This window comes from Xanthomonas sp. DAR 80977, from assembly GCF_041240605.1.
In the GTDB taxonomy this organism is placed as follows: domain Bacteria; phylum Pseudomonadota; class Gammaproteobacteria; order Xanthomonadales; family Xanthomonadaceae; genus Xanthomonas_A; species Xanthomonas_A bundabergensis.
This window is the reverse complement of sequence record NZ_CP162487.1, coordinates 736731-794401: the sequence shown is the minus strand read 5'-3', so window position 1 is coordinate 794401 and position 57671 is coordinate 736731. Positions and strand designations below refer to the sequence as shown.

Below are 57671 nucleotides of genomic sequence, written 5' to 3'. Positions count from 1 at the left end.
CAGCTTCGAGGAGATCACCCTCGACGAGTGGGAGAAGACCTTCGCCACCAACGTGCACGCGCCGTTCCACCTGATGCAGCTGGCGGTGCCGCACATGCCCGAGGGCGGTTCGATCATCAACACCGCCTCGGTCAACTCGAAGAAACCGACCCCGAACATCCTGCCCTACTCCAGCACCAAGGGCGCGGTGGCCAACCTGACCATCGGCCTGGCCGGGCTGCTGGCGGACAAGAAGATCCGGGTCAACGCGGTGTTGCCCGGCCCGATCTGGACCCCGTTCATTCCCGCCGGCATGGACGAAGAATCGGTGAAGGAGTTCGGCTCGCAGACCCCGTTCGGCCGGCCCGGGCAACCGGCGGAACTGGCCTCGGCCTACGTGCTGCTCGCCGCCGATACGTCCAGCTACACCTCCGGCACGCTGCTCACCATCGCCGGTGGCGCGGTCACGCTGTAGTACCCGCCACACGCGGCCGCGCGGCGGCGTATTGCGCGGCGACGTATTCAGCGTGTGCGCATGCGCAGCGCTCCTCGCAAGGCGTTCACCGTTCATTGCATCCGCACTAACGGGGAGCGGTCTAGCTTGGGTTGCACAGGGGAAAGACAACCGCACGCGCGGCGCAGCAGAAGCCGCCGCGCTCGCATTTTGGAGCGACATACATGACCCGAAGCAACCCCGAGCGTTTGCTGAAATGGCTGCAGGACGCCTATGCGATGGAGCAGGAGGCGAACACGATGCTCACCGCCACCGCCGGCCGCCTGGAACACTACCCGGAGCTAAAAGCACGCATCGAGGAGCATATCGCCGAGACCCGCGACCAGTCCGAGCAGGTGAAGCGCTGCATCGAACTGCTGGACGGTTCGGTGCCGACGCTCAAGGGCGCCGTGGCCAGCGTGATGGCGACGGTGCACGCCGCCGGCAACGCGATGATGAGCGACGAAGTGGCGAAAAGCCTGGGCATCAGCTACGCATTCGAACACATGGAGGTGGCCAGCTACCGCGCGCTGGTCATCGCCGCCAAGGAAGCCGGGCAAACCCAGATCGCCCAGATCTGCGCTGCCATCCTCGACCAGGAAATCGCCATGGCCGAGTGGCTGATCGAACACCAGGAAGCCACGATCCTGGCTTTCCTGAAACGCGAACGGACCGAAGGCCAGACCGCCAAGCGTTAGTCCGTTTGCTCGCCTGCACCACCACTACCCAACTACGGAGATCCATCGACATGGCTATCAAGACCATCGACGACCTGTTCCTGCACGAGCTGTCCGACATCTACAGCGCGGAGAAGCAGTTGACCAAGGCGCTGCCGAAACTGGCCCGCGCCGCCACCAATCCGGCCTTGCGCGCGGCCTTCGAAGCGCACCTGGAAGAGACCCAGGGCCAGATCGAACGGATCGACCAGATCGCGGAAAAACTCGACCTGCGCCTGAAGCGGATCAAATGCGCGGCCATGGAAGGCCTGGTGGAAGAAGGCAAGGAAGTGATCGAGTCGATCGAGGCCGGCCCGGTGCGCGATGCGGCGCTGACCGGCGGCGCGCAGAAGGTCGAACACTACGAGATCGCCTCCTACGGCACGCTCGCCGCGATGGCAAAGCAGCTGGGCAAGACCGACGCGCTGAAGCTGCTGCTGGAAACGCTGGAAGAAGAGAAATCCACCGACGAAAAACTGACCCTGCTCGCCGAGCAGGGCGGCAACCAAGAGGCCGCGCAGAAGCGCAAGGCGGCCTGATCCGTTCCACCGCGGCGCCACCCCTCGGCGCCGCGGCTTTCCCCCAGACGCCTCCTCCCTGCCACGACGCGCTGTCGTCGTGGCATTGCCGTGGGCGGCACTCCAGGAGCTTTTCATGTTCATGCACAACAAACGGCTGATGTACACGGTTCGCGTGGCCCGGCCCAATCCCGCCCTGGCCTCGCTGATGCTCGAGCAGTTCGGCGGGCCGCAAGGCGAACTGGCCGCGGCCATGCGCTATTTCACCCAGGCCATCGGCGAGGTCGATCCGGGCCGCAAGGACCTGCTCTACGACATCGCCACCGAGGAACTGAGCCACCTGGAGATCATCGGTTCGATCATCGCCATGCTCAACCAGGGACCGAAGGCGGTGTTATCCGAGGGCATGGCCGAGGTCGAGGACATGCGCGACCTGACCATGAACAACAACACCAGCCAGACCCAGCAGATCCTGTATGGCGGCGGCCCGGCGCTGGTCAATTCCAGTGGCGTTCCCTGGAATGCCGCCTATGTGGATTCCATCGGCGAACCCACTGCCGACCTGCGCTCCAACATCGCCGCCGAGGCGCGCGCGAAGATCGTCTACGAGCGCCTGATCAACGTCACCGACGATCCGGGCATCGTCGATGCGCTGACCTTCCTGATGACGCGCGAAGTGGCGCACCAGAAGTCGTTCGAGAAGGCGCTGTACGCGATCGAGCCGAACTTCCCGTCGGGCAAGCTGCCGGGCGATCCGGCGTTCACCGACACGTTCTACGACATGTCGCAGGGCGACGGCGACGTCAACGGCCCATGGAACAGCGGCAGCCAGTGGCAGAAGGTCTCCGACCGCAACCGCCAGGTGGCGGTGGACGGCGGCAGCGGCATGGCCAGCGTCGGCCTCAGCGAGACCGAGGAAAGCGCGTTGCTGGCGCTGGCGGCACGCACGCTGTCGCAACCGGACAGCGACCCGACCACCGGCGCCGACCTGGGCGCGGGTCCGGGCGCCGGCTCGACCAAGGGCAACATCACGCTGTGATCGCACGGTCCGCAGCGGCGAGTCCTTCGCCGCTGCAGATTCGCCAGGACCCGACCGGGACACGCCCGCGGTGTGGGCACTTGTAGGAGCGACTTCAGTCGCGACAGGCACTTCGATAGCGTCCTGTCGCGACTGCAGTCGCTCCTGCAATATCTAACATCATCGGAATCGAAGCTGTTTCCAACTCGATACGCCAGCTCGCTCGTGTCGGCTATGCGCGTGTGGCGCACTCCAGCAGCGCACGGATACGCCGTCGCCTCGGAACGCAGCAGGCTCGGCAGCCACGCCCGCTCAATCGCCGGTCTGCGTGTGCGGTGCATGCACCGGTTTGGATTGCGGCGAATCCTTCTGCCGCAGCCAGATGGTCAGCACCACCAGCGCGAACACGGCCAGGAACTCGCTCTGCCAGTTCTGCATCGACTCGAACCAGAACTGCGCGCCGGTCGCGTGCTCGAAAAGCGAGATCCCCGGCAGCCGTTGCATCGCCCGCTCGGCCAGTTCGTGCCGCCAGCTGCCCAGCGCATGCAGCACGAAGCTGGTCAGGAACAGCAGGCCGAACGCCAGGGCCAGCGAGCGTTCGTACAGCCACAGCCAGATGCCGCCGGCACGCACCGGCCACGGCGGCGTGCCAGGCGCGACGCTGTCGTCTTCCTGCTCGGGCGACAGCGGCCGCGATTCGGCCGAGCCCCACTGCCGCAGCTTCACCGTCAGCACCACATACATGCCCATCTGCAGGAATTCGCTTTCCCAGTTCTCGAACAGCGCACCGACGAAATGGCCGCTGTGCAGGTAGTCCCAGAACATCAGCGGCGCCAGTCCCTGCTGGCGCAGTTCGTCGTTGTAGGCGAGATGGCCGCTGAGCGCCTGGCCGGCCATGAACAGCAGGGTCAGCCCCAACAGCACCAGCGACAGGCCATTGCGTTTCCAGAACATGAGCGATTGCCTCCCTCCTGCGCTACGCACGATCGTGCGATCGCGGATATCGGGCGAGGAATATGCGAGCGCGCGCGGGAAGAACGGATGAAGAAACCGTCAGCGGCGACGACGCCGTCGCCAAGCGCATGCGCGCGCATCGCGGCGCGCCCACACTTCTTCACCCGCGCTTGCCCGCCGTGCGCCCTAAGCTGCAAACACGCAACGCGAGAGACCGATGAGACGTTTCGTACAGGCCTTCGGCATCGAGGACGCCCTGCCCGCGCAGTTGGACGCGTCGCTGCGTGCGACACTTGCGGCGTACCCGGACCACTACAACCTGGGCAAGGGCGACATCGCCACGGCGATCCTGTGCCGCGACGGCGCCGCGCAGGTGGAGCGCCTGCAATGGGGCATCGTGCCGCGCTGGTCGAAGACCGCGGACACGCCCTACACCACCGTCACCGCGCGGCTGGAACGCGCCGCGCGCAGCCGCATCTTCGCCGCGCCGTGGAAGAGCCAGCACTGCGTGATCCCGCTGTCCGGCTACTACAAGTGGGACCGCAGCCGCAAACCGGCGCAGCCCTATTACATCCACCATGCAGAGGGCGAGGTGCTGCTGGCGGCGGGGCTGTGGGAACGCTGGGAACGCGGCGAACCGGCGCTGCTCAGCTTCAGCGTGCTGACCCATGCCAACCCGGCGATTCCCGCGCCGCTGACCGCGGACGGACCGATCTTCCTCGGCGGCGACCGCTGGCGCAGCTGGCTGCGCGGGCCGCGCCTGTTCCCCACCGCGTTCCTGGCACGCGCGCCGCAGCCGACGCTGGCGGCCTATCCGGTGTCGCCGGCCTACCAGCGCCGCGAGCGCAACGACTACACCTTGCTGGAGCCGGTGAATGCCGCCGCCGCATGGCAAGGCGATGGCGCCGATGCGGAAGAAGACGAGGACGACGACGGCGCGTGACCGGCACGCCGGCGCGAGCGCGCCGCGTGCCACGCCGTCACCAACGGAACCCGGCGACGAACATCTTCTGGTCGGTGGGACCGCGATCGCAGCCGGCCGAACCGATCACGCTGCCGGCCTCCAACACGCCGCCGATGTCGCGCACCGCTTGCGCTTCGCGAATACAGGCCGGGCCGCTGGCGCCATGCAGCGCCTGTTGCGGATCCGGACGTATGTGCTCGATCAGCACGATGCGGCTGCCGCGATTGAACGGCTCGATGCGCACCCCGCCGTGGCGGTCGGGGCTGAACCCGCACGGCGCCGGAATCGCCAGCGCCAGCAGTTCGATCCCGCCGCGCAACAGGGCACAGCGGCCGCCGCGCTCGCCCAACTGCACCGCGCCACCGGCGAACTCGGCATGGGTCAGCGGCGGGGCGACCTCAGGTGCGGGGGCAGGCGGGTCCTGCGCAGCGGCGACGGAACCGGATACGGCGAGCATGGCAGCGAGGACACGAAGAGGCATCAGGCAAGTCCTTCCTTGAGCGGGGCCGCGCAGTGTGGCAGATGCGAGCGCGGAGCAGCCACGTGGCGCCTCGCAGCTGGATCGCACGACGCAACGCCTAGGCCGCATGAGGACCGTTGCGGTGCTTCCAGCAGACACACGGCCGGCCTGACGCAAACTAATGTGGGAGCGCCTTGATCGGGCGCGCTGGATCGCCTCGCGTCGCGCGCGGCGCGACATGACACCGCGGCCGCCAACAGCGGCCAACACGGAAACGGAGACGCCGATGCGTTGCCGCATCGGCGTCGTTGCCAGCCCAAGGTCGTTTGCCGCCGTGGCGCAGGCTCAGAACTCTTCCCACTCCGCGCTTTCCGCCAGCGCGCCGGACTTGCCGCGCGCGAGCGGCCGCGCGGCCGGCGTCGGCGCCTTCTTGGCCGGCGCACGTGCGGCGGCGACCGGGCGCACCGCGGCCTTGGCCAGCAGCGGCCGCGACACGGCCGCCGCGACCGGCTGCGCACCGCCGGCGAGGCGGAACACCGCCACCGCGCGGGTCAGGTCCGAGGCCTGGTCTTCCATGCTCTTCGCCGCCGCGGTGGCTTCCTCCACCAGCGCCGCGTTCTGCTGCGTGGTCTCGTCCAGCTGCATCACCGTCTTGCTGACCTGCTCGATGCCCGAACTCTGCTCGGCGCTGGCCGCGGAGATCTCGGCCATGATGTCGGTGACCCGCTTCACCGAGGTCACCACCTCGGCCATGGTGGTGCCGGCGCGCGCGACCAGCGCCGAGCCCTGCTCCACTTCCTGCACCGAGTCGGAGATCAGCGTCTTGATCTCCTTGGCCGCCGCCGCCGAACGCTGCGCCAGCGAGCGCACTTCCGAGGCGACCACGGCGAAACCGCGGCCCTGCTCGCCGGCGCGCGCGGCTTCCACCGCGGCGTTGAGCGCGAGGATGTTGGTCTGGAACGCGATGCCGTCGATCACGCCGATGATGTCGGCGATGCGCGCCGACGCGGCGCTGATCGAGGCCATCGTGGTGACCACGTCCTCGACCACGCGGCCGCCGCTCTCGGCCACTTCGCCGGCGCCCAGCACCAGCTGGTTGGCCTGGCGCGCGCTGTCGGCGTTCTGCTTGACCGTGGAGGTCAGTTCTTCCATCGACGCGGCGGTCTCTTCCAGGCTCGCCGCCTGCTGCTCGGTGCGCACGGACAAATCGCTGTTGCCGCTGGCGATCTCGCCGGCGGCGGTGTTGATCGACTCGGCCGAACGCTGGATGCCCTGCACGATCGTGGTCAGCTGCGCGGCGGTGCGGTTGGCGGCGTCGGCCAGCTGGCCGAAGGCGCCCTCGTAGCTTGCGTCCACGCGCTGCGACAGGTCGCCGTCGGCGATCGCGCCCATGATCCGGCCCACGTCGGCCAGGCCGCTGTCGGCCTGCCGCATCAGCCGGTTCAGCGCTTCCACCATTTCCTTGAACGCGAACTGGTAGCGCGCCTCTTCGCCGCGCGCGGAGAAATCGCCGCGCGCCGCCGCATCGGCCAGGCGCGCGATGTCGCTGTTGATCGCCGACAGGTTGGCCTTCACCGCATCCAGCGCCTCGTGCAGCGCGGCGCGCTGCCCGGGCAGGCGGCGCATGTCGCGGCGCAGGTCGCCGCGGCCGTATTCGCCCATGATCGCCATCGCCTCGATGATCGCGTCCAGGTGCTCGAACAGCGCGGTGTTCATGCCGCGCGCCAGGGTGCCGTAATCGCCCGGGAAATCCTCCGGCATGCGGTGGCTGATGTCGTCGCCCTGCTGCAGCCGCACCAGCGTCTGCATCTCGCCGTTGAAGCGCTGCAACTGGGTCTGCATCTGCTGCATGCTGGTCATCAGCTGCCCGGTCTCGTCGCGCGACTCCACCTTGATGGCGTTGTCGAAGCGGCCCGAGGCGATCGCCTCGGCGGTGCGCGTGGCCGCGCGCAGCGGGGTGACGATGGCGCTGGCGATCAGCCAGCACAGCCCGACCACCAGGCCGACCAGGGCCGCGCCGATCAGGGTCAGGATCTTGGTGAAGCCCAGCGCCTCGACCTGGATGTCCTCGGCGTACACGCCCATCACCAGCACCCAGTTCCACTGCGGGTACAGCTTGGCGTAGCTGATCTTCGGCAGCTGTTCCTTCTTGCCCGGCTTGGGCGCGCTGTAGTAGCTGAAGCCGTCGCCGCTGGTCACCGCGGTGCGGATGTCGCGGTACACGTATTCGCCGGCATCGCTCTTGTAGTCGCTCATGTCGGTGCCGACCTTGCGCTTGGGATGCATCACGATGCGCATCTGCGGGTCGAGCATGAAGAAGTAATCCACGCCGCCGTTGGTCTTCATGTCGGCCAGCGCCGACTTGGCCGCTTCCTGGGCTTGCGCCTCGGTGAGCTCGCCGCGCTTGGCCATGGCGGCATAGTGTTCGATGACGCTCATGCCCATGTCGATCTGGGTCTTCACGGTCTGCTTGCGCGCAGCCACCAGGTCCAGGTATTGCAGGCGCGCGGCGGCGACCGCGAGCAGGATCACGCCGATGGCCAGCAAGGTGCACAGCACGACGAACTTGCGTGCCATCGGCAGGTTGGCGACGCGGCGGCGCAGGAAATGGACGGGATTCATGGCGATCCTGATGGCGATATCGATGGGGTATATCCGTTCATATCGGCCGCGGCGGTTTCAAACTTGACGCCTCGGCTGCGCCAAATGCTGAAGTCGTTGTGATCGAAGACGCACTTTGCCGCCGCATCGGCGGTCGGCTGCGGCATCCGCCGCGGACGGCGCGCAGCTGCAACCGTTTTCAGGCGACCTGGGCCACGTGCTGGCGCTCCGCGCTCGCTGCGCCGGCATCGCCGTGCCACACCAGCCGGTGGAAATCGAACCCGGACTGCAGGCGCGGCTTGACCACGTTGAAAAACGGCGAGACGTCGAAGTCGCGCGGCAGGTACAGGCTGTGATGGCGGTTGTGCAGGATCTCCGCATCCTGCGCGTCGGGCACCGGCACGCTGCCGATCTCCGGCAGGATCGGATAGCGGATGGCGCCGAAGGCCTGCGCCAGCAGGGTCGAGCAGATCGCCTTGGTCGGCTCGCCGCTGCCCAGTTCCAGGAAACGGCGCTTCACCGACGACGGCAGCGGCGGGGTGCGGATCAGGTAGCGCGCCAGGTCGAAGATGTTCTTCAGGTCGTAGCTATTGCCTACGCGGCTGACCATGTAGTCGACCACCGCCTCGATCTCGTCGGCGCCCAGCCCCACCGGACGGCAGATGCGCGTGTGCAGGCCGGCGAATTCGCTCAGCCCGACCAGGCGCACGCCGACGTTGATGTCCACGTCGCAGAAGGTCGGCGCGTCCGCGTCGCCGGCCGGCCCCAGGTGGTCGCCGATGTACAGCGCCGCGTGCGACCAGGTGGATTGGCTCAGGTACTTGATCGCGGTGGAGAAGCGGCTGTTGCCTTCCACCAGCAGCACGTCGCCCTTGCGCAGGGCCGCCTGCAGCAGCTGCGGCGGGCTGGTCGGCAGTTCCGAGCGGTGCCGCCGCGGCTTGGACAGGAACTTGGCCAGGTGACGACCCAGCAGGCGTGGCAAGGACAACATGCGCGTGACCTCATGGACGGCCCGATCCGGGCGGCGAAAGCGACTTCGCTTATCCATGATGGCGGCGCTGCCGGGGAATTCTTGAGCGCTGCCGCCGGCGTGTTTCCTTCTCCCACCGGGACCATGGTCGCTTTTCCCGGGAAGGTGCCCCGAAGGGGCGGATGAGGGTACGGGGCGAAGCCTCGTGCGCCCAAACTCCGCGAGTCGCTGCGCGCCTTACCCTCACCCCAACCCCTCTCCCGGTGGGAGAGGGGCTAGCGGCTGTGCCCTTCTCCCGTCGGGACCATGGCCCCCTTTTCGGGGGAAGGTGCCTCGAAGGGGCGGATGAGGGTGCGGGCGCAGCCTTGTGCACCCGAACTCCGCGAGTCGCTGCGCGCCTTACCCTCACCCCAACCCCTCTCCCGGGGGGAGAGGGACTCGAGGCGCCGTCGCGGCGCAGACGACCCGTCAGTCGCCGCGGCCGACCACCAGCCGCACTTCCACGCGGCGGTTCGGCAGCAGGCATTCCAGCAGCGCCGCGCGCGGGGTCACGCCGGCGCACTGCTGCACCTGCTGGCTGTCGCCGCGGTACGCGTAGCGGATGCGGTCGGCGGGAACGCCGCGGCCGATCAGCAGCTCGCGCACGGTGCGCGCGCGGCGCTCGGACAGGCGCTGGTTGTCGTCGTGGCCGCGGCCGTCCATGCGGTCGGCATGGCCGACCAGCTCCACCTGCTGCAGGGTCAGCTTCTCCTCGGCGATGCGCGCCAGCGCGCGGTCCAGGCTTTCCAGCGAATGGGTGCGGATGTCCTGGTAGCGGTCGCGGTCGAACTCGAACAGCACGTTGGCCACCAGCGGGATCGGCGCCGCGGCCGGCGTGTCCGGCCGCTCCGGCCCGCCGCACTGCCGCGCCAGCGCCTCGGCGTCGTTGACCAGGTCCTCGGCGATCTGGATGTACGGCTTGGCGTGGCGCCACTGCTGCTGGTTGAACTCGTTGCCGGCGTGCACCAGTTCCACCTCGCCGCAGGCCGCCGCCTGCTGCGCGCAGCTGAAACCGGCGTTGCCGTGCAGCGCGCGCAGGCGCTGCCACAGGTCGTCGCGCAGGTACTTGGCGTCGTTGACCAGCGGCGTCTCGGTCGGGATCGTCGCGGCGCGCTGTTCCATCAGTTGCACCAGTTTTTCCGACTCGCTCAGCGCGCCCTGCGGGAACGCGCTGCGGTCGTTGCGGGTGTACTCGTGGAAGGACACGTCGAGCCAGCACTGCGCCTTGGACAGCGCGTAGTCGCGTACCGGGCGGCCACCATCGTTGAGCGCCTGGATGCGGTCCTGCACCGACTGGTAGCCGTGCAGGTCGGCGGCGATGGCCTCGTCGCTGATGCGCTGCTGCTGCGGCAGCAGGCGGGTCTGCGCGTTGCCGCCGACACAGGCGCCGAACAGCAAGGCGGCAACGACGGCGCGGGACAGGAGGAAGCGGGATTGGGTCGTGGTCATCATGGATTCCTCAGCGCGCCGGGTCGCGGTAACGGACCGGATCCCGGCGGAACAGGTCTTCGTCGAATTTGAAGCGCAGACGCAGGAACACGCCCTGCTGGGTGTACTCGTAGCCGGACAGGTCGCGGTCGCCGGCATAGCCGGACCAGTTGTAGCCGGCCGACAGCCACAGGTTCTGGCGCAGCAGCCGGCCCACTTCCAGGCCGTAGGCGTACTGGTTGGAACCGCTCTGGCCGCGGAAGGTGGAGCCGAGCACGCCGATGTCCCAGTTCTCGGTGATGTCGTAGACCACGCGCGCGGACACCAGCACCGCATGGAAGCGGCTGTCCACGCGGCCGCCGTCGGCATAGGCGAAGCGGTCCTGCTGCCACTTGCCGGCCACGCGCCCGGTCAGCCACCACGGCCGCGACGGATGCCAGTCGGCATGGGTGGAGACGATGTGCGCGCGGCTGCTGATGTCCTGGCTGGTGCCGTCCACCGCCTGCCCGTCGAGCAGGGTCAGCCCGCTCTCGTCGCGCTCCAGCTTGTACTCGTAGCGGGCCAGCGCGTTGATCCGGTTGGTGTCGGTATCGCGGTAGGCCACGCCCAGCTGGAAGCGGTTCTGCAGCACGTCGCCGCGCGCGGCGTAGTTGGTCTGCAGCAGGTAGTTGCGGCCGAGCAGGGTCCAGTCGCGGCTGAGCTTGCGCGCCAGCATGAACTGCACCAGGGTGGTGTCGAAGGCCTCGTCGGTTTCGGTCTGGGCGACGTCGCCGCTGATGCGGTGTTCCACCCGCACCGAGCCGCGCCACAGCGGGTTGGCGCTGTAGTCCAGCGCCAGCGCCAGGCCGGTGGCGTCGCCGGTGTTGCCGTCGTACACCTTGACGTGTTCGGCCGAGCTGCTCAGGCGCAGGCCCTCGCGCACGTCCCAGGTGTTGCGGATGCCGGAGGCGGCCTGCACGTCGCGGCCGCTGATCGCATCGCGCATGCGGTACTCGGAGAACGCCTGGGTGTCGCGCACGTAGCTGCTGTCGATGCCGAACACCAGCGCATCGGCCTCGCGGTCGGCGGTGGTGATGCCGTAGGCGCTGGTCAGGCCGGTCTGCTTCTCGTAGCGGCCGTACACGCGGCTGCGTTCCAGCACCTGGTAGTCGACGCCGGCGGCGATGCGGTTGCGGTCCTCGCCGGACACGCTCTGCTCGTACTCCGCGCCCAGCGACAGCTTGGCGCCGACGCGGTAGCCGGCGCCGATGCGTGCGCTGTCCGATTCCAGGCGGGTGCCGATCGGCAGGTCGCTGGCGGTGCCGGTGATGGCGCTGCTGGAGCCGATCACCGGCAGGCCGGTCAGCGGATCCAGCGGCTGCTGGCCATAGCCGAGCGCGCCGCCGCCGGAGCCGGTGGCGAAGCCGCCGGTGAGGCCGCCGCTGTTGCCGTAGCCCAGGCCCGAGGACCACGGCGAGTACGCGCCGACGGTCTCGCGGATCGAACGCAGGCCGACGTCCAGGGTGAGCTTCTCGGTGGCGCCCACGCGCACGCCGGCACCGCCGGCATCGCGCTTGCCGCCGTCCGGATTGCGGTCCTCGCTGCGCAGGCCTTCGGCATACAGGTCCACGCGCTCGCTGAGGTGGTATTCGACCTTGGCGTTGTACTCGCCGCGCCCGCCGTACAGCGGCGAGGCCGCGTTGTTGAACGCCGGATCGGTGCGCGCGGCGAACAGGCTGGCGTCGAGCTTGTCGCCGTCGTGGCCGAACTCCACGCGCCAGGCGTCGCCTTCGACGCGGCCGCTGAGATCCTGCAGACCCGGGGTGGCGACCTGGTTGATCGAGTTGGTGTTGATCTCGCTCTGGGTGCGCGCGAACTCCGCCACCAGCGCGGTGTTGGGGCCGAAGCGGTAGCCGGCGTTGACGCTGCCCATGCGGAACTGCGCGAACGGGTTGCGGTCGTCCACCGCCGACGCGCCCACTTCCAGCGCGTCGCTCAGCCGCAGCTGGCCGTCGGCGCCGTACACCCAGAAGGTCTCGGTGCCCTGGTCCAGTTCGTAGGTGATGCGCAGCGAGACCGGGTTGAGGTTGCTGTCGAACGTGGGCAGGAACTGGTTGAGCAGGATGCGCCCCGAGAACGGCTCGAAGCTGTAGTCCACCAACCGCGCCAGCGGCTGCACCGAGACGATCCGCGAGGGCTGGTTGCGGTCGCGCACGATCACTTCCACCCGCTCGCTGCCTTCCAGCACCGCGTTGTTGCGCAGTGCGTACGGGCCGCTGCCCTGGCTGGCGAATTCTTCGATCACCTGGCGCAGCGAGTCCTGCATGGCGAACACGTTGGAGCGCACGCGTGCGTTCTCGTAGTGCCAGCCCAGGCCGGTGGCGGTGCGGTTGTAGGTGCCGAGGCTGCGCTGCGGCATGCTGCTGCGCGCGCCCACGCCGGTCGCGGTGGCCAGCGTGTCGCCGGTCTGGAAATCGCCGTACAGCAGGTAGCTGCGGCGGTTGTCCACACGCACGTACAGGCGCTCGGCCGAGCGCGCGTCGAAGCCGCGCAGCGAGGAGTCGCCGTACACCGGGTAGAACTCCTCCGGCTGGATGTCGCGCAGCAGGCGGCCGCGCACCTCCTTGTCCGAGTCGTAGGCGGCGGTGAGCAGGTACTCGCCCTTGATCCGGCCCTTGACGAAGAACGCGGTGCGCGCGGAGGCGTTGGCCTTGCCGTTGTTGAACTGCTTCTCCCAGCGGCGGATGTCGCGCTCGAACACGTCGTCGTGGTCGACCGGGGCGATCAGCCCGCTGTTGTCGCGGCGGCGGAAGTTGACCACGCCCTCGATCAGGCCGGTGGCGATCATCTCGCGCATTTCCGGCACGAAGCCGATCGTGCCCTCGGCGCTGTGGCCGCCGGCGCTGACCCGCAGCACCACTTCCTGCGGCTGGTCCGGCGCCAGCAGGTCGAACTCGGCCACGCCGTCGCGCACCGGCAGCTGCACGCCGGGGGTGGCCTTGTCGGCGTCGGCCGCGCCCGGCCCCAGTTCGTCGGTGCGCGAGCCCGGCAGCAGGATGCGCCCGCCGGTGTGCTCGATGGTGGCGAAGTGTTCGCCCGGCAACGGCTTGCCGGCGGCGTCGAGCAGGCGCACGGTGACGTGCACCGGGCTCTGGCCGTCGGCCGGCGCGCCGTCGCGATCCACCTCCACCAGCACCTGGTCCATGCCCTGCGCGGCGCGCGCATCGAGCATGCCCGCGCGCGGCGCCAGCGTCTGCGCGGCGGCATCGGCGCTGCCCGGCGTGCGCGGGTACAGGGTGCCGGCCTCGCCAAGCACCGGGGTGAAGCGGCTGCTGCCGACCGTCTGCTGGGCCAGCGCCGGCAGCGCGGCCAGGGCGCAGGCGAGCAGGGTCAGCCGCGGCAGGCGGCGCGTCGTGACGGGCCGGCTCATGGCTGCACCTCCGCAGGAACGGATGCATCGGGCGGTGGCGTGCCGCGCGGTTTGACGATCGGCGCTTGCGCCGCGCTATCGGTGGCCTGCTGCGGCGCACGCACCGGCTTGCTGCTGAAGCGCAGCGGCGCGTGGCCGGTCTCGGTCTCCGGTGCGCGCACCTCGCCCTGCGTGCGGCGTGCCTTGACCTGCTCGAGCACCGGGTTGGAACAGCTGCCCTCGATGAAGTCGGCGCGATGCAGCTCGCCGTTCTTGAGATCGATGAACAGGCTGTCGGCGTCGCCGAGGTTGCGGTTGCTGCTGGTGGTCAGGCGCGAGCCGACCGGCAGCGTGGACGCATCGACCTTCAGCGTGTGGCTCTGCGGCGGCAGGCCGCAGTAGCTGTACTTGCCTTCCGAATCGCTGATCACCCAGGTGCCGTCCTCGAAGTACAGGCGCACGCCGGGAATGCCGATCTCCTCGCGGTCCTGCACGTGGTTGACGTTGCAGTCCACGAACACCTTGCCGAGCACGCAGCCCTCCTCGGTGAACACGCCGCCGGTGACGCGCACGCGGTACTGCGCCTGGTTGGACGGCAGCGAACCGGGGCGCGGCTGCAGCGAGACCGGGTCGATGCAGCCGCCGGCGATCGAACAGCCGTGCGCCTGCGCGCGGTTGATGCCGTCGCCCTGCTGCGCGCCGACGCCGACCCGCACCCGGTAGGTCAACGCGATCTGCTGGCCGACCTGCAGCGGACCAGTGCTGAAGCCCAGCGTCGGGCCGGGCTTGCCCAGCGGCTCGGCCACGGCCGCGCCGTTGGCGCGCGCGGTGCCTTCGATGTAGGTGAAGCCGCGCGGCAGGCGATCGACCACGTTCACCGTCTGCAGCGGGCTGCCGGCGGTCTGGCGGATGGTGATGGTGTATTGCACGGTATCGCCCACTTCAGCGGTCTGGCGGTCGCCGGTCTTGGTGATGGCCAGGCCGGTGGCGACCGCGGTATCGAGCGGAATGTGGTTGTGCACGATGTTGGCGGTGCCGGAACCGGCGAACAGGGTCAGGAAGTACTGGGTGGCCGGACCGACCGGACCGGTCGGCGCGCGCGCATCGGGCTGCACGCTGTAGCGCGAACCGGCGTCGCCCGGCGGCGACAGCGCCTGCGGTTCGGCCGGGATCAGCGTGGACACGAACACGTAGCCGCCCGGCGGGGTCACCGTCAGCTGGAACTCGCAGCGCGCCGGCGCCGCCGGGCCGAACAGGAACTGGTAGGCGCCGTCGCTGCCGACGGTCATCGACACCGCGTTGCCGTCGATGCGGTAGCCGCCGCTGCCGGTGTTGAGCAGGCTGGTGGCCGGGTCGTAGCCGGCGCACACGCCGACCGGGGCCAGGGTCACGATCGCGCCCGGCACCGGATCGCGGGTCACCGCGTCGTAGACCACGCCCGAGGGATCCACCGGCAGGCTCTGCTGCGGCAGGTTCTCGCCGGCCTTGAGCACCACTTGCAGTTCGCTGCTGCCGCCGTCGCTGACCCGGCACGAGCTGGTGCCGCCGTTGGCGATGGCGGTGTCGGCCGCGCACGGCGCGACCGCGGAGGCGCTCTCCGTGCTCACCGGCCAGCCCCATACCGCGCCGGACACCGGGTGGCGGAAGCGCAGCTTCCACTTCTGCCCGGGGATCACGTCGCCGATGCGGTAGCTGCCGTCGGCGGCGCTGATGGTGCTGCGCACGACCTGGCCGCTGACCGGATCGACCAGTTCCACGGTCCAGCCCTGCAGGCGCTGGTCGCCGCCGTCGAGCAGGCGCTCCTCGCTGCCGCCGTCGAACCACACCGTGCCCGACACCGAGGCCGCCAGCTGCACCTGCGTCGGCAGGCGGCAGGCGTTCTGGGTGATCGCCGGATCGCACACCGGCAGCTGGGTCACGTCGCCGTCGAAGGCGCCGCGTTCGGCCGCGCTCGGGCTGTGCGTGGCGTCTTCGCCGCCGCCCTGCACCAGCACCGCGTTGTTGACCGGACTGCCGGTCGCCGCCGCCGCGCCGACCGCGACCTGCACCACGATGCGCGCGCTGGCGGTCTGCGCCGGCGCGATCGTCGCGCTGGCGTCGCAGCTGAAGCGGTCGGCGCCGACCGCGCCGCTGCAGGTCCAGCCGCTGCCGGTGGGCAGCGCCGCCAGGGTCACGCCCGGCGGCAGGCGGTCCTGCACCTGGTACGTGCCCACGGTCGGGCGCGGGCCGATGTTGCGCACGCTGATGGTGTAGCTGGCGGTGTTGTTGACGGTGAACTTGACCGGGTCGGCGACCTTGCTGACGACCAGGTCCGGGGTGTTGGCGATCTCGCCGAAGTTGTTGTCGATCGACTGCGCGCCCGGCGCCAGCACCACCGCGGAAATCGCCGACGGCACGGTCTCGCGCGGGGTCGCCACGCCACGCGTGGCGCCGCCGACGGTGCCGGCGCTGGTGACGCCGTTGCGGGTGTCGGCCGGCTGCTCCGGTTCGGTCACGGTGTAGGTGCCCGGACGCAGGTTCTCGAAGCGGTAGTTGCCCTGCGCGTCGGTCTGCACCGTCAGCTGCACCGCGGCGCCGAGGTCGTCGGTACCGCTCAGCACCACGCGCACGTTGGCGATGCCGGTTTCGTCGCTGCCGACCACGCCGTTGTCGTCGTTGTCGTAGTACACGCGGCCGGACAGCGACGCCGCCGCCACTTCGCCGAAGTCGTAGTGCTGGCCCTGCTGGTTCGCGCCGAGCACGATGCTGGCGATCGCCGACGGCGTGGTGGCCACGCCGGTGGCGGTGCCGCCCTTGTCGCCGGGCACGGTCTTGCCGTTGAGGGTGCCGCTGGGCTGGGTGGGTTCGGTCACCGTGTAGGTGCCCGGCAGCAGGCCGAGGAAGCTGTAGTTGCCGCTGGCATCGGTCTTGGTGGTCAGGTTCACCGGCTGGCCGTTCTGGTCGGTGCCGGTCAGCACCACGTCCACGTCGGCCAGGCCGGTCTCGGCCGGGTCGATCACGCCGTCGTTGTCGTCGTCGCGCCACACCCGGCCCTGGATCGCGCTGCCGCTGGGGTTCTCGCCGAAGTTGAACTCGGTGCCGTCCAGGCCCGCGCCCAGCTGGATCTGCGAGATGCGGTCGGTGGTCGCCGCATCCGGGCCGCCGGGCGCGGCCACCGCGGTGCCGGGCACGCAGCTGCCGGCCGGGCACGCCGCGCCGCCGATCTGGCCGGGATTGATCGCGCTGGGACGGTTGCTGTACTGCCCGCTCGGCAGCGGCTCGCGCACGCTGTAGGTGAGCGTCGGATCCAGGTCGTCGAAGCGGTAGGCGCCGTTGCCGTCGGTACTGGTGGTGGCGAGCACGGCGCCGGTCGTGGCATCGAGCAGTTCCACGGTGGCGCCGGCGATCGCCGGATCGCCGCCGTCGCGTACGTTGTTGAAGTTCAGGTCCACGTAGACCCGGCCGGTCAGGCTGGGCCGGCGCACTTCCGGGAAGTCGTAGCGCACTGCCGCGTCGGCCGCGTCGACCGGGATCGCGGTGTAGCTCGAGTTGGGGCTGCCGGCGGCATAGGTGCCGCCCAGCGACGGCGCGCTGGCGCCGGCCGCCGGCGGATCCACCGGGCCGTTGCGATAGCCGGCGGGCTGGGTCTGGGTCAGCGTGTAGCCGCCCGCGCCGGCCGCGGCCAGGTCGCCGAAGCTGTAGCTGCCGTCGGCCGCGGTGGTGGTGCTGCGGTTGACCGCATTGCCGTAGGCATCGGTGCCGGTCAGCACGATGGTGACGCCGGCGATGGCCGGTTCGCCGCCCTGGCGGACGCCGCCGTTGGCGCCGGCACGGTCGCGGTCCTCGAACACGGTGCCGGCCAGCGACGCCCGCGTGACCAGGATCGGCACGGTGGACGTGTTGTTGGCGGGGACGCGATCGACCTGTTCGGTGGCGATGGTCGCGGTGTTGTTGATCCCCGCCGCGCCCGGATAGGTATCCCAGCGCACCGGCACCACGATGCGCAGCTTGCCGCCGACGGTGACGTCGCCGAGGGTGCAGTTCAAGGTGGCCGAGGCCTGGGTGCAGGTGCCGGTGCCGTTGGGCACCTCGCCGCCGCCGCCGGCCGGGATCGGGCCCTTCTTCTGCCAGGTCACCTGGCCGACCACCACCAGCCCGGCGGGCAGCGTGTCGGCGACCACGGTGCCGGTGCCGTTGAGCGGGCTGCTGCCGCTGCGGTCGCGCGACAGGCTCGCGCCGGGACCGTTGTTGATGCCGTCGATCACGTAGAAGAACGGCTGGCGCAGGCCCACCGAGGTGGCGTTGGCGGGCAGCGCCGCATCCGGATCGGCATCGGGCGCGGTGGTGACCACGTGCTTGCTCACGCCCACGTCGGCGGAGGCGCGGATCGTGGTTTCCTGGCTGGCGCCGTTGTTGGCGGTGTTGCTGTCGGTCTCGGCCGACGTGGCCTGGGCCAGGTTGCTGACCGTGTCGCCGGCCGCGCCGGGCGGGGTGTCGTAGCGGTAGCGCAGGTACAGCGTGCTGGTCTGGCCGGAGGCGACCACGCCGGCGACATTGGTGCTGAAACCGATGCCGGGCATCAGGCAGTCCAGCACCTGCACCGCGCCCACGGTGGGATTGCTGCCGGAGGTCACCGAACAGGCGCTGGGATCGTAGGTGCCGGTGGGCGTGGCCGCGGCGCCGATGAAGGTGACGGTGCGCCCGGACGGCGGGGTGAAGGTGTCGGTCAGGTGCACGTCGGTGGCGACCGACGGGCCGTTGTTGCGGATGGTGATGCGGTAGGTGATCAGGTTCGCCGCGGCATTGGTCGCGTCGTAGCCGAGCGGATCCACGCCGCCGGTGAAGCCGGTGTCCACCTTGTTGGTGATCAGGTCGACCTGGCCGCTCTCGAACGGCAGCTGCGCGCTCTTGCTGTCGTCGCTGGTGATGGTGTTGAAGTCGTAGGTGTTGCCGTCGCTGTCGGTGCCCGCGGTGGCGTCGCCGTTGCCGTCGCCATTGAGGTCCACCACGAAGTCGGCGATGTTGTCGAACTGGCGGCCGGTGTTGCCGCTGTTGACGTTGGGCCGGATCACCACCTGCAGGCTCTCGGTCTGCTGGTTGGTGAACGACGGCAACGCCGGGCACTGGATGCTGACCTGCGCCGGCGCGCCGGTCGGGTTGGCATAGGAGGTGCCGCCGGCGTCGGCGGTGACGGTCACCCCGGCACCGGCAGTGGCGGTACAGGCCTGGGTACCGGCGCCGGTACGCTGCGCGGACACCAGCACGAAGCCGGAATCGTTGGCCGGCAGGGTGAACACGTCGCGGAAGATCACCCCGGGCACCGCCGACGGGCCGTCGTTGATGTAGGACATCACGTAGGTGGTGTTGACGCCGGCGCGGCCGGGCGTGCCCGAGGAAATGGTCTTGGCGCTGGTGATCACGTTGGCCACCCGCGCGATGCGGATCCAGTCCGAGGCCTGGTTGTTGTTGCCGTTGAGTTCGCCCACCGAGCCGGCCACGGCCGCATCGATGCCGACCCCGGCGGTGTTGCAGAACGCGCCGCTGATCGCGGTGCCGCCGCAGGTGCCGGCGGCCTGGTTGTAGCTGTCGAACAGCGCGCGCTGGACCTGGATGACGATCTGCGCGCTGGCGCCGTTGCCCAGCGCGGTGCTGCCGGAGCGGCAGATCACCGAGGCGCCGCTGATGGCGCAGGTCCAGCCGGCCGGGGTGGTGGTCACGCTGACCTGGGTGCGGCCGCTGACGAAGCCGGGCACGGTGTCGTTGACCACCACGCCGGTGGTGCTGTCCGGGCCGTTGTTGGTCACGGTCAGGGTGTAGCTGAGCGTGTCCTGGTTGGCGGCCAGCACGTTGTCGGCGGCGCCGGGGCCGTTGGTCTGCTTGGCGATGGACAGGTCGGCACGCTCGTCGGTGGTGCGCGTGCCGGCGCCGGAGCAGTCGTTGCCGGTTTCCGGAGCGCGGTCGATGCCGTTGCCGGTCAGCGGCTCGATCGAGCCGCCGGAACCGCCGGTGCAGGCGTTGTTGAGCAGGTTGGCCGAGGAACTGCGCGCGCGCGTCAGCAGCTGCAGCGTCGGCGCCTGCGCGCCCACCGCCAGCGGCAGCGAACCGGCGCCGAGGTCGCAGCTCACGTGCTGCACGCTGGAGCCGCTGTAGGCCTGGTCCACGGTGCAGGTCCACGCGCCGCTGGCGAAGGCCACGCCCGGCTGCGCCACGCTGCCGTCCGGCTGCAGCAGCTCTTCGCCGCTGGCCAGCGTATCCACCGCCTGCACCTGGCCGGTCGCCGCGCGCGGGCCGAGGTTGCGCACCACGATGCTGCTGGTCATGCGGCTGTCCAGGTCGCTGCCGACGCCGCTCCACACCGGCACCAGCGCCGGCGTCTTGGTCTTCTGCAGCGACAGGTCGGCGCCGTCGGCGAGCACGGTGAAGGTGGTGCTGCCGGTGTTGTCGACGTTGTTCGCATCGGGCGTGTCGGCGCTGACGGTGGCGCTGTTGGTGACGTCGCCGCTGCTGTTGGTGCCCGACGCCGGCACCGTGCTCTCGATGGTGAAATCGACCACCGCGCCGACCGCCAGGCTGCCGTTCAACGCGCAGGTGCGGGTGGCGTTGCCGTTGCTGTCGGTGCAGGTCCAGCCGGCCGCGGCGGTGCCGCCGGTGACCACGAACCCGGTCGGCAGGTTGTCGACGAAACGCGGGTTGACCGCCGCGCTGGGGCCCTGGTTGCGGACCTGGATGTTGAAGGTGACCGGCTGGCCGGAGATCGCCGGCGACGGGGTGACGCTCTTGCTCAGCGCCAGGTCGGCGCCGGCGGTGACCGTGGTGGTGACGCTGCCGGTGTTGTTGTCGGGCAGCGGATCGGGCGTGCTGCCGGCCTGCACCCGCGCGCTGTTGACGATGTTGCCGCTGGCGGCGGTGACCCGCGCGCGGAACGTGAAACTGCTGCTGCCGCCGTTGGCCAGCGCGCCGGCGTGGGTGGCGGTCATGCTGCCGCTGTTGAAGGTCCAGCCGCTGCCGCTGAAGCTGTTGGCCACGTACTGCACCGCGGCCGGCAAGGTGTCGACCACGCTGAAGCCGGCCGAGGCGCTGGGCCCGGCGTTGCGCACGGTGACGGTATAGGTGACCTCGGCGCCGGCGACGACCGGGTTCGGCGTGGCGGTCTTCTCCACGCTCAGGTCGCCCGCCGATTCCAGCGTGGTCGCTTCCAGGCGGCGGTTGTTGGCCGCGTTGCTGTCGCCGGCGAAGAACGCATCGGCATCGGCCAGCGACGCGATCGGCGTGCTCGCCGCCGGCAGGCCGGGCTCCACGCCGATCGCACCGCGGATCTCGATCGTGCCCGGAGCCAGGCCGACCGTGCTCACCGGCAACTGGAAGGTCACCGGCGCGCCGTTGGAAGAGAAGGTACCGACCAGGGTGCCGACCCGGCACTCCACGCGCTGCGCGTTGCCGGCGGCCACGCTGCAGTAGGACGGCAGCGGCGTGCCGGCCTGCGCACCGGCGGGCAGGTCGAAGATCACCACCGCGTCGTTGACCGTATCGGCGGCGCTGTTCTCGACGGTGACGCTGTAGACCACGCTGCCCCCGGCCGGCGTGGGATCGTAGCCGGTGTCGGACAGGTTGGTGATCTGCAGGTCCGCGGCGGCGGCCAGCGCAGGCGCGGCCAGCAGCAGCACGGCCATCAGCAACCGCAAGCGTCGCCCCGACGACGCCGTGGTCCGGTGGTGTCCGCAGGCAGCACGCGCCCACGCCCGCAACGCAGCCGCACGGCTGCCGCGCATCAGATGATCCATGTGCCTCTCTCTCCCCAAACATCCAAGCCGGACCCACGAACCGGCGCCCCGGGCCTGGGCCGTGCGGGGCGCGCTGACGATCTGGATCGGAACCCACTCCGAACGCGCAGGCGAGACCTGCCGGTGTGGTGGCGCGGATTCTGCGCAGGCGGGCGCAGGCAGTCAGTAGCAGCGGTTCGCGCTTGCTCTCACTTGCTCACAGGCGCAACGAGACGCCATGGCGCAGCGGCAATGGCAGCGGGCCACGGCGCGCCGCGGCAGGGCCATGGCAGCGGGCAGGGCCCGCGAAACACGGCGAGATGTCTACGAATCGGCGGCGCGATGGGCGGCATCGCCCTGGGCCGCGTGCGGCCTGGAAGCCGGCCGCATGCGGCTCCCGCCGCGGATGCGGATGCCGGACAGCTAGGCGGTATCGCCCAGCAGGTAGCCCTGCCCGCGCACCGCGCGCAGCGGCAGCGCCGCATCGGTGGCGGCGGTCACGCGTGCGCGCAACCGATGCACCAGCACTTCCAGGCGATGCGGATCGAAATCCCACGGCGCATCGGTGACCGCCGCGATCAGCGTGTCGCGATCCACCGGTGCGCCGCGCTGCGCGAACAGCGCCCTGAGCAGGCCGCGCTCGGCCTCGGTCAGCGCCAGCGCGCGCTGCGCCGGCGAGCACAGCGTCCAACCGTCGTCGCTCAGCCGCCAGTCCTGCACGGGCGGCGCCTGTGGCGGCGCGGCAGGCTGCAGGCGCCGGCGCAGGTTGGCCAGTGCTGCGATCAGCAGTTCCACGTCCAGCGGCTTGACCAGGTACATGTCCGCGCCCTGCAGCAGGCCGCGGGTCATGTCGGTGTTCGCGCCGCGGCCGGTGAGCATCACGATGCCCGCCTGCGGAGCGATCTGCCGCAGATAGCGCGCCACCGAATAGCCGTCTTCGCCCGGCAGCCCGACATCCAGCACCACCAGATCGCAGGTATCGCCGAGCAGGTGCCGGTACAGCGCCTCGGCGCTGCCGAACCCGAGCACCTGCGCGCCCTCATGGCCCAGTTCCTCGACGATGATCGCGCGCAGTTCGGCGTCGTCCTCGACCACCGCGATCCGCACTCCGGCCAGCACCAGGCCCTGCGACGCGGTCATCGCCGGCGGGTCCTGGATGGCGGCGGCGATGGACGCGCTGCGCGTTGCAAGCGGCGAACGCATGCCACGCGGCTAGTCCTGCCCACCATTCGCGCCCGCCAGCGCAGGCGGCTGCGCATGCTCGTGCGGAAAGCTCAGCACGAACGCGGCGCCGGCACCGGTCTCGGCGTCGATCCAGATGCGCGCGCCATGCCGCTGCATCAGCCCGTTCGCCATCGCCAGGCCGAGCCCGGTGCCCTGGCCGGCCGGCTTGGTGGTGAAGAACGGCTCGAAGATCCTGTCGTGCAGCTCCGTGGGAATGCCCGGGCCGGTATCGCGGCACTGCAGCCAGGCTTCGCCGCCCACGCGCCGGCCGTGCAAGGTCACCGTCCCGCCGTGCTCCATCGCGTCGTCGGCGTTGGCGACCAGGTTGAGCAGGATCAGCTCCAGCTGGTGCCGGTCGAAATGCACCTGCAGCCCGGTCGGCACCTGGACGTCGAGCGCGATGCCCGGCTTGAGCGCCTGCTTCAGCAGCGGCTGCAGCGTCGCCACCAGTTCGCCGAGATCCAGCGCCTCGGCCTGGGTCTCGTCCTGGCGGCTGAAGCTGAGCAATTTCCCGCTGACCGCGGTGGCGCGCCTGGCCGCCGACTCGACGCCATCGAACGCGGCACCGATCGCCTGCGCATCGCTGGCGCGGCGCCCCTGCCGCGCATAGCCCAGCACCAGGCTCAGCAGATGGTTGAAATCGTGGTTGAGGCCGGCGGCCAACCGCGCCACGGCCTCCACCTTCTTGGCGTTCACCAGTTGCTCTTCGACCCGCTGCCGCTCCGCCACTTCGCGCTGCAGCGTGTCGTGCGCGACGCCGAGCTGCTCGGCGCGCGCCTGCGCATCGCGCAGGCTCTGCCGCAACGCGGCCGACGTGCGGTCCAGCACCACCGCGATCAGCAGGAAGATGACGCCGCTGATCACGGCATCGCCGATGAAGTCGTTCGGCTCGCCGTTGCCGATGTCCACATAGGTTCCGAGCGCGAACGACAGCGCGACGACGGCGAACATCATCCACAACGCCGGCCGCCCCACCGCCAGCGCGGCGATCGCCATCGGCACCACCAGCACCGGCTGCTCGAAACGCTGCCCACCGAAACCGCTGGCGGCATAACTCGCCAGGACCGAGATCGCGAACACGCACAGCGTCTGGTAGGCGGCCCAGCGGAACCGGCCAAAACGGATCAAGACCACGCCCAGCAGCGCGACCGCGCTGAACAGCATGCTCAACGCCAGGCTGGTCAGTTCGCCGGGACGCCATGCATCCGCCACCGCGATCGCGCGGTACAGCCACGCAGCGACGGGCAAGGTCCCGAACAGCAGCAACACCACCTGGAACATCGGCGCATTGCGCAGATCCACCGGATCGGCGACCGGCACCGCGCGCAGCCACCTGGCCGGGCCATGCAGCAACCGGTTGAACGTCCCATCGCCCCGTTTCAGCACCGCCGACCGCTCCCGCTCGCTTCCCCTGCGTGGGAACCAGTATGCGACGATTGCGACTCATACGCATCCTTCACGCGTTCGCGAACGCGGGGAGCGAGCGAGCCGTGCCGGCCCATTCGTGCGCATGACGTACCGCACGCGCGGCGGGCGCGGAAGTGCGCTGCAATCGCGGCCCGGTTCCAGGAGTTCGCCATGCGCCTTCGCCATCTCGTGCTGTTCGCGCTGCTGGGCCTGGGCGGTACCGCCGCCGCGGCCGACGACGAAGCGGCGGTGCGCGCCGCCGAAGCGCGCTACTGGCAGGCCTACAACGCCTGCGACATGCACGCGATGGGCGAACTGCTCACCGACGACGTGGAGTTCTACCACGACAGGACCGGCCTGACCGCGTCCAGGCCGGCGGTCCTGCAATCCTTGCGTGACGGGCCCTGCGCCGACCCGGCGATGCACCTGCGCCGCGAAGCGGTCGCCGACAGCCTGCAGTTCCATCCGCTGGCGGGCGGCTTCGCGCTGCTGTCGGGCACGCATCGCTTCCACGTGCAGCGGGACGGCAAGCCCGAACGCCTGGACGGCCAGGCCGAGTTCACCACTCTGTGGCAGGCGGTCGACGGCCAGTGGCGCATGCGCCGCATCTACAGCTATGCGCACGGCGCGGTGGCGTACGTGGCGCCCGCCACGCACCTGACCCTGGCGCCCGGCATCCTGGCCAGCTACGCCGGCCACTACCTCGGCAAGCGCGTCGGCGACATCCGCGTCGCCGTGCAAGGCGACCACCTGACGCTCAGCGCCGGCGCGCTCGTCGTGACCCTGCGCGCCGAAGCGCCGACGCGCTTCTTCGCCGAGGAACGCGACCTGCGCTTCGTGTTCGCGCCGGCGGCGGCTGGACGCGTGCGCGAGCTGACCGTGTACGAGAACGGTGCCGTCGTCGAGACCGCGACCGCACAGTGAGCGACAGCGGCGACACCGCGACGCCGCTGCGCGCGGCGCCATCGCGGACGGCACTCACGGACGATGCAGCACAGACCCTTCGATGAAGTCGGCCGTGCTGCGTTTCAGGTAGATCCGATAGGTGCCCTGTCCAGAGACCGGCACGTCGAAGCTGTCGCCCGGCGACAGCCCTGCGCGCTCGACCGGCGCACCTTCGCGCGGCGTCGCCCGCAGCCGCGTCTTCGTGCCATCCGTGCCGCGCGTCGCATTGGTCACCGTCAGCGCGCCATCCCAGAGCACGCGGCTGTCGCCCGGCAACAGGCCGAACTCGACCAATGGCGAACTGGACGCCGGCTTGCATGCGGCGGCCTGCGCTTCGGCCAGGCGCCGCTCCAGCGGCTTGACCTCCACGTATTGCACGAAGCCGTAGGTGCCGCCGACCAGCACCAGCACCGCCGACACCTCGGCGGCGGCACGCTTGAACGACAGCGTCTGCCACCACTTCTGCGCGGGGAGTTGCGGCTGCTGACGGTTCGCTCGGCTCATGCAACACGCTAATCGCCGCCGCGCGCCGTTGTCTGCCAGCAATGCTTGCGCTGCAAATCGCGGCAACGTTCGTCTACATGACGATCCGGAATCAGTGGCGTCGCGATCGAGGGATTGGAGGCCGCGCGCTGGACGAGGCGCCGCCACGGCACTGGGAAGCTAGCGATCGGCCATGCCGCTGGTCGCCATTGCGATGGTCCTGGCCACCATGGTCGAACGCCGAGCAATCGTATCGACGCCGCCACCGCACCCGCGGCGACACCGCGCCCAGCACGCATGTTGCGCCGCAACTTGACGCAGCAAGCGCGCCTGGAAGAATCTTGGCACGTAGTTTCGAAATAATTTTCGCAATCCGAAACACGCTTGTCAAGCGACACCCACCAGCCGGTTCGGCAAGCTGGCGACGCACGACAGCCACCAGGAAAATGCAGATGACCAAGACCATCTCCACAGGCGCGTTGGACGCCGCCGCCGAGGACAGCGGCGACGCGGCGGACAAGAAGCTGCGCAGCACCGTGCAATCGCTGGCCAAGGGCTTCCGGGTGCTCGAAGCGTTTTCCTCCGAGCACGAGGAACTGTCGCTGAGCCAGATCGCGGCGCTGGCCAGGCTCGACCCGGGAACCACCTTCCGCATGCTCAACACGCTGGTCGAGCTGGGCTACGTGAACCGCCTCCCCGAAAGCCGCCGCTTCCGCCTGACCCTGAAAGTGCTCGACCTCGGCTTCCATGCCATCGCCCGCCGCGACCTGCGCAGCGTGGTGCGACCGTTGCTGCGCGCGCTGGTGAGCGACGTCAACGAGGCGGCCAGCTTCGCGGTGCTGCAAGGGCCCGACGTGCTCTACATCGAACGGGTCCGCGCCGGCATCACCCGGCTGGGCGTGGACATCCGCATCGGCACCACCGTGTCCAGCACCCGCACCGCGATCGGCCTGGCCATGCTCGCGCACCTGTCGCCGGCCGAAGTGACGCGGGTGACGGGGGTGGACGTGGAGGCCCCGCACGCGCCGGAGATCGCCGCCATGCTCCGCACCTTCGAGCGCATCCGCCGCGACAACCACGTGATCCTCGACTCGATGCTGACCGAGGGACTGCGCGTGCTGGCGGTGCCGGTGCTGGATGCGGACGACTACCCGCTCGGCGCGATCAGCGTCGCCGCGCCGTCGGTGCGCACCAGCCACGACGAACTGCTGGGCACCGCCCTGCAACCCACTCTGCTGGCGGCCAAGGACATCGCGTTCGCGATCCAGGCCAGCGGGAGCGTCGCCGTGACCGCGCCCAGCACCTGATCCGTCCGGGCATCCGCCCGGTTCCCCGTGTTTCGACCGCTTCGTGGACGCTCCGGCGCCTGCGCCGGGTTCTCCTTGTCCTGTGAGAGGCAGCAACGATGCTCATGCCCACCACCACCGCCAACGCCGCCACCGCCCGTACGCTGCCGCCCGCCGAGGCGCAGGCGGAGATCGGCGCCCGGCTCGAACGCCTGCCCATCACCCGCCAGGTGTGGTGGGCGCGCAACATCGTCGGCGCGGCCACCTTCTTCGACGGCTATACGGTGATCGCCATCGCCTACGCGATGCCGGTGCTGGCCAAGGAGTGGAGCCTGTCGCCGGCGCAGATCGGCATGATCCTGTCGGCCGGCTACCTGGGCCAGTTGCTCGGCTCGGTGTTCTTCGGCTGGCTGGCCGAGCGCGTCGGCCGCCTGCACGTGCTGCTGTTCACCATCCTGCTGTTCGTGTCGATGGACGTCGCCTGCCTGTTCGCCGGCGGCGCCGCGGCGATGATGGCGTTCCGCTTCGTCCAGGGCATCGGCACCGGCGGCGAAGTGCCGGTGGCCAGCGCCTACATCAACGAGCTGATCGGATCGAAGAAGCGCGGCCGCTTCTTCCTGCTGTACGAGGTGATGTTCCTGCTCGGCCTGGTCGCCGCCGGCGGCATCGGCTACTTCCTGGTGCCGGCCTACGGCTGGAAGGCGATGTTCATGGTCGGGCTGATCCCCGCCGCGATCATGATCCCGCTGCGCTTCTTCATGTTCGAATCGCCGCGCTGGCTGGCCTCCAAGGGCCGCTACGCCCAGGCCGACGCGATCGTGTCCGAACTGGAGCGCAGCGCCGAGCGCCGCCACGGCCCGTTGCCGGCGCCGGCGTTCGACCGCAATGCGCTGCCCAAGGCGCAAGCCTCGGACTGGCGCGAACTGTTCGGCAGCCTCTATCTCAAGCGCACCCTGGTGATCTGGTGCCTGTGGTTCTGCTCCTACCTGGTGGCCAACGGCCTCATCACCTGGCTGCCGACGCTGTACCGCCAGCATTTCGGGCTGTCGCTGCAGCAGAGCATCGCCTACGGCTTCCTCACCTCGCTGGCCGGGGTCGCCGCCGCGGTGGTGTGCGCGCTGTCGATCGACAAGGTCGGACGCAAGCGCTGGTACGTCCTCGCCTTCGCCGCCGGCAGCATCCCGCTGCTGGCGCTGGCGATGCTGGGCGGCACCTCGGCACTGCAGGTGCTGGTGTTCGCGGCGCTGGGCTATGCCGCGGTGCAGACCATCACCTTCTCGCTGTACCTGTATTCGGCCGAGCTCTATCCCACCCGCATCCGCGCCATCGGCACCGGACTGGGCAGCGCCTGGCTGCGCCTGGGCTCGGCCAGCGGCCCGCTGGTGGTCGGCGCGGTCATCGCCGGCATCGGCCTGCGCTACGTGTTCGTCGCCTTCGCCGCGGTGCTGCTGGCCGGCGCGGCGGTGACGCTGCTGTGCGCGCTGGAAACCAAGGGCAGATCGCTGGAAGAACTCTCGCCCTGAGTCCAGGGCCTGCCAACGCCGCGGCCACGCAGGCCAGCGCGCGTCGTCCATTCGCACCACCCCACGTCGGACCCCGCGTTCGACTCCATCCCCGGTTGATCCGAAGAAGAGGAAACACAGCATGAGCAACATCGACCTGAAAGGCCTGGTCCCCGCGCCGGTCACCCCGTTCACCCGCGACGGCGCCGTCGACTATCCCGCGATCAAGCGCATCGGCAAGTGGCTGGGAGGCATCGAGGGCGTCAAGGGCCTGACCGTGCTCGGCCACGCCGGCGAAGGCACTTTCCTGGAGCGCGACGAGCAGGCCAAGGTGATCGAGGCGTTCCGCGATGCCGTCGACGCGCGCATCCCGATCATCGCCGGCATCACCCTGGAAGGCACCCGGGTGGCCGCCGACGAAGCCAAGCGCGCCGTCGCCGCCGGCGCCTCGGCGGGGCTGATCTATCCCTCGCACGGCTGGCTGCGCTTCGGCTACCAGAAGGGCGCGCCGCAGGACCGCTACAAGGCCATCCACGAGGCCAGCGGCCTGCCGATGATCCTGTTCCAGTACCCGGACGTGACCAAGGCCACCTACAACCTGGAAACGCTGCTGGAGATCGCCGCGCTGCCGGGCGTGATCGCGATGAAGAACGGCGTGCGCAACATGAAGCGCTGGGACACCGAGATCCCGGTGTTCCGCAAGGAACGCCCGCACGTGCCGGTGCTGACCTGCCACGACGAATACCTGCTGCACACCATGTTCGACGTGGACGGTGCGTTGGTGGGCTACGGCTGCATCGCGCCGGAACCGTTGATCGAGATGATCGCCGCCGGCAAGGCCAAGGACTACGCCAAGGCGCGCGCGCTGCACGACCGCCTGCTGCCGGTGACCAGGAACGTCTACCACCGCGGCTCGCACATGGAAGGCTCGGTGGCGCTGAAGTGGGCGCTGGCCGCGCGCGGCCTGCTCGATCACGCCACGGTGCGTTCGCCGCTGCTGCCGCTGGCCGAAGGCGCCGACAAGGAAATCGCCGACGCGATGGCCGCCGCCGGCCTCGGCAAGGTGGCCTGACCGACGTGGTCTGATCCCGCTGGTCCGATCCAGTTCGATGGGCCGCGCCGCGGCGCGGCCCATCCGCTGCGGCGATGGCTCGCGCATCGGCGCCGCGGAACGCGGTTGTCCTGCCACCGTTTCTTCTGCCGGTCCCCCCACAGGCCTGCGCACATGCCGTGTCCGTCGCCGACGGACGCGACGCTGTCCTGCGGCTCCACGACCGGAAGGTGTCTTCCCTTCGCGCACTGCCGCGACGCCGCGCACCCGCCGCGCACGTCCGCCGAGTGCATCGCCTCGTCCGTGGAGCCTGCGTCCCATGTCCCGATCCGTGTCCTTCGTCCCGTTCCTCGCACTGGCCGCTTCGGCCACGCTTTCCGGCAGCGCCATCGCCGCCGACACCGAACAATGGCTGGACGACCACGGCATCGCGCCGCGTTTCGTCTGGTCCAACGACTATGCGCGCAACGCCGCCGGCGGCCTGTCGCGCGGCGATCGCAATGCCGGCGGCGTGGTCGCCGGCGCCGACCTGGATCTGCAGCGCCTGTTCGGCATCCCCGGCGCCACGCTGCACGCGACCGGCGCCTGGTACTACGGCAACAGCCTGTCGCAGCGCCAGATCGGCAACAACGTCAAGGTGCAGGGCTACTGGTACCAGCAGCAGCAGGCGCAACTGGCGCAGCTGACCTGGGAACAGGCGTTCGCCGATGGCCGCTGGCAGCTCGTCGCCGGGCGCATGAACACCACCTGGCAATTCGCGCGCAGCCGCTACGGCTGCCGCTTCGTCGGCGCATCCGATTGCCCGTTCCAGCTGAGCCAGGCCGACGGCGGCTTCGTCGGCTTTCCGTACGTCAACTGGGGCGCGAAGCTGCGCTACAAACCCGCCGCGACCTATGTGTCGGTGGGCGCGTTCGAACTCAATCCGCAACGCAAGAACAACGATGGCCTGGACTGGAGCACCGCCGACAGCAGCGGCGTGCTCGGCACCCTGGAGGTCGGCTACGAGCCCGACCCCGCGCTCGGCCGCGGCGCACCGCGCTACGTGGCCGGCGTCTGGTACAACTCGGCCGACTACAGCGCCCTGCGCCACAACCGGAGCGGCGGATTGCGCGGCCTGGTGGGCGGGCCGGCGCGCATGTACGACGGCGGTCGCTGGGGCACCTATGTGATGGGCGAACGCGCGCTCTACCGGCCGCAGGGCATGGCCGGCAAGCGCATGCTGGTCGCGTTCGGCAACATCGCCGCGCCGCTGGATGCGCGCCAGGTGTACGACCTGCAGGTCACCGCCGGCCTGTACTACAGCGGCCCGTTCGCATCGCGACCGGGCGACGGCTTCGGCGCCGTCGCGAACTACTACCGTTTCAGCGCCGACCAGCAGGGCTACATGAACGACCTGTTGCGCAAGCGCGGCGCGGCGCCGGACATCTCGCGCAACGAGACCCTGTTCGAGCTCAACTACAGCTACCGCGTCGCGCAGTTGCCGCTGTCCCTGGTCCCGAACGTCCAGTACATCGTCAATCCCGACATCCTGGGCAATCCCGCCGCGCGCCGCGCGCCGGACAATGCGCTGGTGATCGGCTTGCGGGCGATGGTCAACATCGGCGGGCTCGGCACGCCGAAGTGAAGCGCCTGCACGCCGCACCGCGATAGCGGCCGCGCGCCCCTGCCCGAGCTGCATGCCGATCGGACAAAGCCCGCGGCGTGGACGGGCGCCTGCGCTCCCGCCGCACGCGCAGGCGAAGCATGTGGCGCCGCGCAACGTTCGCTCCTCGGGCGGCAACGCAGCGATGCCCTGCCAGCGCCAGCGGCCGCGCAAACGCTCTGCCTGCTGAACGATCGATTTGCAAAAACCGCCGGCTGCCATTAAATGTACAAATGAACATTTATGCAGGGATACCGACCATGGCGGCAAGGCCACCCCCGCGACCCCGCGGCCGCCCACCAGGCAAGGACCAGGCCGACGGCCGCCAGGCGCTGCTGTCGGCGGCCACCGGCGGCTTCGCCCGCTACGGCTTCGAGCGGGCCGATATCCGCACCATCGCCGCCGCCGCAGGGGTAAGCCCGAACCTGGTGCGCGTGCATTTCGGCAGCAAGGCCGAACTGTGGAATGCCTGCGTGAACCAGCTTGCGCAGGACGCGACCCCGCGGCTCGCGGCCATGGCGCACCTGACCCACCACGACCAGCGCCCGCTGCACGAACGGCTGACGGACGCCATCCTGATCATGGCCGCGTTCTACGAGGCCAACCCAGCGGTACGCGACTTCGTCGCGCGCGTGATGTCGGAACGTCCCGAGCGCGCCGCCGTCGTCGCCGAGCAGTTGCTGCGACCGGCCTATGAGGCCGGCCATGCGCTGATCCTTGCCGGGATCGAGGCCGGCATCGTGAAGGCGACGCATCCGGCGCTGTTCTTCGTGCTGCTGAACAGCATGCTGAGCCAGCCGCCGGAATTCCCGCAATTGCTGGCGCGGCTGGCGCCGGAGATCGCGCCGAGCCAGGCCCGCGCGCGGCTGGTCGACACCGTCCTCGCCACCCTGCTGCATCCCCCGCACCGCGACGCCGGTCCCGCGCCGGTCGCCACGCCGCGCACTTCCCAGGAAGGCACCCCATGACGCAGACAATCCCGCAACCGCGTTCGCTGCCGCTGCTCGGCAATTTCCACCATCTCGATGGCGATGCGCCGGTGCAGAGCCTGATGCGGCTCGCCAAGGCGCACGGCCCGATCTTTCGCCTGAACAGCGGCCCGCTGTCGCTGACCGTGCTGAGCGGACAGGAACTGGTGGACGAGGTCTGCGACGAGACCCGCTTCGAGAAGAAGCTGCACCGGCCGCTGCAATCGCTGCGCGACCTCGGCGGCGACGGCCTGTTCACCGCCTACAACGACGAACCCAACTGGGCCAAGGCGCACCGGCTGCTGATGCCCGCGTTCGGTCCGATCGGCGTGCGCGCGATGTTCGGGCGCATGGAGGACATCGCCGAACAGATGCTGCAGCGCTGGGAACGGTTCGGACCGGACGCGGTCATCGACGTGGCCGACAACATGACCCGGCTGACGCTGGACACGATCGCGCTGTGCGCCTTCGACTACCGCTTCAACAGCTTCTACCAGAACGAGATGCATCCCTTCGTCGCGGCGATGGTGGGCGCGTTGGCCGAGGCCGGATCGCGCGCGCGCCGGCCCGACATCGCCAATCGCCTGCTGGCGCCCGGCCGGCGCCGCTACGAGGCCGACCTGGCGATGATCCGCAGCGTCGCCGACACCTTGATCGCCGAACGCAGGGCCGACCCGGAGGCGGCCTCGCGCGACGACCTGCTCAACCTGATGCTGTACGGACGCGACCAGGCGACCGGCGAGGCGCTGTCGGACGAGAACATCCGCTACCAGATGGTGACCTTCCTGATCGCCGGCCACGAGACGACCAGCGGCCTGCTGTCGTTCGCGCTGTATCTGCTGCTGCGCAATCCAGCGGCGATGGCGCGCGCGCCAGGCGGTGGACGCAGCGCTGGGCACGCGGCCGCCGCAGGTCGAGGACCTGGCCAAGCTGCGCTACATCGAGCAGGTCCTGCAGGAAACCCTGCGGCTGTGGCCCACCGCCCCGGCCTTCGCGGTCGCCGCGCGCGAAACCACGACACTGGCCGGCCGCTATGCGATCACGCCGCAGGACACGCTGCTGGTGCTGATTCCCGGCCTGCACCGCGACCCGGGCGTATGGGCGGATCCGGAAACGTTCCGGCCGGAGCGCTTCGCGCCCGAAGCGGCCGAACGGCTCCCGCCCAACGCCTGGAAACCGTTCGGCAACGGCGCGCGCGCCTGCATCGGGCGCGGCTTCGCAATGCAGGAGGCGCAACTGGTGCTGACGATGATCCTGCAACGGTTCGAACTGGAACAGGTCGATCCGAACTATCAACTCGAGGTGGCGGAAACGCTGACCTTGAAGCCGGAGGGCTTGCGCATCCGTGCGCGCCGGCGCGGCGACGTCGCACTGCGCCGGCGCAGCGCAGTGCCGTCCGCCCCGCAGAAAGCCCTGGCGCCGGCCACGACCCCGGCCGCGGGCAGCACGCCGCCGGGCACGCCGCTGCTGGTGCTGTACGGCGGCAATTCCGGCTCGTGCGAAGCGTTCGCGCAGCGGATCGGCGCCGACGCGGCGGCACAGGGCTATGCGCCGCTCGTGGCGCCGCTGGACGACTACGCCGGCCGCTTGCCGCGCGACGGCGCCGTGGTCGTGGCCGCCTCCTCCTACGAAGGCCAGCCGCCGGACAATGCGCGCCGCTTCCTCGACTGGATCGAAGGACTGGCCGCCGGCGATCTGGCCGGCGTGCGCTACGCCGTGTTCGGTTCCGGCAACCGGCAGTGGGCGCGCACCTACCAGGCGATCCCGAAGCGGCTGGATGCCGCATTCGCGGCGGCGGGCGCCGCACGTTTCAAGGCGCGCGGCGAAACCGACGCAGGCGGCGATTTCTTCGGCGGTTTCGATGCCTGGTACGCCGGACTGTGGCCCGCGCTCGGCCAGGCGCTGGGAAAAGCGACGACGGAGCAGGCCGCGCAGACGCTGGAGGTGGACATCGTCCCCTCCGCGCGGCTCGGCGCGCTGCGGCTGACCGAACTGGACCAGGGGCGCATCGTCGAAAATCGCGAGCTGGTCGACATGTCGGCGCCGTTCGCACGCTCCAAGCGCCACATCGAGATCGCCCTGCCCGAGGGCATGCGCTACCGCACCGGCGACTATCTCGCCGTGCTGCCGCGCAACTCCGCCGCGCAGGTCGAACGCGTGCTGCGGCGATTCGGCCTGGCCAGCGACACCCACGTGGTCATCGGCAAGCGGCCCGGCGCCGCATCCGGCCTGCCCAGCGGCTATCCGGTCGCCCTGGCCGACGTGCTGACCGACTACGTGGAACTGGCGCAACCGGCGACCCGCACGCAGGTGGCGCAACTGGCCGCGGCCACGCGCTGCCCGCCCGACCGCGACGCGCTGCAGGCGCTGGCGGCCGAACCGGCCTATGCCGGCGAGGTGCTCGCCAGGAAAACCAGCCTGCTCGACCTGCTGGAACGGTTCCCGGCCTGCGAACTGTCGCTGGGTGCCTTTCTCGGCGCGCTTCCCGCCATGCGCGCGCGGCAATACTCCATTTCCTCCTCGCCGTTGCGCGACCCGACGCAGTGTTCGCTGACCGTGGCCGTGCTCGATGCGCCGGCGCTATCGGGGATCGGGCGGCGGCGCGGCGTGGCCTCCACCCATTTGGCCAGCCTTGGCGAAGGCGCGCCGGTCGCGGTGGCGGTGCGGCCTTCGCAGGCGAGCTTCCACCCGCCGGAGGATCCGGCCACGCCGATCATCCTGGTCTGCGCCGGCAGCGGCATCGCGCCGTTCCATGGCTTCCTGCAGGAACGCGCGATCCAGAAGGCGGGCGGACGCGAGGTCGGCGAAGCCTTGTTGTTCTTCGGCATCGACCATCCCGACGTCGACTGCCTGTACAAGGAGGAATTGCAGCGCTGGCAGAACATGGGCGTGGTCGACGTCCGCTTCGCCTTCTCGCAAGCGCCACAGGACGGCGTGACCTACGTCCAGCACCGCATGTGGGAGGACCGCGAGCGGGTGTCGGCGCTGTTCCAGCAAGGCGCCACCGTGTTCGTGTGCGGCGACGGTGAGCACATGGCGCCCGCGGTATGCGACACCTTCGTGCGCATCTACCGCGACAGCATGGGCGTCAGCGCCGAGGACGCCAACGCCTGGGCCGACCGCATCGAACGCGAGCACGGCCGCTACGTCGCGGACATCTTCTCGTGACAACCGGCATCGCCATCGCCAACGCGCGCGGCAGGAACCGATGCGCGCCGCGTTGCAAGCGACCGTCCCGGGCGAAGGCGGCAGCCCAGGCCGCCGCCCTGCCGCTATTTCTTCGACGCCGCGTCGACGTCGCTCTTGGTCGCGGCCGCATCCTGGGCCGGGCGGTTGCGGTTCTTCTTGGCCCGGGTCACCAGGTAGAAGGCCGAGCCGATGAACAGGATGAACAGCCCGGCGACCCAAGGCATCAATGTGGTGTCCATATGACACTCCGTCAGTGTGTGCAGCCGCTAACACACCACATGCGAGGTGAAGGGGGCGCTTAGCGCAGGCCTGGCATCCCCATACCGGCCGTGGCGGGCACACGTTCCCGACCGGCTGCTGCGGTAGGCTTGCGACGGCATCGGTTGCGGAGCCGTGCGCCCGCCACGGTCGCACGCCCTGCCGGGTTGTCCAGCGGCGCTCCGCCCGACTGCATATCCCTGTCCATCCAGGAGAGCCGAGATGACCAGCAAGAACACGATCTGCCTGTGGTTCGACGGCACCGCGCTCGACGCCGCGACGTTCTATGCCGAAACCTTTCCCGACAGCGCGGTGACGGCCGTGTACCGCGCACCCGGCGACTATCCCGCCGGCAAGCAGGGCGACGTGCTGACGGTCGAGTTCACTGTGGCAGGCATCCCCTGCCTCGGCCTCAACGGCGGCCCGTCGGTCAAGCACAGCGAGGCCTTCTCGTTCCAGGTGGCGACCGACGACCAGGCCGAGACCGACCGCCTGTGGCACGCGATCGTCGGCAACGGCGGCCAGGAAAACGCCTGCGGCTGGTGCAAGGACAGGTGGGGGCTGTCGTGGCAGATCACCCCGCGCGCGCTGACCGAGGCGATCGCCGATCCCGATCCGGCAGCGGCCAAACGCGCGTTCGACGCGATGATGGGCATGACCAGGATCGACATCGCCGCGATCGAGGCCGCGCGCCGCGGCTGAAGCCTGCCGGTGTGCGGTGGTTCGGTCCGCCGCTGCCGGCGACGCTCCACACGCTCGCGACCTCAGGCGTCTGCCGAAGCGCTCTCGTCGCTGGTGTTGCGTCCGCCGGCCGCGGATCTGCGTCGCACGCCGCGTGGCACCGGTTCCGCGATGTCACGCAGCGCGGTATCGCCGAACACGTGGCCAGGGTCGCCCAGTTGCTGGTGATCACCCCGCCCTCGAAGCCGCCGAGCAGGCGGTTGAGCAGCGCGATCGGGCGCTCGTTCAGGGCTACAGGCTGTCTCGCCAGGCAGGCCAATCCGCGCCGCCAGCTGCGGAATGTTCGCCGCTCACGATGCGTCGACGATGGGACCGCGCACGAATCTGCGCATTTCTTGCGGGTATTGGCCGCAATCGCCGCACAACAAAAAATCCTTGCCCTTCATCGTGTCTGCCAACGGACCAAGCGGCCGCAGCAATCGATGCGTGTGGAAATCGGCCGTGCCGCTTGACGGCCAGGCCTCGGCCTGAGATAAATGACCCACGGGTCATTTATTGAGGGCAACACGTCATGGCCGACATTCTGATCGTGGGCGCCGGCCCCACCGGGCTCAATCTGGCGTTGTGGCTGACCAGGCAGGGCGTGAGCGTGCGCATCGTCGACAAGAGCACCGGTCCGGGCGAGACCTCGCGCGCCATGGCGGTGCAGGCACGCACCCTCGAGCTGTACCGCCAGGTAGGCATCGCGGACGCGGTCGTCGCCGCCGGCCATCGCACCCCGGCGATGAATCTGTGGGCACGCGGCAAACACCGCGCGCGGATCGCGCTGCTGGATTCCGCGGCGGGCATCTCGCCCTACCCGTTCGTGCTGGTGTACCCACAGGACCAGCACGAGCGCCTGCTGATCGCACAGCTGCAAGCACTGGGCGTGGCCGTCGAGCGCGAGACCGAACTGCTCTCCTTCGAGGACCACGGCGATCGCGTCGCCGCGCGCCTGCGCCTGCCCGACGGCAGCGAACAGGCCGCAGACATCCGCTATCTGGCGGCCTGCGACGGTGCACGCTCGCCGGTGCGCCATCAGCTCGGCATCGGCTTCGAAGGCGGCACCTACAAGCAGGTGTTCTATGTCGCCGATGTCGAACTCGGCGGCCTGCAGTCGATGGACGAAGCGCATATCGCGCTGGGCGATGGCGACTTCATCCTCGTGCTGGCCTACAGCAACACCGGGCACTATCGGCTGATCGGCACCGTGCGCGACGCGCGCGCCGACCGGGCCGAGAGCCTGAGCTTCGCCGACGTCAGCCAGGACGCCATCCGCAATCTCGGCGTGCGCATCGACAAGGTCAACTGGTTCTCGACCTACCGCGTGCACCACCGCGTCGCCGACGCGTTCCGCCGCGGTCGCGTGTTCCTGCTCGGCGATGCCGCGCACGTCCACAGTCCGGTCGGCGGCCAGGGCATGAACACCGGCATCCTCGACGCCATCAACCTGTCCTGGAAGCTCGCCGACGTGCTCAAGGGCCGCGCGCCCGACGCCGTGCTCGACAGCTACGCCGCCGAGCGGCAGGCATTCGCGCGCACCCTGGTCAACACCACCGACCGCGCCTTCACCCTGGTCACCGCCGAAGGCAGCGTCGCCGGTTTCATCAGGACCTACGTCGCCCCGACCCTGGCCAGCCTGGCCTACCGGCTGCGCAACGTCAGCGAGCTGATGTTCCGCACCGTGTCGCAGACGATGCTGCACTACCGCGACAGCCCGCTGAGCGCCGGCAAGGCCGGCGACGTCGCCGGCGGCGATCGCCTGCCGTGGGTGCAAACCGCCGACGCCGACAACTACGCACCGTTGACGCAGATCGGCTGGCAGCTGCACATCTACGGCAGCGCGCCGCCCGGGCTGCAGGCATGGTGCGACGCCCGTGGCATCGCCCTGCGCGTCTTCGCCTGGTGCCCCGAACACCGCGCTGCCGGCTTTGCGCAGGACGCGGCCTATCTCGTGCGTCCCGACGGCTATGTCGCCCTCGCCGCTGCCGATGCGTCGCTCACGGCGCTGGATGCGTATCGTGTGGCCCACGGATACAGCCTGCACTGAGCCTCGAGACCGCATGACGCAACCGACACCCAAATGGAAACGCCGCAAGGACGACCGCCCTGCGGAGATCCTCAGCGCCGCGCTCGACGCATTCGCCGAGAACGGCTTTGCCGAGACCAAACTTGCGGACGTGGCAAAACGCGCGGGCGTGGCGAAAGGCACGCTGTACCTGTATTTCGACAACAAGCAGGACCTGTTCGCCGCGGCCGTGCGCCACGGACTGTTGACCAACCTCGCGCCGATCGAACAGGCCGCCGCCAGCTTCGACGGCGGGCTCGCCGAGCTCACGACCATGCTGCTGTCGCGCGCCGCCGACCGCATGGGCGACCCGCGCCTGCCGGCGATCGTGCGCATGGTGATCGGCGAGAGCCGCGCGTTTCCGGAACTGGCCCGCATCTGGCACGCCGAGGCCATCGACCGGGTCATGTCCACCGTCGCCGGTATCATCGAGAAGGCCCAGGCGCGCGGCACGGCTCCCCCCGGCGATCCCAAGCTCTACGTGCTGTCGATCATGGGCCCGATGATGATGGCGATGCTGTTCCACCAGGTCTTCGGCAGCGACAGCGCGCACGCGCCAGACCTCGGCGCATTGGCCGAACAGCATGGGCGGCTGTTGCTGCACGGGATCGAGCCCAGAGCCGGCGAGGGATGAACCAAGATCAATGCTCGCCGCATCCATCGCCGCTGCGTAATCTCCATGGCCCCACCCTCGCATTGTCTGGAGCACACGCCCGATGGCCAACCCCTACTACGCCGGCCCCGTCAGCGACCACTTCGATGGAGTGCGCTTCTTCAATCCGGGCCAGCCGACCATCGACAACGGCCTGGGCAAGGTGCTGCGCTGGAAAGCGGCCATGGGCACGGTGCCGTGGCCCAAGCACGTGCCGGTGCACCCCGCCATTCCCGCGCCGCGGCACGATCGCCTGCGCGTCACCATGGTCGGCCATGCCAGCTTGCTGATCCAGGTGGCCGGCATCAACCTGCTCACCGACCCGGTCTGGTCGCAACGCGCCAGTCCCTCGCAGATCGCCGGTCCGAAGCGGGTCACGGCTCCAGGCGTGAGCTTCGCGGACCTGCCGCCGATCGATGCGGTGCTGCTGAGCCACAACCACTACGACCACTTCGACATCGCCACCTTGCGCAGGCTGCACGAAGCGCATCGCCCGCTGTTCGTGATGCCGCTGGGCAACGACATCCTGCTGCGCAACAGCGTTCCCGATGCACGGATCGCCACCGGCGACTGGCACGATCGGCTGCCGATCGGCGACGCCGCGACGGCGACCCTCACCCGCGCCAACCATTGGTCCAGCCGCGGCGTGCGCGACCGCAGGATGGCGCTGTGGTGCGGCTTCTTCGTCGAGACCGCGCGCGGTTCGATCTGGTTCGCCGGCGATACCGGCTACGGCGATGGCGCCATCTTTCGCGAGATCCGCGCCAGGCACGGCGCGCCCGATGTGGCGTTGATCCCCATCGGCGCCTACGCGCCGCGCTGGTTCATGGCGCCGCAGCACGTCGATCCCGCCGAGGCCGTGCGCATCTTCCAGGACACCGGCGCCCGGCATGCCCTGGGCATCCACTGGGGCACCTTCCAACTCACCGACGAAGGCCGCGAAGCGCCGCGCGAGGAGCTGGCGCACGCGCTGCGCCTGGCGGGCATCGCCGATGCCAGGTTCGTCGCCGCCGAGCCCGGACAGGTGTTCGACTTCGCCGATCCCGCGGCGTAGCGCTGCGCGCCTGTCGTTCCCCGTCAATCGATCCGGCAGAGCGGCTTCTCGCCGGGCCGCAACGTCAACACCCGCACGCCGCTGCGCGTCACCGCCACCGTGTGCTCGAACTGCGCCGACAGCTTGCCGTCGCGCGTCTGCACCGGCCATTGGTCCGGCAGCGCGCGGATCGCCGCGCGGCCCTGGTTGAGCATCGGCTCGATGGTGAACACCATGCCCTCCTGCAGTTCCAGCCCGGTGCCGGCATGGCCGTAGTGCAGGACCTGGTGGGCGGCGCGGGTCTGCGCTCGGTCAGAAACTCACGCGCCAGATGCTGTTGCCGACGTCGTCGGCGACCAGCAGCGCGCCGTCCCTGTCCTGCGCCAGGCCGACCGGGGCGCCGAACAGCTGCGACTGGTCCTGCGAGTGGAAGCCGCTGACCACGGTCTGCGGCGGGCCGGCCGGCCGCCCCTGCCGGAACGGCACGTAGACCACCTGGTAGCCGCTGAGCGGCGAGCGGTTCCAGCTGCCGTGCTCGGCCACGAACGCGCCTTCGCGGTACTTCGCCGGCAGCGTCTCGCCGCGGGAGAACCACAGGCCCAGCGCGGCCACATGCGAGCCCAGCGCGTAGTCCGGCTTGATCGCCTTGGCCACCAGGTCCGGCCGCTGATCCTTGACCTGCACATCCACGTTCTGCCCGTAATAGCTGTACGGCCAGCCGTAGAATCCGCCGTCCTGCACCGAGGTCAGGTAGTCGGGCACCAGATCGGCGCCGATCTCGTCGCGCTCGTTGGCGATCGCCCACAGCGCGCCGGTGTGCGGCTCCCACTGCAGTCCGGTCGGATTGCGGATGCCGGAAGCGAAGATGCGGCTGCTGGCCGAGGCGACATCCACTTCCAGCACGGCCGCGCGGCGGTACTCCACGTCCAGCCCGTTCTCGCCGATGTTGCTGTTGGAGCCCACGCCGACGTACAGCTTGCGTCCGTCGGGGCTGGCCAGCAGCGCCTTGGTCCAATGGTGCTCGATCGTGCCGGGGAGATCGACGAACAGCGTGCCGGCCGCGGTGATCTCGGTCTGGCCCGCGACGTAGGGAAACTTCATGATGCTGTCGGTGTTGGCGACGTACAGCGCATCGCCGATCAGCTGCACGCCGAACGGCGAGTGCAGGCCCTTCAGGAACGCATGCTGCTCCCACTTGCCGTCCGCGGTCCTGCGCAGCAGGGTGATGCGGTTGCCGCCCTTGGCGCTCTTGCCGGAACGGCCCTGGATCAGGCCGGCGATCAGCTGCTTGGGCGTGGTGACCGGCTCCATGCCCGGCGAGTTGGCCTCCACCACCAGCACGTCGTCGTTGGGCAGCACGTACAGCTGGCGCGGATGCTTCAGGCCGCCGGCGATCTTCTCGATCTTCAGGCCCGCCGCCACCGTGGGCGCCTGCCCCTCCTTCCAGCCCACGCCCTCGGGAACCTGCATCGGCGGCAGCAGGAAGTTGCGGGCCTGCGGCAACGGCGGCGCGTTGCCCGCCTGCTGGGTCGGTTCGAGCGAGGCCTTGCCGCTGCAGGCGGCCAGGGCCAGCGCGCAGCTCAGGGCGAAGGCGGACGTGCAAAGGCGCTCAGCCATGGACGTAACCCTCGCGTGGCGTGGTGCGGATGGCGATGAGCACGTGCCCGATCGCCAGCAGCGCGACCGTGGCGATCGAGAGCCAGAGGCCCGCGGGGACCACCGCATACGCATCGCGGCTGTGCACGAAGGAATTGAAGATGGCGGCGACGATGGCGAGCAGGTTCAACCAGAAGTCGAGCCGTTCCGCCGGCAGCGCGGAACGCCGCGCGGTGATCCAGACCTGGGTCAGATTGATCAGGCGCGGCACGATGGCGATGACCAGGCCGATCGCGATCAGCCAGGCCGCCGCCTTGGTCCACAGGATCACCCCGCTGCGGGCGTAGACGATGTCGAAGATCAGCGCGGCGACGAAGCAGCCGAACGGGATGGGGTTGAGCAGGCCGTAGAGGGCGTTGGCCACCACGGAACGGCGCGCTGCAGTCTGCAGATGCATGAGACGGCTCTCGACGAAGGGAGGAATGGGGCGAATCGCCCGCTCACCACGAAACCGCGGAACGCTCCGCTGTGGTGGTGCGACCCACTATCTGCCCGTCTCTGTCTAGAGGGTGTCGCGATGGCACGGCGTGCTCCGTCGTGTCGTCCGGACTCGCCCCTTCGGCCACACCCGCGAGCGCAGCGCTACGCGAGCGCGGGAACGATCGGCGCTCCGCTGCTCTCGCGCACCGACAGGCGCACCGGCGCGATCGTCCTGCGCGGCGCGGCGCGGTCGTCCAGTTGCGCGAGCACCAGCTGCGCCGCTTGCCGGCCGCGCGCGCGCGGCTGCGCGGCGAGCGTGGTCAGCGCCGGCGTGCTCACCGCGGCTTCGGGGATGTCGTCGAAGCCGGTGACGGCGAAGTCCTGGCCGGGTCGGATGCCGCGCGCCAGCAGGCCCAGCATCAGGCCCAGCGCGACCGTGTCGTTGTAGCAGACCGCCGCGCTCGGCGGCGCCGCGACGGCGAACAGTTCGCCGTGGCGCGCGGCCGCTTCCAGGCGGTTGGGCGCCGACTCGATCAACCAGGCCGGGTCGACCGGCAACCCGGCGTTGCGCATCGCCTGCGCGTGGCCGGCGCGGCGCTGCCGGCACGAACTGGACGCGGCATGACCGCCGTAGAAGGCGATACGGCGGTGGCCCAACGCGATCAGGTGCTCGGTCGCCAGTTGCGCGCCGCGCTGGTTGTCCAGGCCCAGGAAGCCCCAGTCGTCGGCGCCGGCGAGTTCGCGGTTGAACAGCAGCACGTTCGCGCGCGCGTCCAGCACCGTGTGCAGCTCGGCGGCATCGCTGCCCTCGGCCGGCGACAGGATCACGCCCGCCGGCGTGTGCTCCATCAGCGAGCCCAGCACCGCCTGCTGCCGTGCGGGCGACTCGCCGGTGCTGCCGAGCAGGGTCACGTAGCCTTTCTCGCCCAGCGCCTCGTCCACGCCGGCCGCGAACTCGGCGAAGAACGGATTGGCCAGGTCGTTGATGACCAGCGCCACGCTGGTCGAGGTGCGCCGGCGCAGATTGGCCGCGCCGCGGTTGTAGACGTAGCGCTGCCGCTTCAGCTCCGCTTCCACCCGCGCGCGCGTGTCGGCATGGACCAGCGGGCTGCCGCGCAGCACCAGCGACACGGTCGCGCGCGAGACGCCGACCGCATCGGCGATGTCGGTGACGGTCACCACGCGCTGGCGATCGCGCCCCGCGGCGGCAGGCGCGGCCTGCCCTGCGCCATCCACCGCGTCAGGCGCCGGTGCCGCCTTGGGCGGGGCGGCCTTGGCCGCACGCGCGGATCCGGCACCGGGTGGACGCTTCTGGCGCATCGGATCGGTTCCCCTTGTGACGAGAGACGCGCAGCGTAAACCATCGGCTGTGCGGGACTGCCCGCGTGGTGCGCGGACTCAGCGCCAGCTCACCCCCGCCGCAGCGGGATCGGCGGCGCAGGGCGACAGCGGCAGGTCCTGCGGGCGCGTGCCCCAGCCCTGCGGCTGCGGCGCCTCGCTCAGCTCGAAGCGCAAGCGGCCGCCCTGGCGCAGCTGCGCCCAGTCCAGCCAGACCGGCGCCTGCGCGCGGCCGTCCAGGGTCACGCCGCGGATGTAGCGCAGCGCGCCGTCGCCGGCCTGCGGCGCGTCGATGCGCAGCGTGCGGCCCGGCCCGACGTCCAGCTCGATGCGCGAGAAGCGCGGCGCATGCAGCAGGAACTGCCCCGTGCCGGGCACCGCCGGATACAGGCCCATGGCGCTGAACAGATACCACGCCGACATCGTGCCCAGATCGTCGTTGCCGGTGACGCCGTTCGGCGCATTGGTGAACAGCGTCTGCGCCGCATGCAGCACGGTGCTGGTCTTCCATGGCTGGCCGATCAGCGTATACATCCACGGCGCGTGCAGATCGGGTTCGTTGTTGGGGTTGTAGCGGAACTGGCTGTAGTAGCTGTACGGCCCCACCACCCATTGCTTGCGCGCGGCGCCGGCCGGATCGGCCAGCAGCGCGTCGTAGGCGAAGAACGCGTCCAGGCGCCGCGCGGCCTGCTCCGGTCCGTGCATCGCCTGCACCAGGCCCGGCACGTCCTGCTGCGCCAGCCACTGGTACTGCCAGGCCGTGCCTTCATGGAAGCCGTGCTGCGAGCGCGGGTCGTAATGGCCCTCCGCCGGCGTGTACCACGCACCGTCCTCGGTGCGCGGCCGCGGGAAGCCGCTGAAGCCGGTCTCCGCATCGCGCGCCGACGGATCCCACACGGTGCGCCAGTTGCGCCCGCGGCGGTTCAGCACCGCAGCATCTTCGGCATGCCCGAGCGCGCCGGCCATCGTCGACAGTGCGCAATCGGCCAGCGCGTACTCCAGCGTCGCCGAGCCGCCGTGGTGCGGATCGACATCCATGCCCTTGGACGGGACCGCGCGGTCGTACTGCACGAAACTCTGCGCGAGGTAGTTGGCATTGCCGGACCGGCCGGCGTGCCGCGAGTTCAACGGCGGCATCTCGAAGGCGTTGCGGCGCAGCGCCGCATAGGCCTCGGCCTCGCGCCCCTGCAGCGCGCCGAAGCGCCACAGATCGACCAGGAACGGCGTGACCGGATCGCCGGTCATGACGTTGCTCTCGAAGTTGGCATAGCCCCAGCGCGGCAGCCAACCGCCTTGCGCGTCGATCGCCAGGAGCGAACGCGCGATGTCGGCGGCGCGCTGCGGCCGCAGCAGGGCCAGCAACTGGTTCTGCGAGCGGTAGGTGTCCCACAGCGAGAAATACTCGTGGTAGGTCCAGCCGTCGGCGCGGTGGATGAGGTCGTCGTAGCCGCGGTAACGGCCATCGGCATCGCTGCCGGTCAGCGGCTGCAGCAGCGCGTGGTACAGCGCCGTGTAGAACACCACGCGGTCGTCGCGGCTGCCGCCGTGCACGCGCACGCTGGCAAGCTCCCGATCCCACGCCTGCTGCGCGCGGGCGCGCATGGCGTCGAAGCCGAGCAGCCGGCCGTTGGCCATGCCCTCGCGGCGCAGGTTGTCGCGCGCACCCTCGGCATCCACGTGCGAGATCGCCGAGATCGCGGTGACCGCGCGGTCCTTGCCCAGGTCGAAACTGAGCCAGGCGCCGCTGGGCTTGCCCTCGCCCTCCATGCCATGGCGCGATCCCGGCACGCCGCCGGCCTCGCCCCAGGTGCCGAAGGCCTTGAACGGACGATCGAACTCCAGGCGGAACCAGGTGGTGTACTGATGGCCGCCGCAGAAGCTCTGGGTCACCAGCTTGCCTTCCACCACGCGGTCGCCAACCACGCTCAGGGTGCTGCCGGTGACGACATGGCGGGCGTTGGCCTGGCCGATGTTGACCAGCACATGGCCCTCGCCCGACGTCGCAAAGGTGTAGCGCTCGGCCGCCGCGCGGGTCAGCGCGGTGGCTTCGGCATCGATGCCGCCGTAATCGGTCAACCGCACCTTGTAGTAGCCGGCCTGGCCATGCTCGCCGTCGTGCTGGTAGCGCGCACCGTAGCGCGCGTGGTCGAACGCCTTCGGGTCGGCCGTATCGAACTCGCCGCCCGGGCCGATGCGCCCGGTCACCGGCAGCACCGAGACCTGCCCGCCCTGTTCCCAACAGCCGGCACCGGAGAGGAAGGAATGGCCGAAGCCGCGGATCTGCGGATCGTCGTAGCGCCAGCCCGCGTAGTGCGCGCCGATCGGGCTGACCTGGATCATCCCGAACGGTGCGGACGCGCCGGGAAAGGTGTTGCCGTCGTCCTTGCTGCCGATGAAGGTGTTGACCTCGGCGCTGGGCCGTGGCGCGGCCGCCAGCGCCGGCGCGGCCAGCAACAAGGAAACGGCAAGCGTGCGGAGCAGGGAGGGCAGCGGGGGAAGCGTCATGCGGTGTGGTCCTGTGGTGAGCGACCGCCCCTGGCGACGGGAACGGTCGTGGCCTGCAATGAAAAACGGCGTCAGGCCCGCGCGGCCTCCCGCCGAACGGGAGTGCCGCATGGGCCCGGACACCAGGGGCGCGCCTAGAACTTGTAGGTCAGCCCCAGATACGCCAGCCGGCCGGCGTAGCCGCCGGTATAGAAACGATCGCGGGTGTCATCGCCCAGGTGCTGGCGCGTCTCCTGCTTGGTCAGGTTCAGCACCGACGCGGAGAGGCTGAGCGCCGGCGTGATGTTGTAGGCCGCGTTCAGATCGATCTGGTAGTACGGTTCCTCGTAGATGTTCAGCCCGTTGACCAGGCCCTGCACCAGTTCGCCGCGACGGTTGTACGAGGCGCGCAGCAGCAGGCGGTCGGTCTCGTAGAACACGGTGAGGTTGGTCTGGTTCTTGGCGCTGCCGGGCATGGAGGTCTTGCCGACCTCGGTCCCGTCCTCCAGCCGCACCGCCGCCTTGCTGGCATCGTTGTAGGTGTAGTTGAACTGCACCCCGAGGCCGGATGCCAGCGTGTGCTGCGCGTACAGCTCCACGCCCTGCGAGACCGCATCCTGGCCGCCGGCCTGGGTGCTGTAGTTCTGCACGGTGACCATCTGCCCGTCGACCATCATGCTCACGTCGCTGATCACGCCGACGGCGAAGTTCTCCACGTTCTTGCGGAACAGCCCCACGCCCGCCACCGAGCCCGGCTGGAAGTACCACTCCAGCCCCAGGTCGAACTGGGTGGCCTTGTAGGGCTCCAGGTTCTTGTTGCTGCCCGAGCCGTACCAGCCCTGCTCGCTGGCACCGCCGGTCAGGCGCCGGTCGGCCACGTACTCGGGGCTGTAGTACTCCAGGCTGCCGGGGGCGGCGATGTCGGTGTAGCTGGGGCGTGCGATCACCTTCGACGCCGCCGCGCGCAACAGCAGGTTCTCGGTCAGGTCGTAGGCCAGGTTGAAGCTCGGCAGCACGTCGGTGTAGTTGCGGTCCAGGCCGCTGATGACGAACGACTCGTTGCGTTGCTCGCTGTCCGACAACCGCCAGTAGCCTTCGGTGCCGCAGTAGGTGTCGGCCGGGGCGCCGGTGGGCATGGCGGCGCCCTGCTGGCAGGCCAGCGGATTGCCGTCGGCGCCGTCGAAGAAGTAGTCGTTGTAGGCGGTCACCTTGTCGGTGGAATCGGCGTGCTGGCCGGTGCGCGCCACCCGCACGCCCACGTTGCCGCGCAGGCGCTCGGTGTGGAAGTTGAGTTGCAGGTAGGTGGAATAGATCTTCTCGTCGACGTTGTAGACGAAGTTGTCTTCGCTGCGGGTCTGCATCGCGCCGTAGGTGTTGTTCAAGTAGCCGATGTAGCCCGGGAAGTTGATCGCCGGAAACGCACTGGCCTTCACCCCGCCGGGGAAGTTGTCCATCGCATACAGCAGGTCCGGCGAGAACTGCGTGGCGATGGCGTTGCAGCGCCCGTTCCAGTAGCGGTTGTCGTAGTCGCCCGGGTCGGTGCCCGGACACACCCAGTAGTTGTTGCCGGTGTTGCGGTGGATGCCGCCGTCGCGACGCTTGAGCCCGAACTGCAGCGAATCGAAGACCTCGCCGTCGATATGCCAGGTGGTGTCGATCTGCGCGTACTTCTGCTGATTCGTGTTGCGGGTCCAGGACGAGCCGGTCGAACCCAGATCCACCTGCAGGATGCCGTCGCGCAGGTTCTGCATCAGTTCCGGCGAGAACGTCATGGTCGGGGTGCCGGTCAGGTCCCAGGCGCTGGCGAAGTTGCCGTTGGTCCAGCTGCCGTCGGGGTTCTGCAGGCGCGGCTTGATCGGCAGCGAGAACTGCAGCTCCGGCCCACCCTTGGCCCAGGTGCGGCCGGCCTTGAAGGACACGTCCACGGTCTCGCCACGCCACTCGCCGCCCAGGTCCACCGTCTGCGACAACGATTTTTCGATGTTGTAGCTGCCCGTGATCTGCGGCGTGGGTACGGTGCAATCGTCCGAGCCCCAGCCGCCCGGCGGCAGGCCGGCCGCCGCGGCCTGGGCCTCGCTGCAGTAGTACGCCTTGCCCGGATGCAGGCTGTAGTCGGCGCCGGTGACGATGGTGCCGCTGGGATCGAAGTGCAGCCCGTCGAGCAGGCGACCGCCGCGCCAGTTGCCGTCGCCGTAGTAGCGCGCGATGTTCCACTCGGGAATCTTGACGGTGTTGGTCTGCGAGTTCTGCGAGAGATCGAAGCGGAAGTAGTTCGCGGTCAGGGTCAGGTCGTCGGTCGGCTTGAACTGGAAGGTCAGCTGGCCGCCCTTGCGCTCGCGCTCCTCCTGCTTGACGTCCAGGCTGACCGCGGTCGGCATCATGAAGCCTGTGCGGTAATTGCCGTTCTGGTCCCAGAAGCCGGTGCCGCCCCACCAGTTGGAGTTGAACGCCGACGGATTGCCGTTCACGTCCACGGCCGGGCCGACTTCGTCGCGGCCGTACCACTGCCAGCTCTCGGTGCTGGCGTCCAGGGTACGCGCCGTGCGCTTCTGCTGCGTATAACCGACGAACACGCCGAAGCGGTTGTCCTTGTCGTGCCAGGAGTACGAACCGGAGAACTGGCCATCGGTCTTCTTGCTGGTATCGGCCCAGGTGCCCTCGACCGAGACGAAGCCGGAATTGGGCTCCAGTTCCAGCGGGCGCCGCGTGTGCAGGATCACCGTGCCGCCGATGCCGCCTTCGTCCAGGCGCGCTTCCGGCGTCTTGTACAGTTCCGCGCTGCCCAGCAGGTTGGCCGGCAGCAGCGTGTAGTTGAACGAACGCGTGGGGTCGCCGTTGGACTCGGCAGTGGCGATGTAGTTGCCGTTCAACTCGGTCAGCACCAGCTCCGAGGACAGGCCGCGCACGCTGACGTTCTTGCCCTCGCCGCCGTCGCGGCTGATCACCACGCCCGGCACGCGCTGCAGCGCATCGGCCACGTTCTTGTCGGGGAACTTGCCGACGTCCTCGGCGGTGATCACGTCCACCACGGCATTGGCGTTGCGCTTCTGGTCCAGGCTCTTCTCGATCGCGTAGCGGTAGCCGGTGACCGTCACCGCGTCCAGGTCCTTGGCCTGCAGTTCGGCCTGGCCCGAGGGCGCTGGCGTGCTGTCGGCCTGCTGAGCGAAGGCGGTGGTGGAGGCGGCGCTCGCGCACAAGGCGATGGCGATCCCCACAGACAAGGTGCTGCGGTGGCGTACATGTGGCATGCGGTTCATTTCAATCATCCTCTCCCAAAGATTGATCGGCTGCGGCGACGGGTTTCAATCGATCCAAAGACCGAACGGAACGTGTGCGCGTCGCGGCAGGAAAACATCCGGCGTCACTGCGGCGAGCCGGCCTTGCGTTTCTTTCCTCCTGTCCTGCACAAACCGGATTGGATCGTCCCAATCACGTGAAAAACCAGCTACCTCGGCACTTTCCGGCGAGCCCGCTATCGCGCCACCGGTCTAGCGGATTGCGTTCTCCTGCAGCGGGCGACGGACGTCGCACGCGCTGCGCTGTCGCCGCTTCATGGCGCGGCCTGCCGGGCCACCGGCTGCAACAGTTCGATCTCGGCCAGCGCCACGCCCTCGCCCGCCTCCAAGCGCAAGCGATACGCAGCGTAGGCGCCGGGTCGGGCGATGCGGAACGGCCGCAATTGCCGCGCCCAGGCGAACGCCTGCGCGCGCCGCTGGTCCAGCATGGTCCAGACGCCGTCGCCGTTGCGCCCTTCCAGCGTCCAGGCCAGGCCGGACAATGCGCTGTCGGCGTTGGTCAGCGTGTAGTGCGTGGCGCGCGTCGGTGTCGCCAAGCGCAGGTCGACGCTGGCGCCGGCCGGCAGCGACAGCGCCGTCGTCGCGTCGTCGTCGATCAATGCGGCGGCCTTGGCTTGTCCATTCACCGACACTGCCACCGCCTGCGACGCCACGTCCTGCAGGCTGCGCGGCGCGCTGCCCGGCGGCGTCAGCGACGGCGGCAGCGCAGCGGCGCCGCTGCCCCAGCGCGACGGGGTGTCGCCCATGACGAACTCCAGCGTGCCGCCGCCGGCGATGTCCCGATGGCGCAGCCAGGCCTTGTCCCACGGCTTGCCGTTGAGCGTGAGCGACTGCACGTACACGTTGCGCGCACTGTTGTTGCGCGCGATCACCACCAGCTTGCGGCCTGCGCCCAGCGCGACCTCGGCCCGCGGAAACGCCGGCGAGCCGATCACGTACTCCGGCGCGCCCATGCGCAGCGGATACAACCCGAGCATGGCGAACAGATACCACGCCGACATCTCGCCGTTGTCCTCGTCGCCAGGATAGCCTTGGCCGATCTCGCTGCCCAGGTACAGCCGGCGCAGCACCTCGCGGGTGAGGCGCTGCGTCTTCCACGGCTGCCCCGCCGCCACGTACATCCACGGAATGTGGTGCGAGGGCTGGTTGCTGTGCGCGTACATGCCCATGCGCACGTCGCGCGCTTCGGTCATCTCGTGGATGACGCCGCCGTAGCTGCCGGCGAACTGCGGGTCCGCCGTCTCTGGCGTGGCGAAGAAGGCGTCCAGCCGCGTCGCCAACGCGTCTTCGCCGCCCAGCAGCCCGGCCAGGCCGGCGGCGTCGTGCGGCGTGGTGAAGGCGAAGGTCCAGGCATTGGCCTCGGTGTAGTCGCCGCCCCACACGCGCGGATCGAACCCGGACGCCGGCACGCCCCACTGGCCGCTGGGCGTGCGCCCGCGGAAGAAGCCGGTGGCGGGATCGAACAGGGACACGTAGTCGGTGGCGCGCGCCTGGAAATACTCGGCCTCCTCGCGATAGCGCTGTGCGCGCTGCGGATCCGTGTCTTCCGCCGCCAGCGCCTGCGCCATCTGCGCCAGCCCGAAATCGTTGAGCGCGCTCTCCAGCGTCCACGACAGCCCTTCGTGCACGTCGTTGGCGGCGTAGCCGCGGTACATCGACCGGGCCAGCCCCTTGCGGCCGACGTTCGCCACCGGCGGCACCACCGTGGCATTGCGCAGCGCCGCGGCATAGGCCTCGTGCGCGTCGAAACCGCGCACGCCCTTCAGCCAGGCGTCGGCGAAGGCCACGTCGGAACTGGTGCCGACCATCAGGTCCGCATACCCCGGCGAGGACCAGCGCGCCACCCAGCCGCCATCGCGGTACTGCTGCAGGAAGCCATCGATCATCGCCCCGGCCTGCTCCGGCGCGAACAGCGCATAGGCCGGCCAACTGGTGCGGAAGGTGTCCCAGAAGCCGTTGTTGACGTAGACCTTGCCCGGCGCCACCGGCGCGGAGCTGCGCTCGGCGTCGCCGCCGGCGCTGTCCTTGGACCACGTGTTCTGGTCGGCATGCCGCCAATCCGGATGCGCCGCATCGCCGACGTTCTCGTGGGCGATGTTCGGATAGAGGAACAGCCGGTACAGATTGGAGTACAGCGTGACCCGCTGATCGTGGCTGGCGCCTTGCACCTGCACCCGTCCCAGCACCGCCTCCCACGCGTCCTGCGCGCGCGCCCGCACCACGTCGAACCCGGCGTCGCCGATCTCCTGCTGCAGATTGCGCTGCGCCTGCTCCACCGAGATCAGCGAGGTGGCGATGCGCATCACCACCTCGCGGTCGGCGCCCGGCGCGAACTTCACATAGCCGGTGGGCCGTCCCGTGGCGATCTTGCCGCTGGCGATCCACGGACGGTCGAAGCGCGCATACACGAACAGGCGCGTGGCGCCGTTGGACAGGCCGCTGCGCGTGTCGGAATAGCCGCGCAGCGTCTGCGTCGCCGCGTCCAGGGTCAGGCCGCCGCGCGCATCGACGTTGTCGAACAGCAGATTGGCGTCGCCGCCGCGCGGAAAGCGGAAACGGAAGATCGCCGCCCGCTCGCTCGGCGCCAGTTCGGCACGGATGCCGTTGTCGAAGTCCACCCGGTACAGATGCGGGCGCGCCTCTTCGTGGTCGTGGCCGAACGCCAGCGCGCGCTTGCCGCGGTCCGCCTCCGGCACCCCGCGCGTGGACGAGGGCATCACCTGGAAGGTCTGCCGATCGCCCATCCACGGACTGGGCTCGTGGCTGATCGACAGCGCCTGCAGACGCGGCCGGTTGTCGTCCCCGTTCTGCTCGTTCCAGCGGTACAGCCAGCCGAGCGAACCGGCATCGGTCGCCGGCACCCAGAAATTGAAGCCATGCGGCATCGCCGTGGCGGGAAGGTTGTTGCCGCGCGAGAACGTGCCGTTCGACTGCGTGCCGCGCGTGGTCACCACCTCGTCGCTCGGCCGTCGCGCCGCCTGCGGCGCTGCCTCGCGGCGCAGCGCGACATCGTCGATCCAGCCCGATGCCAGCTTGCCGGCGCCAGGCTGCACCTGCAACTCGATGGCGCGGATGCGCCTGCCGCGCAGGGCCGCCACCTCACCCAGCCGCACCTGCTTGAGCGCCCACTGCTGCGGATACAGCGTTTGCGACGCCGCCTGCCCCTGTGCGCTGACCAGCGCACCGTGCTGATCCTCCACGCCCAGCTCCGACAACCGGCGCCCATCGTCGAACAGCAGATCCACCGCCACACCGGTCGAGGCCACCGTGTCGCCGTCCACGATCTCCGGCAGCACCATCCACGACAGCACCGTGTCCGGCTCCACCGCCACATCGACCGCAAACAGCGACGCGCGCCCGGCCGCAGCGGCGCGATAGCGCAACGCGTGCAACCCGGTGTAGCCCATGCCGGCCTTGGCCGCGTAGGGATGCGCGGGGCCGTTGCCGACAGCGACCTGCACGCCCTGCTGGCCAGGCTGCGCGGCCGGCGCAGGCGCGGGTTCGCCGCGCTCGAACGATGAAGCGAAGCCGCTGTCGTCCGCGCACGCCGCGCCGGTGCCTGCCAGCAGCAACGCCGCCGCAACGACGGACGCCAGCCACCGGCGCGAAGCATCAGGCAGGTGCGCGAAGGGCGGGCGGAACGTCATGGCAGGCTCCCAGGAAGTGGCGGTCGGTGGCACTCCGCGGCGCGCATGTCTGCGCGTAACGGCAGCGGCAACGGCGCGCGATGCAAAAGCGCAACGTGGACCGGATCGACCCGATGGACCGCGAGCAACATCGGCGCCGACGCATCGCCGCGGCCGCATGTGCATGCGGATCCGTCAGCGACCATCAGCAGACGCGTGGCACGCGATCCCCCACTCGCCGTCTTCCCCAGGATGCAATGCATCGACGGCTTTGGATCGATCCAACGCGCTTAGATGTAACACGCTCGTTTCGGCGTTGCATGTTGCTGCGCAACAGTCATGGCCTCCTCTGTGGCCCAACGCCACGTCCAACGCGCGACGACGCGCTGCGCTCTCGCGCCGCTCGCGACATGTCCTCGCGCTCGCTACGCAGCCATCCCTTCGAGCACCGCGGCCGCCGCCGTGATGGCGTCGGCAACGCGCGGCGAAGCGGTGATGCGCAACTCGGCAGCGTTGATGTGCACCTCGGCGATCGTGGCCGGTATGCGCGCCGGAAGCGCTTGGCTCGCACACCATGCCGATCCCGATCCCGATCCAGAAGCTGACCTGCGCATCGATCGAGCAGTTGGTCATCGTGCAGGCGCGGTGCAGTTGGCCATGCCGCGCGTCGTCGATGTTGGCGGTGCCCATCGGATCTTCGGGAAGTGCGTGCACATGAATCATTTACGTTGATATCCGGTGGTAACGGCCTCCATTGCCCCAGACGCCGCCCCCAAGCCGCAGCGGGAAGCGAAGCACCACGCCGCGCGGCGCCGGCGGCGTTCGCCCCGACCACGTACGCGCCCATGGCGGCCAGTCGCGTGGCGGCACGCGTGCCCGTCGCGCGTCCCCGGCGGTTCAGCGCGGGGCTTCTCCGCCGATAACCGACTGGGGAGTGGAGAAACGCGCCGCGCGGAGGCGGCGGGCATGAGCAAGGGCAAGCGCCGCAGAAACCTGGCCCAGCGCGTGGCGCTGTACCTGTTCGTCACCGCCGCGTGGGCGGTGCTGGCCGGGTCGGAGTACTCGTCGCTGCGCGACGCCAGGAACACCGCGTTGCAGACCGCACGGACCAACACGCTGAACCTGGCCAGCTCCCTCGCCCAGCACACCAGCGATTCGTTCGCCATCGCCGAGACGGTGCTGTCGGGCGTCGTCGCCGGTGTCGAGAGCGGCCAACTGACGCCGCAGACCCTGCACGACGCCCTGCGCGACGAGGTCGACCGCTCCGACCGGGTGCATGTCATCGTCGTCTACGACGCGCACGGGCACGCGGTGAACTCGTCGCTCCCGGCAGGCGCGCAGCACCGCGACGTTTCCGACCCGGCCTCCTTCGCGCACCACCGGCACCACGACGACCGCCTGGCGCTGCTGAGCGGCCCGATCCGCAGCCCGGCCGACGGCGCGTGGATCGTTCCGCTGACCCGGCGCCTCAACAAGCCCGACGGTTCCTTCGACGGCGTGGTGCTGGTCGGCATCCCGCTCGCGTACTTCGTGCGCTTCCACCGCATGTTCGACACCGGCCATGGCGGATCGATCGCCATCGTCGACGACGACGGCATCGTCGTCTCCCGCTACCCCGGCGACGCCGGCGGCAGCGGCGGGAGCATCGCCGGCACGCCATTCCATCGGACCATGCTGCGCTTGCGCCGCGGCTGGATCTCCGCCGTATCGCCCATCGACGGGGTGGAGCGGATTTCCGGATTCGCCCATGCCCAGCGCTATCCGTTCTGGGTGGTGATCGGCATGTCCACCGACGAAGTGCTCGCGCCCTGGCGGGCGGTTGCCCTGCGCCGCTCGTGCGTCGCCCTCCTCGCCTGCGCGCTGTTCATCGGACTGGGCATGTGGCTGGACCAGCAGCTGCGGCGCATGCAGGCCAGCGAGACCAGGTTGAGCACGGAAGCCTGGAACGACCCGCTCACCGGCCTCTACAACCGGCGCGGCTTCGACTACAAGCTGCACAGCGCGCTGCAGCAGAGCGCGGCCGTGCACGCCAGCGTCGCGCTGCTGATGATCGATGTGGACCACTTCAAGCGCTACAACGACACCTACGGACACGTGAATGGCGACGCCTGCCTGCGGCAAGTGGGACAGGCGCTGGCGGCCTGCGCACAGCGGCCGCACGATGTCGCCGCCCGCTACGGCGGCGAGGAATTCGCGATCGTGCTGCCCTTCACCGACCAGGCGGGCGCGCAGACGCTGGCGCAGCAGGTACGCGTGGCGGTGCGCGACCTGGACCTGCCGCACGCCTCCAGCCCGACCGACGCCCGGGTGACAGTGAGCATCGGCATTGCAAGCGTGGGCGCGCAGGACCAGCACCGGTCGGCCGCGGGCCTGATCGGCATGGCCGATGCCGCGCTGTACCGGGCCAAGCAGGCGGGCCGGGACCGGTTTTCCACGTAGCCGCGCAAAAAACCCCGCCGAAGCGGGGTCATGCGGTACGGCCGGCACGCCTCAGACGCTGGACATCACGCCGATGCTGAAGCCGGAGACCTGGCTGATCCGTCCCCGCCACAGGCAACCGTTGACCGGAAACTCGCCGCCCGTCGCCACGACCCGCGCATCGGCCAGGTGCACGAAGGTGGCCGGCTTCAGCTCGCTCTGCTCGTAGATGTCGCGGTACGGCTGGAAGCGCTCCTGCAGCGGCGCGACCAGTTCGTCGGGCGCCACCTCGGTGATCGACTCGGTCAGCCTCTGCATGAACTCCTTGCCGCCGATCAGCATGCCGGAGATGGTGCTGCCGCCCACCGTCAGCGTCAGCCCGATCTGCACGCCCAGGTTCGCGATCGCCACCAGGTCCTGCAGCAGGTAGTCGGGATGGTGCGCCGCGGCGAGCAACGCATCGGTATCCAGTGCCGCGGCCGCTTGGTCTTCGTGTTGTGACATGTGTCTTCTCCCTTCCAGTCGCCACGGCGATCCCATGGTGGCATGAGGGTATACAGATTCGTCGGCGGGCGCAGCGACAGGGGTCATGGCCATGCTATCGGCACATGATTGGCTTGATGCCTCTGCCCCCAATGACGTGCTGCGGCGATGCGAGCGGCGCCCCATGTCACCAATCCGTTTGTGCGCCATGGCTGCCACGGATGCCAATGGTCAACTCAAGTCCCAGGGTCGCGCACCACGCCAGTAGTTGCTCCACGCTCAATGCGTGGGCGTTCAACTCCAGATGGGAGACCCGCGACTGGCTTAGGCCGATATGGCCGGCCAGCGCCGACTGGGTCAGCCCCTGGGCCTTGCGCGTGGCCTGAAGCGCCGCGCCAAGCTGCGTAGCTGTAAGCAAAACGTAGGACGTAGGCATCATGCGGCACCCGAAATTCAACTAAATGCGAAATACCCGCAAAGCAGCTAAACGCAAGATAGCTGGAATCCAGCTATCGAGGGTGTTCTACACACACACGATCACCGCTTTTTGATGATCGTGCGCAGTAGTGGCTGCAAGCGGGCGTCAACAACGATTTCCCTGAAGCCAGGAGAACGCAGCCGGCCGGCGGGGCCGGCTCGCGCGACGACCGGCTCGGCAACGCCACCAAAGCCCGGCGGCTACGGCGCCACTTTAAATCTGCGTCGTGTCTTCGCCGCAGGCCGCGGCGCCACCGGCACGGCCGTGATCAGCAGGGCGCCATTGGCCATCGTGATGCGCACCTTGCCGCCCACCGCAAAGCCGAGGCCTTCCAGCCACAGGCCATGCAAGCGCAGGCTGGGCACCTGCCGCCCGACCCGCATGCCATTGCGTTCCACATCGTAGTAGCGATAGCCGATGGTGCATTGCGTGGGCCGGCGCGGGATCGAGCGCCTGGGCACGGGGTCCTTGACGGCGTCGGGGTGCAACGGCGGCGCCGACGCGCCAGGCAGCGGCTCGGCGACGATCGCATCCAAGGGGTCGGGGGATTCGAGCTTGAGCCAGCAGGGCGGCGCCTTGGTGGCGCGCCGGGTGGATGCGGTCTTCGAACGAACGGAAGCGTTACGGGGCATGACGTTCTCCTTGTGTAATGGAGTCCGCCATCCCCGAGACCAATCAAAGGTGGCGGACGGTGCGGGTTGGTCTACCGGCCACAAGGCAACCGGCGGGCCCTAAGGCCCCCGCGCACCGCCCGCCATAAAGCTGCAAGCCCTGCCCCGCCTCGAATCCGGGCAACAAAAAAGCGCCGGACATCGATGATGGGCGCTGGTGCGCCTTGTAAATTTCGGGAGACCAATCCCGGCTGCGGAATTTGCCGCAACGGGCGGATAATGACTGAACCTAGATCAAGTGTCAACACGCAAGGCCATGTGTTCGTAGACATCCACATCGCATGAAGATAGCTACAGACCGCCTCCCCTACTTGAAGTAACGAATCGAAGTCAGCAAGTTCGATCTAACGCGTCATCACCCACCAAGCCAATCTTGGGCCTTGACAATTTTTTCACTCACCTCAAGAATCAACGAACTCTTTACGCGTTTGACATGGAGTCAAGAGGTTACGTCTGGCGATGCGCCAGACGGCTATGGATTGTCTGGGTTTATCGCCCCGCACAGCCGGCACGGTCTCACCGCTCCGGTCCGCGGGTCCTCGCGGTAAGCCCGTACCGGCTGTGCGGGGCGTTTTCTTGGTGAAGAGCGAATGGATGACCCGCGTTTGCAGTTTCTATCTCAGATAGATCTTACAAAAACCCGAATAAAGGCATTTGAGGGATTTGTACTTCTATGTGGCGGGCAAAGTGATCAGGAGGCCCACCCTGTAAGATCCGTCAGGCATCTCATACAATCGGAGCTTACAAGCGGCCGCCACGGCGAACTAGCTCAACGAGTACGTCTAGCAGAAGAAACAAAAGATTGGTTCCACGGCGGCGTTTATTCCGATTTAGTGACTTTCGAAGAACACCTCGCCGGACTTTCTGCTGTTGTAGTTCTTGTCGTTGAGAGCCCAGGGGCAATTGCAGAGCTTGGTGCTTTCTCAGTCAGCGAACCATTTCTTGATCGCCTTCTGATAGTGGTATCGCAACATCACTATGATGAAAGCTCTTTCATCAGACTCGGCCCTATCCAGAAAGTCGAGAATAACTCAAAGAATTCGGTCATGGTCTACGACTGGCATGAATATAGTGCTGGCGGCAGAAGAACCGAAAATTTCGAATTG

39 protein-coding genes and 2 pseudogenes (2 of these 41 cut by a window edge) are annotated in these 57671 nt (G+C 69.4%); 20 read left to right on the top strand and 21 right to left on the bottom strand.

Features of this window, described 5'->3' with window-relative positions; genetic code table 11:
- The 4 genes from AB3X10_RS03455 to AB3X10_RS03440 all read left to right on the top strand — a co-directional run.
- Nucleotides 1-454: the 3' portion of an SDR family oxidoreductase gene (locus AB3X10_RS03455; RefSeq protein WP_369979104.1), read on the top strand. The gene continues 413 nt to the left of window position 1, outside the view; the window shows 454 of its 867 coding nt (coding positions 414-867); its start codon lies off the left edge, out of view; the stop codon is at nt 452-454.
- Nucleotides 455-657: 203 nt separating this feature from the next.
- Entirely contained in the window at nt 658-1170 is a 513-nt protein-coding gene (locus AB3X10_RS03450; RefSeq protein ID WP_369979102.1) for a ferritin-like domain-containing protein, read from the top strand.
- Between the two features lie 50 nt (nt 1171-1220).
- Nucleotides 1221-1727 carry a ferritin-like domain-containing protein gene (locus AB3X10_RS03445; RefSeq protein ID WP_369979100.1) on the top strand — a complete coding sequence of 169 codons (507 nt, stop codon included), beginning with the start codon at nt 1221-1223 and terminating at the stop codon, nt 1725-1727.
- Nucleotides 1728-1842: 115 nt separating this feature from the next.
- Complete coding sequence (locus tag AB3X10_RS03440) at nt 1843-2745, top strand: manganese catalase family protein (RefSeq protein ID WP_369979098.1); 903 nt, start codon at nt 1843-1845, stop codon at nt 2743-2745.
- Between the two features lie 291 nt (nt 2746-3036).
- Here the strand turns inward: AB3X10_RS03440 and AB3X10_RS03435 are convergent, their stop codons facing one another.
- On the bottom strand, nt 3037-3678 hold the full coding sequence (locus AB3X10_RS03435; protein WP_369979096.1) for a DUF6766 family protein: 642 nt from the start codon (nt 3676-3678) through the stop codon (nt 3037-3039).
- A gap of 217 nt (nt 3679-3895) precedes the next feature.
- Between AB3X10_RS03435 and AB3X10_RS03430 the strand changes: the two genes are divergently transcribed.
- On the top strand, nt 3896-4621 hold the full coding sequence (locus AB3X10_RS03430) for an SOS response-associated peptidase (RefSeq protein ID WP_369979094.1): 726 nt from the start codon (nt 3896-3898) through the stop codon (nt 4619-4621).
- A 37-nt stretch (nt 4622-4658) separates the two neighbouring features.
- Here the strand turns inward: AB3X10_RS03430 and AB3X10_RS03425 are convergent, their stop codons facing one another.
- From AB3X10_RS03425 to AB3X10_RS03390, 8 genes are all read right to left on the bottom strand, one after another.
- A complete protein-coding gene (locus AB3X10_RS03425) occupies nt 4659-5123 on the bottom strand; it encodes a hypothetical protein (protein ID WP_369979092.1) in 465 nt (154 codons plus the stop codon).
- A 324-nt stretch (nt 5124-5447) separates the two neighbouring features.
- Nucleotides 5448-7706, bottom strand: a complete 2259-nt coding sequence (locus AB3X10_RS03420; RefSeq protein ID WP_369981623.1) for a methyl-accepting chemotaxis protein — start codon at nt 7704-7706, stop codon at nt 5448-5450.
- A gap of 196 nt (nt 7707-7902) precedes the next feature.
- Nucleotides 7903-8694: a lipo-like protein gene (locus AB3X10_RS03415; RefSeq protein ID WP_369979090.1), complete on the bottom strand. Its 792-nt coding sequence runs from the start codon at nt 8692-8694 to the stop codon at nt 7903-7905.
- Nucleotides 8695-9141: 447 nt separating this feature from the next.
- Nucleotides 9142-10161 carry an OmpA family protein gene (locus AB3X10_RS03410; protein WP_369979089.1) on the bottom strand — a complete coding sequence of 340 codons (1020 nt, stop codon included), beginning with the start codon at nt 10159-10161 and terminating at the stop codon, nt 9142-9144.
- Nucleotides 10162-10171: 10 nt separating this feature from the next.
- Nucleotides 10172-13549, bottom strand: a complete 3378-nt coding sequence (locus AB3X10_RS03405; protein WP_369979087.1) for a hypothetical protein — start codon at nt 13547-13549, stop codon at nt 10172-10174.
- Nucleotides 13546-21177, bottom strand: a complete 7632-nt coding sequence (locus tag AB3X10_RS03400) for an SdrD B-like domain-containing protein (protein WP_369979085.1) — start codon at nt 21175-21177, stop codon at nt 13546-13548. Before AB3X10_RS03400 ends, AB3X10_RS03405 begins: the two co-directional genes overlap by 4 nt.
- 513 nt (nt 21178-21690) lie before the next feature.
- The gene (locus tag AB3X10_RS03395) at nt 21691-22470 is read right to left on the bottom strand and encodes a response regulator transcription factor (protein ID WP_369979083.1); all 780 of its coding nucleotides are present in this window, start codon (nt 22468-22470) and stop codon (nt 21691-21693) included.
- Between the two features lie 9 nt (nt 22471-22479).
- Nucleotides 22480-23877 carry a sensor histidine kinase gene (locus AB3X10_RS03390; RefSeq protein WP_369979081.1) on the bottom strand — a complete coding sequence of 466 codons (1398 nt, stop codon included), beginning with the start codon at nt 23875-23877 and terminating at the stop codon, nt 22480-22482.
- A 192-nt stretch (nt 23878-24069) separates the two neighbouring features.
- Here AB3X10_RS03390 and AB3X10_RS03385 point away from each other — a divergent pair, with 192 nt between their 5' ends.
- Nucleotides 24070-24822 carry a nuclear transport factor 2 family protein gene (locus AB3X10_RS03385; RefSeq protein ID WP_369979079.1) on the top strand — a complete coding sequence of 251 codons (753 nt, stop codon included), beginning with the start codon at nt 24070-24072 and terminating at the stop codon, nt 24820-24822.
- A gap of 54 nt (nt 24823-24876) precedes the next feature.
- On the opposite strand, the gene AB3X10_RS03380 is transcribed toward AB3X10_RS03385, so the two are convergent.
- Nucleotides 24877-25389, bottom strand: coding sequence for a hypothetical protein (locus tag AB3X10_RS03380; RefSeq protein WP_369979077.1), 513 nt, complete (start codon nt 25387-25389; stop codon nt 24877-24879).
- Nucleotides 25390-25778: 389 nt separating this feature from the next.
- Between AB3X10_RS03380 and AB3X10_RS03375 the strand changes: the two genes are divergently transcribed.
- The 7 genes and pseudogenes from AB3X10_RS03375 (at nt 25779) to AB3X10_RS03345 (ending at nt 34943) form a co-directional block, all read left to right on the top strand.
- Entirely contained in the window at nt 25779-26633 is an 855-nt protein-coding gene (locus AB3X10_RS03375) for an IclR family transcriptional regulator (protein ID WP_369979075.1), read from the top strand.
- Between the two features lie 104 nt (nt 26634-26737).
- Complete coding sequence (locus AB3X10_RS03370; protein ID WP_369979073.1) at nt 26738-28135, top strand: MFS transporter; 1398 nt, start codon at nt 26738-26740, stop codon at nt 28133-28135.
- A gap of 121 nt (nt 28136-28256) precedes the next feature.
- Nucleotides 28257-29186: a dihydrodipicolinate synthase family protein gene (locus tag AB3X10_RS03365; protein ID WP_369979071.1), complete on the top strand. Its 930-nt coding sequence runs from the start codon at nt 28257-28259 to the stop codon at nt 29184-29186.
- A 298-nt stretch (nt 29187-29484) separates the two neighbouring features.
- Nucleotides 29485-30789, top strand: coding sequence for a carbohydrate porin (locus tag AB3X10_RS03360; protein ID WP_369979069.1), 1305 nt, complete (start codon nt 29485-29487; stop codon nt 30787-30789).
- Between the two features lie 278 nt (nt 30790-31067).
- Entirely contained in the window at nt 31068-31775 is a 708-nt protein-coding gene (locus AB3X10_RS03355) for a TetR/AcrR family transcriptional regulator (protein ID WP_369979067.1), read from the top strand.
- A pseudogene (locus AB3X10_RS03350) lies at nt 31772-33044 on the top strand (cytochrome P450); the annotation flags it as partial. The gene AB3X10_RS03355 and the pseudogene AB3X10_RS03350, both read left to right, overlap by 4 nt.
- Nucleotides 33024-34943 (top strand): diflavin oxidoreductase, encoded by a 1920-nt coding sequence (locus AB3X10_RS03345; RefSeq protein WP_369981622.1) that lies wholly within the window; start codon nt 33024-33026, stop codon nt 34941-34943. The pseudogene AB3X10_RS03350 and the gene AB3X10_RS03345, both read left to right, overlap by 21 nt.
- Before the next feature lie 104 nt (nt 34944-35047).
- Here AB3X10_RS03345 and AB3X10_RS03340 read toward each other — a convergent pair whose 3' ends face one another.
- The gene (locus tag AB3X10_RS03340; protein WP_369979065.1) at nt 35048-35203 is read right to left on the bottom strand and encodes a hypothetical protein; all 156 of its coding nucleotides are present in this window, start codon (nt 35201-35203) and stop codon (nt 35048-35050) included.
- Between the two features lie 241 nt (nt 35204-35444).
- On the opposite strand from AB3X10_RS03340, the gene AB3X10_RS03335 reads away from it, so the two are divergent.
- From AB3X10_RS03335 to AB3X10_RS03320, 4 genes are all read left to right on the top strand, one after another.
- Nucleotides 35445-35924 carry a VOC family protein gene (locus AB3X10_RS03335; protein ID WP_369979063.1) on the top strand — a complete coding sequence of 160 codons (480 nt, stop codon included), beginning with the start codon at nt 35445-35447 and terminating at the stop codon, nt 35922-35924.
- A 550-nt stretch (nt 35925-36474) separates the two neighbouring features.
- On the top strand, nt 36475-37992 hold the full coding sequence (locus tag AB3X10_RS03330; RefSeq protein WP_369979061.1) for an FAD-dependent monooxygenase: 1518 nt from the start codon (nt 36475-36477) through the stop codon (nt 37990-37992).
- A 13-nt stretch (nt 37993-38005) separates the two neighbouring features.
- Entirely contained in the window at nt 38006-38644 is a 639-nt protein-coding gene (locus AB3X10_RS03325; protein ID WP_369979059.1) for a TetR/AcrR family transcriptional regulator, read from the top strand.
- An 82-nt stretch (nt 38645-38726) separates the two neighbouring features.
- A complete protein-coding gene (locus AB3X10_RS03320) occupies nt 38727-39716 on the top strand; it encodes an MBL fold metallo-hydrolase (RefSeq protein ID WP_369979057.1) in 990 nt (329 codons plus the stop codon).
- Nucleotides 39717-39739: 23 nt separating this feature from the next.
- Here the strand turns inward: AB3X10_RS03320 and AB3X10_RS03315 are convergent.
- The 7 genes and pseudogenes from AB3X10_RS03315 to AB3X10_RS03285 form a co-directional block, all read right to left on the bottom strand.
- Nucleotides 39740-39982 (bottom strand): annotated as a pseudogene (locus tag AB3X10_RS03315) (M24 family metallopeptidase); the annotation flags it as partial.
- A gap of 25 nt (nt 39983-40007) precedes the next feature.
- Nucleotides 40008-41312 (bottom strand): PQQ-dependent sugar dehydrogenase, encoded by a 1305-nt coding sequence (locus AB3X10_RS03310; RefSeq protein WP_369979055.1) that lies wholly within the window; start codon nt 41310-41312, stop codon nt 40008-40010.
- Nucleotides 41305-41748: a DUF2231 domain-containing protein gene (locus AB3X10_RS03305; protein ID WP_369979053.1), complete on the bottom strand. Its 444-nt coding sequence runs from the start codon at nt 41746-41748 to the stop codon at nt 41305-41307. The genes AB3X10_RS03310 and AB3X10_RS03305 overlap by 8 nt, the downstream gene beginning before the upstream one ends.
- A gap of 185 nt (nt 41749-41933) precedes the next feature.
- Entirely contained in the window at nt 41934-43091 is a 1158-nt protein-coding gene (locus tag AB3X10_RS03300) for a LacI family DNA-binding transcriptional regulator (RefSeq protein ID WP_369979051.1), read from the bottom strand.
- Between the two features lie 78 nt (nt 43092-43169).
- Nucleotides 43170-45614, bottom strand: coding sequence for a GH92 family glycosyl hydrolase (locus tag AB3X10_RS03295; RefSeq protein WP_369979049.1), 2445 nt, complete (start codon nt 45612-45614; stop codon nt 43170-43172).
- A gap of 134 nt (nt 45615-45748) precedes the next feature.
- Entirely contained in the window at nt 45749-48850 is a 3102-nt protein-coding gene (locus tag AB3X10_RS03290) for a TonB-dependent receptor (protein ID WP_369979047.1), read from the bottom strand.
- Between the two features lie 293 nt (nt 48851-49143).
- Nucleotides 49144-52536: a GH92 family glycosyl hydrolase gene (locus AB3X10_RS03285; protein WP_369979045.1), complete on the bottom strand. Its 3393-nt coding sequence runs from the start codon at nt 52534-52536 to the stop codon at nt 49144-49146.
- 318 nt (nt 52537-52854) lie between these two features.
- Between AB3X10_RS03285 and AB3X10_RS03280 the strand changes: the two genes are divergently transcribed.
- Nucleotides 52855-53247, top strand: a complete 393-nt coding sequence (locus tag AB3X10_RS03280) for a hypothetical protein (RefSeq protein WP_369979043.1) — start codon at nt 52855-52857, stop codon at nt 53245-53247.
- A gap of 234 nt (nt 53248-53481) precedes the next feature.
- Complete coding sequence (locus tag AB3X10_RS03275; protein ID WP_369981620.1) at nt 53482-54954, top strand: diguanylate cyclase domain-containing protein; 1473 nt, start codon at nt 53482-53484, stop codon at nt 54952-54954.
- Between the two features lie 51 nt (nt 54955-55005).
- On the opposite strand, the gene AB3X10_RS03270 is transcribed toward AB3X10_RS03275, so the two are convergent.
- The 3 genes from AB3X10_RS03270 to AB3X10_RS03260 all read right to left on the bottom strand — a co-directional run bounded on the left by AB3X10_RS03270 (nt 55006) and on the right by AB3X10_RS03260 (nt 56526).
- Nucleotides 55006-55437: a gas vesicle protein gene (locus tag AB3X10_RS03270; protein WP_369979041.1), complete on the bottom strand. Its 432-nt coding sequence runs from the start codon at nt 55435-55437 to the stop codon at nt 55006-55008.
- A gap of 166 nt (nt 55438-55603) precedes the next feature.
- Nucleotides 55604-55852: a helix-turn-helix domain-containing protein gene (locus AB3X10_RS03265; RefSeq protein WP_369979039.1), complete on the bottom strand. Its 249-nt coding sequence runs from the start codon at nt 55850-55852 to the stop codon at nt 55604-55606.
- A 242-nt stretch (nt 55853-56094) separates the two neighbouring features.
- Nucleotides 56095-56526, bottom strand: a complete 432-nt coding sequence (locus AB3X10_RS03260) for a SymE family type I addiction module toxin (RefSeq protein ID WP_369979037.1) — start codon at nt 56524-56526, stop codon at nt 56095-56097.
- Nucleotides 56527-57155: 629 nt separating this feature from the next.
- On the opposite strand from AB3X10_RS03260, the gene AB3X10_RS03255 reads away from it, so the two are divergent.
- Nucleotides 57156-57671, top strand: partial view of a retron St85 family effector protein gene (locus AB3X10_RS03255; protein WP_369979035.1) — the 5' portion only. The gene runs 429 nt beyond the window's last position; 516 of the gene's 945 nt are visible here — the first part of the coding sequence; the start codon lies at nt 57156-57158; the stop codon falls past the right edge of the window.

Bases quoted from the DNA above. Each gene is read 5' to 3' on its own strand.
- AB3X10_RS03450 (WP_369979102.1), top strand. From the start codon at position 658: ATGACCCGAAGCAACCCCGAGCGTTTGCTGAAATGGCTGCAGGACGCC.
- AB3X10_RS03445 (WP_369979100.1), top strand. From the start codon at position 1,221: ATGGCTATCAAGACCATCGACGACCTGTTCCTGCACGAGCTGTCCGAC.
- AB3X10_RS03440 (WP_369979098.1), top strand. From the start codon at position 1,843: ATGTTCATGCACAACAAACGGCTGATGTACACGGTTCGCGTGGCCCGG.
- AB3X10_RS03435 (WP_369979096.1), bottom strand. From the start codon at position 3,678: ATGTTCTGGAAACGCAATGGCCTGTCGCTGGTGCTGTTGGGGCTGACC.
- AB3X10_RS03430 (WP_369979094.1), top strand. From the start codon at position 3,896: ATGAGACGTTTCGTACAGGCCTTCGGCATCGAGGACGCCCTGCCCGCG.
- AB3X10_RS03425 (WP_369979092.1), bottom strand. From the start codon at position 5,123: ATGCCTCTTCGTGTCCTCGCTGCCATGCTCGCCGTATCCGGTTCCGTC.
- AB3X10_RS03415 (WP_369979090.1), bottom strand. From the start codon at position 8,694: ATGTTGTCCTTGCCACGCCTGCTGGGTCGTCACCTGGCCAAGTTCCTG.
- AB3X10_RS03410 (WP_369979089.1), bottom strand. From the start codon at position 10,161: ATGACCACGACCCAATCCCGCTTCCTCCTGTCCCGCGCCGTCGTTGCC.
- AB3X10_RS03405 (WP_369979087.1), bottom strand. From the start codon at position 13,549: ATGAGCCGGCCCGTCACGACGCGCCGCCTGCCGCGGCTGACCCTGCTC.
- AB3X10_RS03400 (WP_369979085.1), bottom strand. From the start codon at position 21,177: ATGGCCGTGCTGCTGCTGGCCGCGCCTGCGCTGGCCGCCGCCGCGGAC.
- AB3X10_RS03395 (WP_369979083.1), bottom strand. From the start codon at position 22,470: ATGCGTTCGCCGCTTGCAACGCGCAGCGCGTCCATCGCCGCCGCCATC.
- AB3X10_RS03385 (WP_369979079.1), top strand. From the start codon at position 24,070: ATGCGCCTTCGCCATCTCGTGCTGTTCGCGCTGCTGGGCCTGGGCGGT.
- AB3X10_RS03375 (WP_369979075.1), top strand. From the start codon at position 25,779: ATGACCAAGACCATCTCCACAGGCGCGTTGGACGCCGCCGCCGAGGAC.
- AB3X10_RS03370 (WP_369979073.1), top strand. From the start codon at position 26,738: ATGCCCACCACCACCGCCAACGCCGCCACCGCCCGTACGCTGCCGCCC.
- AB3X10_RS03365 (WP_369979071.1), top strand. From the start codon at position 28,257: ATGAGCAACATCGACCTGAAAGGCCTGGTCCCCGCGCCGGTCACCCCG.
- AB3X10_RS03360 (WP_369979069.1), top strand. From the start codon at position 29,485: ATGTCCCGATCCGTGTCCTTCGTCCCGTTCCTCGCACTGGCCGCTTCG.
- AB3X10_RS03355 (WP_369979067.1), top strand. From the start codon at position 31,068: ATGGCGGCAAGGCCACCCCCGCGACCCCGCGGCCGCCCACCAGGCAAG.
- AB3X10_RS03345 (WP_369981622.1), top strand. From the start codon at position 33,024: ATGATCCTGCAACGGTTCGAACTGGAACAGGTCGATCCGAACTATCAA.
- AB3X10_RS03340 (WP_369979065.1), bottom strand. From the start codon at position 35,203: ATGGACACCACATTGATGCCTTGGGTCGCCGGGCTGTTCATCCTGTTC.
- AB3X10_RS03335 (WP_369979063.1), top strand. From the start codon at position 35,445: ATGACCAGCAAGAACACGATCTGCCTGTGGTTCGACGGCACCGCGCTC.
- AB3X10_RS03330 (WP_369979061.1), top strand. From the start codon at position 36,475: ATGGCCGACATTCTGATCGTGGGCGCCGGCCCCACCGGGCTCAATCTG.
- AB3X10_RS03325 (WP_369979059.1), top strand. From the start codon at position 38,006: ATGACGCAACCGACACCCAAATGGAAACGCCGCAAGGACGACCGCCCT.
- AB3X10_RS03320 (WP_369979057.1), top strand. From the start codon at position 38,727: ATGGCCAACCCCTACTACGCCGGCCCCGTCAGCGACCACTTCGATGGA.
- AB3X10_RS03310 (WP_369979055.1), bottom strand. From the start codon at position 41,312: ATGGCTGAGCGCCTTTGCACGTCCGCCTTCGCCCTGAGCTGCGCGCTG.
- AB3X10_RS03305 (WP_369979053.1), bottom strand. From the start codon at position 41,748: ATGCATCTGCAGACTGCAGCGCGCCGTTCCGTGGTGGCCAACGCCCTC.
- AB3X10_RS03300 (WP_369979051.1), bottom strand. From the start codon at position 43,091: ATGCGCCAGAAGCGTCCACCCGGTGCCGGATCCGCGCGTGCGGCCAAG.
- AB3X10_RS03295 (WP_369979049.1), bottom strand. From the start codon at position 45,614: ATGACGCTTCCCCCGCTGCCCTCCCTGCTCCGCACGCTTGCCGTTTCC.
- AB3X10_RS03290 (WP_369979047.1), bottom strand. From the start codon at position 48,850: ATGAACCGCATGCCACATGTACGCCACCGCAGCACCTTGTCTGTGGGG.
- AB3X10_RS03285 (WP_369979045.1), bottom strand. From the start codon at position 52,536: ATGACGTTCCGCCCGCCCTTCGCGCACCTGCCTGATGCTTCGCGCCGG.
- AB3X10_RS03280 (WP_369979043.1), top strand. From the start codon at position 52,855: ATGGCCTCCTCTGTGGCCCAACGCCACGTCCAACGCGCGACGACGCGC.
- AB3X10_RS03275 (WP_369981620.1), top strand. From the start codon at position 53,482: ATGAGCAAGGGCAAGCGCCGCAGAAACCTGGCCCAGCGCGTGGCGCTG.
- AB3X10_RS03270 (WP_369979041.1), bottom strand. From the start codon at position 55,437: ATGTCACAACACGAAGACCAAGCGGCCGCGGCACTGGATACCGATGCG.
- AB3X10_RS03265 (WP_369979039.1), bottom strand. From the start codon at position 55,852: ATGCCTACGTCCTACGTTTTGCTTACAGCTACGCAGCTTGGCGCGGCG.
- AB3X10_RS03260 (WP_369979037.1), bottom strand. From the start codon at position 56,526: ATGCCCCGTAACGCTTCCGTTCGTTCGAAGACCGCATCCACCCGGCGC.